Raw genomic sequence first — 57,671 nt, 5'->3', positions numbered from 1 at the left:
CAAGCCGCCTACCGTCTCCCCGAATGCCAGGTCGGAAGAACGGACGAGCGTCTGTAACCGAGAGCGATCACGGCTGAGTTCTGGAGGACGAGTTCCAGGATTTCTATCCCGTCCAGACTCCAGCCGTGCCTGCTTGCCACGGATGAGTTTGCCTTCGGACAGCGGCGCTTAGCCTGCCGTTAAGGAACAACAACGCCCAAGCCGAGTTTGGTGGTCCAGGAGGTAACGACAATGCGCATACTGAGAACCTTCTTTGAATACTTGTGGCGCTCGAACAGCAAGTTGCCAGCAGCCCTTGCGCCGCCCGTCGACGCGATCGTTCGGCTGCTGAAAGAAAAGCAAAAACTCGCTACAAAGAAAGGACTTGGTCGACCAGAATAGACTGCTCGCGGCTGACCGTAACGCAGGATGTGGCAGCATCACGCGTCACCTTGCCTATCTGCAGCTTTAGCCGGAACTTGCCATCGGGAACGGTGCGCCCGCGGCAGGCTCGGGCATGCGGCAATGCCTTGGTCACCTGGAGCAGCGCCAATCGGCGCCGTGTGTATCGGCGGCAATCACGAGAGAAGGAGGATCAGGTTCGCTCAATTCTGGCTGGCAGGTGACGACATGTCTTTTCGTGCAAGGCCCCGCACAGCTTCAAGACCCCGTGGGAAGCCGCTGCGGTTACTAAAATCCTGCGGTTGCCGGCGGCCTCGAGCGTGCCGGGCGCTTACCTTTTGCGCCGTCAATAAATCGATGAGTGTCACACCGGCAACGAGCACCAATGCAAGTCCGACGTTGTCACGTTTTGGATTGTCATGCCGGAACGCCCATAGGAGTGTTCCGATGTCGAGCCCATCACCGGCCACACGGCTCCAAAGCCCGAACTGTCTGTCTGCCGACAAGGACAGAAGGCCGCTGCTGAGTTCACGCGCTCCATAGGCGCGGATCACGCCTTCCTTACCAGGTATGCCGAGTGCGCGGGCGATGCGCTCGGAGGCTATGAGTTCGACCATGCCCAGCGCAATGCTAAACCATCCGAGTTTGCGCGCTACCATATCGGAGGGCGCGAGCGCCTTCGGGCCAGATTTTACGACCTTTGGGTCGCTTGGCCGTCTGCTGAGATTGCCGAATTTGCTAAGCATGTTCATGACACTGATCCTATGGCTTCAGTACGACTTTGACGCAACTGTCCTGCTTGTCGCGAAAGATCTTGTACATCTCGGGTCCTTGTTCGAGCCCGGCAGTGTGGGTGATGACAAACGACGGGTCGATCTGACCTTCTTCGATGCGGCGCAGTAGGTCGTCGGTCCAGCGGTTCACATGGGTCTGGCCCATCCTGAAGGTCAGGCCTTTGTTCATGGCTTGGCCCATCGGGATCTTGTCGACGAACCCACTGTACACGCCCGCGATTGAGATGACGCCGGCTGGCCTGCAGACATAGATCATTTCACGCAGCACGTGGGGCCGATCGCTCTCCATCAGCATCATCTGCTTCGCGCGGTCATAAACGGTGTCTGGTTGACGAAAAGACACGTGACTTTCCATCCCGATGGCGTCGATGCATTTATCTGGCCCCTTGCCGCCTGTAAGCTCGTTCAGCCTTTCAACAACGCTCTCCTCCAGGAAGTTGATGGTGATCGCGCCGCCCGCTCCGGCCATGGAAAGGCGTTCGGGCAGGCAATCTATGCCCACGACCTGCTTGGCACCGAGAAGAATGGCGCTGCGGATTGCCATCTGCCCCACCGGGCCACAGCCCCAGATCGCGACGGTATCGGAGGGCTCGATTTCGCACTGGACAGCAGCCTGCCAGCCAGTTGGCAATATGTCGCCAAGGAAGAGGACCTGCTCATCGGAGAGCCCGACCGGTACCTTGATGTGCGTTGCATCGGCAAATGGTACGCGAACATACTCGGCTTGTCCGCCCGGGTAACCGCCGGTCAGATGGGTATACCCAAACAGCCCAGCCGTCGTGTGACCGAACGCCTTGTCGGCGATGTTCTTGTTGCGGTTGGTTCGTTCGCAGACCGAAAAGTTCCGGCGCTTGCACTGGTCACATTCCCCGCAAATGATGGTGAAGGGAACGACGATGCGGTCTCCCTTCCTAAGCGCGCCGTTTACCCCGGATCCAACTTCCACCACCTCACCCATCATTTCGTGGCCCATAATGTCGCCTGGCAGAATTGCCGGAATGAGGTTGTGATAGAGATGCAGGTCCGAGCCGCAGATCGCGCAGCTCGTCACCTTGACGATGACGTCGCGCGGGTCCTCGATCTCGGGATCGGTAACCTCATCGCAACGTATGTCTTCTTTTCCATGCCAAACCAGCGCTCGCATGCTTAATCTCCCGTAGGCCCGGTTCGCGGCGTCGTGAGAGCGAGCTTGGCCGCTTTCCTTCAGGCTGCGAATTAGCTTTCCGAGGTCCAACCGCGAGGCAGCATCCATGTTCCCCGCCTCCGTTAAAAAACTTAGGCCGGCTTTTGAAGGTGGGGCTGACGGCCTTGTCGGAGCGTCGAGAAGGCGGTGGCCGCCCTGCCGGACATCGTTAAGAAGGTCAAGGAAGATTCCCGGCTTCGCCGTGGGCGTGGTGCATGGCGGCAACGTGAAGGGGCCGGTTGCGAGTCGGGGTGGAGAAGGTTGGATTTCAGGTGCTCTCCCTCTATCACCTTCAAAATTGCCCAAACAATTCTCCGGCCCCTTCATGGCTTCCCGGAAGCCCAGCGTTTGCGGGATGTGCGGCCGAAAGCTGGGGAGAGCGGAAACAACTTTCCCTTCAATCTGCTCTCCGAATGTCCATCATTCTCCGAAGCTGGGGAACCTTTTGGATCTTCGGTCCGGCCCATCCGCGGGCACAAACTTTGCGTTTCCGCCAATGGTTCGGCCAATGGCGTCTCTATGACTTGCCCGCAAGCACCGCCGCAACCTATAGGTTTGCAACTAGCCTTATGGTTTGCTAGCTTCACCGTAGGGATGAGGAGATGCGGATTTTGTACCGCCTTTGGAAGTGGCTCTTACGTCCGAAAGCGCTGGGTGCCGGAGCGAACAGGGAGGAGCTATCACCGAGTCATCCGTCCTCCATCAGCGAAGCACGTCTCCTGGACTTTTTGGCGAACACGACTGATGGTGTGTCGTTCTATGATCAGGACTTCCGCCTGACGCACTACGCAACCAACCTCAAAAGCATCCATAGCCGCCCGCTAGTTGCGGGCGACGCTCTGTGGGAGATTTATCCGAACGTCGACACTGAGCTCATCGAAAAATTTGTTCGCGTGCTGCGCGGCGGCACTCCAATAAAGGTCAACCTCCCGGGTGCGGGGGGGGTGGCGCCCGGTTCGGGGGGCGTTTTGGGGGCTGCTATTTTATTTGGAATCATTTAATCCATCGAACGGGCGGGGGGCGGGGGGGGCTCACCGGAAGAGCAAGAGCGTATGATGCTCCTTCATCAGGCGACGCACGACGCATTAACCGGATTGCAGAACCGGCGGGGGTTCAGCGAAAACCTGCAACAAGCTCTGTCGGTGGTCGATGAGCCAAATGCCACTGCCCTGCTGCAAATCGACCTTGACGGTTTCAAAGCGGTCAATGACACACTCGGCCATGGCACGGGCGATACGTTGCTTCAACTGGCAGCAGGCCGGATCCGGGACACGCTTCAGGACGGCGAACTCGCATACCGGTTAGCTGGAGACGAGTTCGCCGTCATTCAATCGCGTACGGGACAGCCCGCCGAAGCGGAACGCCTCGCGGGGGCGTTAATTGAAGCATTCAAGGCGCCGTTCATGATCAACGACATCCCCGTCTTCGTCGGCGCGAGCATCGGAATTGCATTCGGACCGGGACACGCGACCGAGGGCGAGCAGTTGATGAAGGCCGCGGATATCGCCCTTTATGCCGCCAAAAGAGACGGACGCGGCTGTGCGCGAATTTTCAATCGCTCGATGCAGCTCCTGCTCGAACAGCGTGAAAACCTGAGGCGCAGTCTTCGAATGGCGCTGGACCGGAACGAGCTTTATCTTGAATATCAACCGCTCATTCGGGCTCCCGCGTCGGTCGTGGGCTTCGAAGCGCTGCTGCGATGGCGGCATCCCGAAGTCGGGACCATTCCTCCGAGCGTGTTCATACCGATCGCCGAAGCCGACGGTCTCATGGACGAGATTGGACGATGGGTGATCGAAGAAGCCTGCCGCCAAGCAACGAGATGGCCGTCTTCACTGACGGTCGCCGTGAACCTGTCGCCGGCGCAGTTCCTGAGCGGTTCGCTCACGGACACGGTTGCTCAGATCGTCGACGCAGTCGGAATCCGCGCCGACCGGCTTGAGCTCGAGATTACCGAAACCGTTCTTCTCGAGCAAACCGTCGACAACATTGACACACTGAATACCCTGAATGTCCTCGGGATAAGGATCGCGCTAGACGATTTCGGCACCTACTACTCCTCGTTGAGTTACCTTAAGAACTTCCCGTTCGACACATTGAAGATAGACCGATACTTCATAAAAGACTTAGAAACCGATCGAAAAAGTCAGACGATCGTGCGATCGATCATAGGCATGGCGCACGGCTTGGGGATAAGCGTCACCGCGGAGGGAGTTGAAACGCCGGGACAAGCACAGTGGCTGATCAGGGAAGACTGTGATTACCTCCAGGGCGATTTCCTTGGACGGCCACTCGGAGCCGAGGCGACGCGCGATTTCATCAGGCGATCTCCCAAGGAACTAATACGCGAAAGTGGGGACGAAATCTGGCGATCCAGCGTCCGGCCCCATGCATAGCGGCGTGGACGAAACTGAGGGGTCGCATCGCTTGACTAAAATGCAGCCAGAAACGAGTGAGGAACGCCAATGAATATTGCTTCTCATGCCGAAGATGGCGAAGCAGTCTTTGAGACAATGATCCAGATCGATTTGGACGTCAAAACTTTTATGTCTGATTGGATACTCTGCGATCAACTCTCGACCTACTCGGCGCGGATGATCAGCCATAACAGAACTGACTCCGTACGGCATTCAAACCTCTTTTCCTCTGCGTTGAACGAATTATTGGAGGTCGCCTTTCGTACGCGGCATTACGGCGGTGAAATAGCCTGTAGAGTGTCCCGCCGGGGCGAGACGGACAGGATCGAACTGACATTCCCTTGCATGCCCGAAGAACGACAATTCTTTGAAGAAGCGGTGTTTCAAATTACGGGATCCGAGGCAATGGAGCGCTATCTCAACTCAGTGTCCGGAGACCTCGCGCCCAGTCGTGAAGTCGTTCTCCTGGAACTCGCCATCGACTACAACGCGACCCTTCGAGTCGAGCAAGTCGGCGCTGAAATCATCACTCTTGTCGTCGATCTTCCGCTTGAGGGCATGCCAAGTTGAGCGCGTACAACCTTTTCCCGCGTTTCAGAGCGCAATACGATGCAAACGATCAGGAGTTCTCGATATCGGGAATACTGCGGCCCCAATCGATCGATGAGCTTGCGCCCAGCATTGCCCTGTTGAAGGAATCAATCGCTCGTGTACGCGGCACTCTGTACGTAAACGTCAAACGATTGACGCAAATGAACAACACCGCATTTCATGCTTTCTCGCGGGTCATTATTGACGCCTGTCGCGTTCGACCAGATCTCAGGTTCGTACTCGTAACGTCAAGCGTTGTCGGGTGGACGACCAGAAAATTCGGGCGCCTGAACGGAATCGAAGCGAACATCACTGTTCAAGAGTATGACAGTGATTTCTATCCGGGGCAGAGCTTCCTCGAAGAAGGCGGGTTCATTCCGATCCTCCGCACACAGACGAAGATGACTTGGCGCCACGAGCGCACAATCTTGCCGCGACACGGCATGCAACCCGGTATCATCATGGCCGACATCTGTTGCGGAATTGGTGATTTCGCCGTACTCGTGCAGAAAGAATTTCAGCCAGCACGGATTGTCGCTCTCGACCATTCCAGATCAAGCCTTGCTTATGCGCGAAGCGTGGCTGCGGCGTTCGATATCGGAGGAATTGAATACACCTATGGCGACGCGTCAGAAATGCTGCTCGACCAAGATCAGTTTGACTTGGTCACATGCCGACACTCCCTGCAGGTGTTCAACAAGCCCGAACTGATTCTCAAGGAACTCTTTCGCATCTGCAAGCCGGGCGGACGCGTCTACATCACGAATGAAAAGAACTCGCACTGTCTGGGCGAACCGCGCGCCGATAGCATCCAGTGGACCTATAATGAAGTCGCCAAGCTTTGGGCGCACTTCCAGATGGATATCGAGCTTGGCCCCAAAAGCCGTCGATACCTGGTCGAAGCGGGGTTCGAAGACATTCGAGTCGAGTCTTTCGTGGTCACCAACCACGACGGCGATCCGCAGGACTTCGCAGATGTCGTCGCGGCATGGGAGAACGTCTATGCAGGCGAGATGGCGACAAAGCGAGGTGACCCGCCGGCGTTCATCAGACGGTTCCGACAGGGTTTCCAGGATCACATTTTCGCTGCGCTCCACCCCAAGGGATATGCCGGCTGGCCAATCTGGGTTGCATCGGGACGTAAGCCACTGTGAGCGAGTCGCATGCCATTTCCCCCAAACCCTGGTCCGTTTTCCGGCCTAACAGCTTCCGCGCGAAATTCATAATCGTTGTAGGCGGGGCGGTGCTGTTCGACCTCCTGGTCGGTGGGAGCGTCGCCCTGTGGAACGTCAACCGGCTTTCCCGCGACGCGACGTACCAGATCGAGAGCGGCCTCACCAAGGCGAGCCAGGAATACCTCCAGAATTATATCGAGACGACTGCTCTGCGCGCCGATCTCCTGTTCGACCAAATGCACTCCGAGGTTACCGCACTTGCAGGCTCCATGCAGAGACTGATCGATCATCCAGAGGCGAAGGAGGCAATCGGCAACGCGCTGGCGACGGACTCCTATTTCAATGCGCCGCTTATACATGACCCCAAGGGAAACTGGATGCAGAGCCCACAAGGGTCGCCTTCGGTCTTGAGTATTTGGGGATATCTTCTCTCCCCCGATGGCCGACCGAAGCCCGAAATTCTCCACAAAATTCAGGAGAGTGCGGCGTTCGACATTTTTGGCCCAAGCCAAATGGCAACAGGCGCCAGGAAGTTGCAGGTCTATTACGTTGGACCGAAGGCAGCACCTATCATGCGCACGACTCCTTACTCCGATCAGGCGCAAACCTTCGACAAGCTCTATCCGGGCCACAACAACGCAAATTTCTGGGATTTCTTCTTTCCTGGCGTCTATGAGCGCTGGCAGGGGTGGATCAGGGACCCGAATTCGCGCCCCGTAACAGGCGATGACATCACGGCGACTGCCCCATATATCGATGCGATTACCGGCAAGCTCATAGTGAGTTTTTTCCATCCGCTCTGGACGAAGGACCGCAAGGATGTCGCCGGCATGGTCGCTTCCGACGTGACGCTCGATCAACTCGCTGAAATCGTCGAAAGCGTGAAGGTCGCTGAGACGGGCTTCGGTTTTCTCACCATGTCGAATGGCAATGTGCTCGCGATCAAGCCCGAAGGCGAGAAAACGCTCGGGCTCAAGATTGCAAGCGGTGCGGCGGGTCAAGGCGTTACCGGACTCGATCGCTCGCTCAAAAAGAGTACGCATTCGGCCGTTGCGGCGCTCGAACTTCCTGCCGACGACAAGACGGTCATCAAGCATATTTCGATTTGGGAGGAGGATGGCGAAGCCGAACCTCACATCGTCGCGCTTCGCCGACTGGAGGCAGTCAATCTCTGGAACAGCACGGGGTCCATCACAGCCGAAAACCAGATGCTCGGCTTCGTCGTCCCGGAGCGGGAAATCTATGCTTCCCTGCTTGCAGCGCAACAGAGCATTTCCAGCGCGACCAACCGGATCCTGGTCTCCCAGATCATCGCAATTATCATTTCGCTCCTGATTGTCTTTGCGGCTGTCTTCGGAATCTCAAAGCGGATCACCGCAGGCCTCAGCGCGCTTGCAGCAGCCGCAAAGCGGCTCCAGGCACAAGACTATTCAGTTCGAGTAAGCATTCCGACGCATGACGAAGTGGGAGAGGTGGGGGTCGCGTTCAACCGGATGGCGGAGGAGATCAGCTTCCATACGGAAAATCTCGAGCAAATCGTCGATGAAAGAACGAAGGAGCTTGAAGACGCAAATCAGGAGATTTCCGCCCTCAACAGCAAATTGCGAGATGAGAACCTCCGCCTTGGTGCAGAGCTTGCAGTTGCCAAACATATCCAGATGATGGTTCTGCCGAGAGCCAGCGAACTCGAAGCCATCCACGGGGTCGAAATCGCAGCTTATATGCGGCCGGCCGACGAGGTCGGCGGCGACTACTACGACGTCTTGCAAGAGGGATCGCGGGTCAAAATCGGGATCGGCGATGTGACAGGCCACGGGCTCGAAAGCGGTGTGCTGATGCTGATGGTTCAATCCGTTGCACGCGCGCTGCAGGAGACTGGCGAGGACAATCCACGTCAGTTTCTCGATCGACTGAACAGAGCCATCTATAAAAATATCGAACGGACCAACACCGACAAGCATCTCTCGCTGGCCTTTCTTGACTTTGAGAATGGGAGGGTGACCCTGTCAGGGCAGCATGAGGAGGTTCTCGTCGTTCGTGCAAATGGAGAGATCGAGCGTATCGATACCGCCAATCTTGGTCTGCCGATCGGCCTCGAACGCAACATCTTGCCGTTTATCGCAACGCGCGACATTCCGTTCAACAGCGGCGATGTGATCGTGCTCCACACGGATGGTGTGACCGAGGCGGAAGATCAGGAGGGAAAATTGTTCGGTTTGATACGCCTCTCTAACAGTGCGCGCCACTATCATCGCAGGAGCGCCGAGGAGATCAAAACTGGAATTATTGAGGACCTGATGGCGCATATCGGAACACAGAAAATCCACGACGACATCACGCTCGTGATCATGAGGCACAAGTAGGAATGACAACACTGTTCGGAACAGCCGACTTTGCAATTGGAATGAGAGAGAGCGTCAGCCGCGTGCGATTGTTCGATGGACCTCTCGATCTGAGTTGGCATCATTGCGCTACTACTTCGGACTTCATCGCGGACGTTTTTGCCCTGCGCTTCCAGTCTTCTCGCAACGACTACAGGGAAGTGCGACACAGCATTGGCTATCTAGTCAACGAACTGATTGAAAATGCGGTCAAGTTTCGTGCGCCAGGCGAGATCACCATCGAGGCGGCCATAGAATCGGAAAGTTTTAAAATCAAGGTTTCGAATGTTGTTGACGTCGAAACGACCGCTAAATTTCAAAATCTTCTGTCGGAGATCACAGCCGGCGATCCGGGTGAGCTCCTGATCCAGCGAATCGAAGAGAATGCCGCGGACCCTCAGACAACAAATTCCGGTCTTGGATTGCTGACGTTGATGAGCGACTATGGCGCGAGCCTGGCTTGGGTCTTCAGCCCCGCCGACGAAAGGGACCAGGTTCGCCTGGAAACATATGCTTCAATTGTGGTATCATCAGAAACTTATAACTAAAACGAAATGAAGACAAAATCGTGGACATAACAACGACAAATTATCGCGTGTGGAACGAAGGAAGCGATGTTTATTTTGACGGCGTAATGAGGTTGTCCAGTTCTGAGGCCTATGCGCCCATTTTGCAGCTAATGATGAATGTCCTTACCTCCAATCCTACTACTATAACGATACATGTATCAGACTTGGAGTTCCTTAACTCGTCGGGCATTAATTTATTGGCCAAATTTACCATAGAGGTCAGAAAACATCCAGAGATCCAACTCATTGTCCGGGGAAGCTCGGAAATACCTTGGCAGTCGAAATCGCTGCCAAATCTCAAAAAACTACATCCTGCGATGGTACTCTTCGTTGGCTGACAGGCGGGTTTATCCAGGCGTCAAAGACCATTCGGCTACACTTTCCGGACGTCTGCCTTTTGAGATGCGAATCGAAAAGGACGGGAGCGGGCTCATACGCTCTGGCATCCGGCTGAATGCCGCTTCCGAGGCGGCGGCCGAAAGGCCGGTCAGGGTCATGACTTCCGGTACGGCTGAACGTCGGCGTTGGAGACGCCATATCGCGGCTCCAAACCAGGACCGTTCCGTCCTTACGCTGCCTGCACGTTTTTCGAGATCCGCGCCCACTCCGGAATCCAGTCGCGGTGCGCGGCGAGCAGGTCGTCGACCAGCGACCAGATCTGGTCGAGATCAAGCTCGGCGGCGGTATGCGGATCCATCATCGCCGCGTGATAAAGATGCTCGCGGTTTTCCGTCATCAAGGCCGCGACAGTCAGTTCCTGCACATTGACATTGGTGCGGATGAGCGCCGTCAGTTGCGGCGGCAAGGTGCCGATGAAGGTCGGCTGGATGCCGGACGCATCGACCAGGCACGGTACTTCGGCCGCGCAATTTTCCGGCAGCGAGGTGATGCAGCCATTGTTGCGGACATTGCCGTAAATAACCGAGGGCTCGCCGGTCCAGACCGAGTTCATGATCGAGGAAGCATATTCATGGCTCTCCTCGATCTCGATGTTCTCGGCGCTCCGGTAGGCAGCCGCCTGCCCTTTCCACCGCTCGATCTGCTCGATGCAGCGCTTGGGATATTCATCGAGCGGAATGCCGAATTTCTCGATCAGATCGGGCCTGCCGTCCTTGATGAAATAGGGCGTGTATTCGGCGAAATGCTCCGAGCTTTCGGTGACGAAATAGCCGAGGCGGGTCAGCACCTCGTAACGCACCTTGTTCGGGCAGCGCGGATTCCAGTGGCTGGGTTTCGGAAATCGCCCGTCGCGGTAGCCGCGCACGAGATCCGGATAAAGGTCGCGGTAGCTGCCATCAGCCTGCCGATGCTCGAATTTCAGGTAGAAGGCCATGTGGTTGATGCCGGCGGCACGGTAACGGATTTCCTCGAGCGGGATTTCGAGATCTCGGGCGAGCTCGAAAGCGGTTCCCTGCACCGAATGGCAGAGACCGACCTGCTTGATGAGCGGATACTTTTCCGCAATCGCCCAGGTGTTGATCGCCATCGGGTTGACGTATTGCAGGAGGATGGCGTCGGGGCAGATTGCCATCATGTCTTCGCAGATTTTCCAGAGGTGCGGAACGGTGCGCAAACCCCGCATGATGCCGCCAACGCCGAGCGTATCGGCGATCGTCTGGCGCAGGCCGTATTTCTTCGGCACCTCGAAATCAGTGACCGTGCAGGGCTCGTAGCCGCCGATCTGGAAGGCAACGACGACGAAGTCCGCGCCTTCCAGGGCCTTGCGCTGGCTGGAATGCGTCTCGATCGTCGCCGCAGAGCCAAGCGTCTTGACCAGCTTTCCGGCGACGATCTCGCTTTCTTCCAGGCGCTGCGGATTGACGTCCATCAGCGCGATGGTAGCGCCCGAAAGAGACGGCCGCTGCAGCACATCGCCGATGACATTCTTCATGAAGACGGTGGAACCGGCCCCGATGAACGTGATTTTGGGTTGTCTCGTCATGAATTGCGCCTCTTGTCTGCGATTTACGCGGCTACCTCGAACGCGGCCCTGACGAGCCGTTCAGTGTAGGCGGTCCTCGGATGGGAAAGAACCTCGTCGACGGGTCCCTCCTCGACGATTTTACCGTGCTGCATCACCACGACCCGATGACAGAGCGCGCGTACGACCTTGAGATCGTGGGAAATGAAGAGATAGCTCAGTCCGCGCTCGTCCTGCAGCTTGCGCAGGAGGTCGATGATCTGGGCTTGAACGGAGAGATCGAGCGCCGATGTCGGCTCGTCGAGCAGGATGAATTCCGGCTCGAGTGCGATTGCCCGTGCAATAGCGATGCGCTGGCGCTGTCCACCGGAAAACTCGTGCGGAAAGCGCGACAGGATGTTGTGCGGAAGCCCGGCGCTGACAAGCGCCTGCTCCACGCGCTGCAACCGATCACTTTTGTCGTCGCCGAGCCGATTGACGATCAGCCCCTCCTCGATGATCTGGCCGACCGACATGCGCGGATTGAGCGAGGAGAACGGATCCTGAAAGACGACCTGCATGCGCGATCTGAGCGGCCGCATCTGGTCACGTGTCCTTGCGTGGATCGGTTCGCCGTCGAAGAAGATTTCGCCGCCGTCGGCCGTCAGAAGCTTCACCAGCGCCTGCCCGAACGTCGTCTTGCCGGACCCGGATTCGCCGACCAGCCCCAGCGTTTCGTACCGGTGAAGCTTTAGGCTGAGGCTGTCGACGGCGACGAGTTCCTTGAGCCGCGGCTTGAAGAACCCACCATGCTTCAGCATGAACGACACCCGCACATTGCTGCCCTCGAGAATGACGGCTGAGTCCACCGGCGTCGGATTGGCCATGCCCTTTGGTTCGGACGCCAGAAGATGGCGCGTATAGGGATGCTGCGGGTTCTTGAAGAGCGCTTCAGTGGTGTTGTGCTCCTTCACCTCGCCCTGGCTCATGACATAGACGTAGTCGGAAAACTGGCGAACGACCGTCAGATCGTGAGTGATCAGGATTACTGCCATACCGAGCTTCTGCTGCAGATCACGGATGAGGTTGAGTATCTGCGCCTGCACGGTGACGTCGAGTGCCGTCGTGGGTTCATCGGCGATGAGTACGTCCGGATTATTGGCGAGCGCCATGGCGATCATGACGCGCTGGCGCTGACCGCCTGAAAGCTGGTGCGGATATTGGTTGAAGCGGCTTTCCGGGTCCGGAATCTGCACCTGCCGCAACAGCTCCAGCGTACGCTCCGCTGCTTGCCTGCGGCTCATCTTCTGATGAACGCGGATCGCCTCGATGATCTGCGCGCCGACCGTGTAGACCGGATTGAGCGAACTCATCGGCTCCTGGAATATCATCGAAATGCGGTCGCCGCGCAGCGCCCGGCGCTGCCGGTCGGAGAATTTCAGCACATTTTTCCCATCATATTCGATCCGCGAGTGCACGGCCACGGCGGCGCGCTTGGTGAGCAAGCCCATGACCGTGCGCGCCGTCACCGACTTGCCGGAGCCGGATTCTCCCACCACAGCGATGGTCTCGCCGCGATAGAGCTGAAACGAGACATCCTTGACCGCGTCGACCGTTCCGCCTTCTACCTTGAAGGTCACCGCGACATTGCGGGCGTCGATGATCGGACTGCCGGTCCTCACCGCATGATCGTGACGTTCGTCCGGCGCCCTCGAGGTCTTTTCCGTCAGAGCCATGGTGCCGGCCTTCTCAATAGGGATCGACGGCGTCGCGAAGACCATCGCCCAGCGCATTGAACGCAAAGACGGTGACCAGCACGAAACCCACGGGGGCAAGGATCCAGGGATAGGACCCAATGACGGAGTATGTCGCGGTATCCTGCAGCATCAGCCCCCAGGAGATCAGCGGCGGCTTCACCGCGAAACCGAGGAAGCCGAGGAAGGATTCAAGCAGCACGACATTGGGGATCGCCAGCGTGACGGCGACGATGACGTGGCTCATGACGTTGGGGAAAATATGCTGAAAGATGATCCGGCGGTCGGTTGCGCCGATCGCCATCGCCGCCCGCACATAGTCGATCCGCGCCAGCGCCAGCGTCTTGCCTCGAACTTCGCGCGACAGCTGTGCCCAGCCGAGCGCCGACATCACGAAGATGACGAACGCGAGGAAGACATTGGTCGGCGCCGTCACCGGAATCAGCGAGGTGAGCGCGAGATAGAGCGGCAGTTGCGGAAAGGCGAGCACCAGTTCGACGAAGCGCTGCACCCATGCGTCGAACCTTCCGCCGAAATATCCGGACACCATGCCGACCGTCGTGCCGACTACCGTGATGATGAACACCACGGTCAGGGCGATCATCAGCGAAATGCGCGAGCCGTAGATGATGCGCGACAGCACATCGCGGCCGAACTTGTCGGTGCCGAGGAAATTGACCGGGCTTCCGTCGGTGGCGCCGAAGAAATGCCGCTGCGCCGGGATCAGTCCGAATAGCCTGTAGCCGAACCCCTTGACAAAAAAGCCGAGCGTCTGCGGGTTATCGTAGTCGGGGCCGACGATCGGCTGGAACGTGACGGGGTCGAATTCATCTGTTTCACGAATCGGATAGCTGCGCGGCGGAAAGACGAAGTTCCCCTCCCGATCCGTCATGCTGATTGTCTGCGGCGGCGCGAAACCGACGCCGGTCAGCTTCGGATCGACGGGTGCGAAGAACTCCGCGAAAATCGTCATGATCATCAGGAGGCAGACAAGGATCAGCCCTATCATGCCGGTCCAGGATCGCTTCAGACGGCGCCAGACAAGCGCGGTATAGGTTTCATTGCCGTTGCCTTTGGCCGGCGGCACGGAGGCGCAGACTACGGATTGGACGTCGGCTTTCATGCGTCGGCCCCTCCCCCAAGACGAACGCGCGGGTCAAGTGCCGCGAGCAGCATGTCGGCGATGATGTTGCCGACGATCAGGGTCACCGACAGAACCAGCATGAAGGTCGCCGTGACATAGACGTCGCCGATCCACATCGAGCCGACGATGGCCGGGCCGACCGTCGGCAGGGCGAAGATGATCGCGGTTTCGATCTCGCCGGTCAGCATGTAGGGCAGCACGACGCCCTGATACATGACGAGCGGATGCAGCGCGTTCGGCACAGCGTGGCGCATGACCACCGTGCGCTCGCTCAAGCCCTTGGCCCGAGCCGTTTCGACATATTGGGCGTTCAGCGTATCGAGAAGATTGCCCCGCATGACGCGCATGTTGTAGGCGAGCCCGCCCAATGTGGCGATCGCGATGACCGGCCAGACATGCTTGACCAGATCGACGAACTTGCCCCACGACCAGGGCGCCCCGCCGTAGCGGGCGGAATGGAAACTGTTGATCTCAGTGACATTGAAGTGGAACACCAGGATATAGACGATGATCAGCGCCATCAGGAATCGCGGTACCGTCATGCCGAGAAACGAGAACCCCGACAGCACGCTGTCCAGCCAGGAATATTGCCGGGTTGCCGCCAAAACGCCGAAGGTGATGCCGATCACCGATGCCAGGATATGGCAGACGAGCGCCAGCGCCAGCGTACGGGGCAAACGTTCGCCGACCACATCGGCGACAGGCTTGTTGTAGAAGAGACTGTGGCCGAAATCGCCGCGGGTGACGATGCCGGTGATCCAGTTGACGTACTGGACGGGCAAGGGCTTATCGAGGCCATGCGCGATCTTGTAGGCCTGCGCCTGGGCGTCGGCCTTTTCGAAAGATGCGCCACCCTGGTTGATCAGTTGCGAGCGCACATAGTCGCTGTAGTCGCCCGGCGGGGCCTGGATGATCGCGAACGTCACGACGCTCAGGACGAAGAGGACAGGAATCGCCGAGGCGATACGCACAAGCAGAAATCTGAACATGATCGTGTTTGCTTCTCTTGTGGCTCGTGGCGATCTGCTCCTTCACGAGGCGCGGTATCTCCACGGTTCAATTCGCAACCTCCCCTCCGGCGGATGCTCGCCGGAGGGGAAATCGACTGCGGTCAGTTGATCGGACCGCCTTCACCGGGCTTGTCCGGAAGCTGCTCGGGGAACAGCTCGTAGTCGCCCTGCTTGTCGGCAGCGACGAAGACCCGTTCACGGATGATCGTGTCCTCCGCCCAATTGAACATGAAGATCGGCACGCCTTCCGGAATGTTGGAGAAGCGCTTGTTGATGATGAGCGCACCCGGATATTCTGTCAGGCCGATCGTATCGAGATTCGTCGTCGAGACCTTCTGGAACTGCTTCATCAGATCAGCCCGCTCGTCATTGTCGTTGCTGGAGATGAACTTGTTGACGACGTCCACGAGTTCCTGTTCGAACGGCATCAGATCGACCGTGCCGTCCGTTCCTGCCCTGTGATGCCAACTCGTGCGCGGACCGGTCGGGGCAAGCTGGGTCGTGTTCTGCACAACTGAGGTCTGTTCCTGCTCGTTGCGGCGAACAAGCCAGTCGAAGCGCCCGGCATACTGGGTTGCGTCGCGCTTCGCGCCATCGATTGTGTTCAGCACGACCTTGAGGCCAAGCTGTTCCATCTGGCCGACCAGACCTTCCGCGAGATTGCGATCGGTGCTGTAGTCGGAATTCACCAGAAGCACGATCTGTACGTCCGAGCCGCCAGCTGTACCGGCCGGGAAGTTGACGGCGCCGTTGCCGTCCGTGTCCTTCAACCCGACCTTCTCCAGCAGCGCCTTGGCGCCTTCCAGATCGAACGGGTAGTACACCGTCGAGGCGCGGTCGTAAAAGCTCGTGCCAGAGGAAATGCCGCCGGGATAGATCGCGGTGAAGGGTCCTTTGACGAGGGATTCGCCGAGTTTCTTGCGATCGATGGCCATGGTCACGGCCTTACGGAAATCGACGTTGCGGTTGAGCTCGCGTACGGCCTGCGCCCGCTCGTCCGGCTCGCCCCAGCCATTGGCTGAAAAGTTCATGCGCAGATTGTAGCCGATCAGCCGGGCGCCAAAGGCCAACCGCGCGGGAGCCGTTTCCTGTGCGGCGCGCTTCAGCGATTCCACGAAATTTTCAGGTTGCTCCAGGTTCGAGATATCGCCGGACCCGGCGATCGCCTGCACGTCGCGATCGGCCCAGGTCGAAAGCTTGTAGTGCAGTTCGTTGAGATAGGGCAGCTGATTTCCCTCTTCGTCCACCTTCCAATAGTAAGGATTGCGGCGAAGCACGATGACGTCGTCCGAACGGTATTCGATAGGCACCCAGGCGCCCATGACGGGCATATTCAAGTATTCCGGCGGAAAGCCGTTCTTGTACTCGTCGTAGGTGGTGCCCGCATATTTCGGATGCTTGGTCTTCAAAATGTGCGAGGGGCCAGGGCAGAAGGTTCCATAGGCCATCGCATAGAGATGCTGGCGCGGGAACGCGTCCTTAAAAGTCCATTCGATCGTATATTTGTCTACCGCCTTCAGGGTGGTGCCTTCTCCGAACGTTTCCGGTGTTGCACCGTTCAGCGGCGAGACGTTCGGATCGACGACATTGTCGTCCCAATAGAACATCACGTCATCGGCGTCGAAGGGATCTCCGTCGGACCACTTTGCGCCTTCGATCAACTTCATCGTCAGTGTGTGGCCGTCTTCCGACCACTCCCAGCTCCGGGCAAGATTGGGCAGCGGCTCGACGTCTTTGGCATCGACCTGGAAGAGCGGCGCGGTGCGCGTCAGGCATTCGAACATCGCAATGTCAATGCCGCCCCAGCCTTGCGTCTGCCCGGCACTGTAGTTCCAGCCTTCCGGCCGGCCGCCGATGACGTGGCGCATCGTGTCGCCATAGACGCCTATCCCGTCGGGCATGTTGCCTGTCTTGAAGACCATCGGCTCCTTCGGCAGCCGCTCGGCCAACGGAGGCAGTTTCCCGGTCTTGACGAATTTTTCGGTGACCCACTCCGGCTCGCGATATTCGGATAGCGCCTTGAATTCCAGAATTGAATCGCGCGGCACGTAATTGATCTTGCCTTGCGCCGGAAACGGCGGCTGTTCCGGCACGATCGTCGGCTCGGAGGCCACGGCCTGGATCGCGAACGCCGATACACCAAACAGGAGCGCGGCGGCGGTTTTCATGCGGCCAAAAATGTTCATTGTCCTGATCTCTCCCTTATGCTTCGGGCCTGCCGCGATGGCATGGCTCTCCTCCTACAAGCATTCGATCGAAGCGGTATTCCGCTTTCTCAGAAGCGGTATTCCGCTTTCTCGGATGACAGTGCCGTGCTGCCCGAGCGCATTCGCCGAGGCACGATCCTGGCCGCCCGGTTTTCCGGAACATTGGCTTATCGCAACCAATGTCTCAGCCGGCCGCGCGCAATGCGTCCTTTTCGGCCCTGATCTCTTCGATCGAGCGAACCTCGCGGCGGGCAACGCCCTTCCATTCCCGCGTTTTTACCGTCGCGCGGCTCAGCCGCTCCTTGGCGCTGTCGATCGCATGGGCGAATTGCGGCAGCCATTGCGCTTGCGCCACAACCATCTCGTCGACCATCTGCCAGACCTCTTCCGGCGTGCAGATGGCGCCAACCAGCGGATCGTGCAGCACGGCCAGTTTCAGGAGGTCGATGTCGCCGGAGATTGCCGCGTGGACGGACATGCGCTGGACATTAATCGACGAAATGCAGGTCGCGGCGCAGGCTTCCGGAAGCGTGATGCCGGCCACCATGTTGATGCCGAAGCGATCGACGAAACCAGGCGATTCGATGATTGCATCGGACGGAAGATTGGTGATGACGCCTTCGTTCTTGACGTTGAAGTGACCGCGATAGACCCGACCGGTCTCGAGCGCCTCCAGTATGTGGCTGGCGTGCTCGTTCGAGCGGCGCCCGGGATCGAAGGGCTTTCCCGCATCTTCGAGGAATTGCGGGAACTCGGTTTCGAACCAGTTCCGGGTTTCGGTCGAATAGCGCAGATAACCGCCGGTTTCGCCGTGGATCCAGTCCGACATATCGATCCACTTGGCAGTCTCCTCAGGCCGTTTGCGATACCAGGGTAGATATTCCGACAGGTGGCCGTTACTTTCGGTCGAATAGACGCCGAAGCGCTTCAACACGTCGATCCTGAGTTTCTCCTGCCGCGAGAAGACCGGATGCGCCTCGAAGGCGGCGACGAGCTCATCCCTGCCGATCTTGCGGCCCTTGACGCGAACGTCGACGAACCAGGTCTGGTGGTTGATGCCGGAGCAGACATAGTCGAGCTCGCCTTCCCCGGCGCCGAGGATCTCGGCAATCTGCTCGGCCCCATGCTGGACCCCATGGCAGAGACCGACCGTATCGACCTTGCCGAATTCGATCGCCGCCCAGGTGTTCATCGCCATCGGGTTGGCATAGTTCAGGAATTTGGCGCCTGGCTCGGCCAATTCCCGAATGTCCTTGCAGAAATCCAAAATGACCGGGATGTTGCGCTGGCCGTAGAGAATGCCACCGGCGCAGATCGTATCGCCGACGCACTGGTCGACGCCGTATTTCAAGGGGATGCGGATATCGTCGGCATAGGCGGCGAGACCTCCGACGCGCACACAGCTAATGATGTAGCGCGCGCCCTCGATCGCCTTGCGGCGGTCCGTCGTCGCGGTCACCCGTGCAGGAAGCTGACTCGACTTGACGATCCGCAGGAGAATTGACTCGATCATCTTGAGATTGTGCTCGCTGATGTCGGTCAGTGCGAACTCGATGTCGCGCAGCTCCGGGACACACAAAATGTCCGTGAACAGCTTCTTGGTGAAACCGACGCTGCCCGCGCCAATGATTGCGATCTTAAATCTGCTCATTCGAACCTTCTCCGCAAGCGGATTGGACCGATAGGTAAAAGCGGTTCGTAGAAATCCAGTCCAGGCGTGTTATTCGGAAGACACGCAACCAAGCGGCGTGCAACCGGGGTTTCATCCTCATCTCTTTTGTTTTTTGGTCAATATGCGTAAGATCACGCCCCTCCGGTAGGGCGTAGATGCGCTTTGTAGGGTAATTTTGTGCTGCAAAAACTCGTCGACCTTGGACCGGTGATGAAAATGATTTCCCTGCCGCGCGCTCGGCAGCGATTGCACACCATGCCGACGAGCACCGGCTACGACGTGAGAACGGATGCCGGCTACAGCTGGGATGGCCGCAGGCGCGGGCAGACGCCGTTCACAGTGATACAGCACACCATCAGCGGCACCGGAAACCTGCGTTACGGAACCAGGTCCTACCGCATCGCTCCGGGCGAGACGATGCTGTTGGTTGTTCCGCATTCGCACCGCTACTGGGTCGAAAAGGGCGGGCGCTGGGAGTTTTTCTGGATATCGATGCATGGGGCGGAAGCGTTGCGCATCCATAGAGAGGTCCTGGCAACGAAAGGACCGGTGTTCAGCCTGCGGGCAGCGACCGTCGATAATCTGGCCGACTGCGCCTACCGGCTGGTCAAAGGCGACGGCTCAACGCCGGCACGCGCCTCGGCAATTTCCTATGAGGCGGCCATGGCACTCTATGACGACGTGTTCGAACTGCACGGAAATGATGTGGCGGAGAATTCGGTAGTGCGTCAGGTGACTGACTATATCGGTGCGCATCTGCATCTGCCGTTGCCGGTCGATGAGCTGGCGCGGCTTTCCGGTCTCAGTCGCGCGCATTTCTCGCGTGTGTTCGCGGCGCATGAAGGTATTCCTCCGGCTGAGTTCGTCCTCAACAGACGCCTCGACCGCGCCGCAAAGCTACTGACCATGTCCGCCGACCTTCCGGTGAAGGATATTTCCGGCATGTGCGGCTTCGAAGATCCCAACTACTTCGCCAAGGTATTCCGACGTGGCTTCGGCGTCAGTCCGACAGAATTCAGAACCACTGGCATGTATGCAAGCGCCGGTTATCAGCAGGGGCAGATTTTGGACAGATGACAAATAGCGCTGACCTGTCATCCTTTGATTGCTGCTTTTAGCGCGAGAGAGACCGTCAACCTGGTCACTCGGACATCGGCTTTCAGGAGGCGGCAAAGCTGGCCTTGTAAGAAAAAAGCGTCCCGAAAGACGCCTCTCAATAGCTTGATTCCCTTGAGAGAACTTGGAGCGGATGAAGCGATTCGAACGCTCGACCCCAACCTTGGAAACGTCTATTTCCGCCAACGCCGCCTTATCCGAATCGTCGCTGCCAATCCGAGATGATCAAGGCTAGAAAATGATGCAGGTTCTCTGGACCAGCGTGGCAGCTGAGCAGACGCAGCTTCCTGGCTTCTGCATATGGACCCTCTTGGGTAATTGATAATTGCGCCGTCATGTTCCAAAACAGGTCGGCAGACCCGCGAGGATGGTTTCGTGCGGGGTCGTCCACGGTCCTCAGGCGAGAATTCCAAAAGACGTTCAACAATGACCCAGCACGTACAAAATGCTCGAATTCTCATGTACAGCCACGACACGTTCGGGCTCGGCCACTTGCAGCGCTGCCGGACGATCGCGCATTCGCTGGTCGAGGATTTCCGCGGACTTCAGGTGCTTATCATTTCGGGTGCGACTATCGCTGGCGCCTTCGACTACCGCGCCCGTGTCGACTTCGTGAAGATCCCCAGCGTCATCAAGTTGCGCAACGGCGAATACACCTCGCTGGAAAAGGATATCGATCTGCATGAGACGCTAAGGATGCGCCAGTCGATCATCCGCCACACAGCCGAGACCTTCCGGCCGGATATCTTCATCGTCGACAAGGAACCGCTTGGCCTGCGCGGTGAGATCGAGGACACGCTGTCCTACCTCAAGACGCGGGGCACCACGCTCGTGCTCGGCCTGCGCGAGGTGATGGACGCGCCGCATCTGCTCGAAGCAGAGTGGGCACACAGGGATGTGATGCGCAAGATAGGCCTGTTCTACGACAAGGTCTGGGTCTATGGTCCGCCGGATTTCTACGATCCGCTGATCGGTTTGGACGTGCCGCCGGCTGTCAGGGCAAAGATGAAGTTCGTCGGTTTCCTGCAACGGAGCCTGCAGAAGAACGAGTTGCCCGGCCACCGGCCCGACGGCGATTATATCCTCGTTACCACCGGTGGCGGCGGTGACGGCGGCGACCTGATCCACAGTGTCATCGATGCCTATCAGCAGGATCCGCAATTGCAGCATAGGGCGCTGATCGTGCTTGGGCCTTACATGCCGGCGCGCAAGCGCAACAAGCTGCTCAAGAAGGGGGCCAAGATCCCCTATATCAAGATCATCGAGTTCGACAACCGCATGGAAGATCTCATTGCCGGCGCCAAGGCGGTCGTGGCGATGGGCGGTTACAACACCTATTGCGAGATACTGTCTTTCGACAAGCCGGCGCTGATCGTGCCGCGCGTCAAGCCCCGCGAGGAACAACTGATTCGAGCACGGCGCGCAGCCGAACTCGGCCTCATTGAGATGCTTTTGCCGGAAGAAGCCGAGGATTCCCAGCGGTTTGCCAATGCGCTGGAGGTGCTGCCGGCCCGGCCCGGCCCATCGCAGAGCCATCCGCATCTGACGCTGGAGGGGCTGCCTCACATTTCTGAAATCGTCTCGGAACTGCTCGACCGGCGGGGCGGCCATCACCTTTCGGTCATTGAAGGCATGATCTGAGTTGCAACATCGCAAGATCGTCGTGGTTCTGAAGGGCTATCCGCGGCTGTCGGAAACCTTCATCGCGCAGGAACTGCTCGGACTGGAGCGTGCGGGGTTCGACCTGATACTCTTCGCGCTCAGGCGGCCGACCGACGCAAAACGCCACCCCGTGCATGACGAGATCAAAGCGCCCGTCCATTATCTGCCGGAATATCTGCATGAAGAGCCGCTGCGCGTGGTTCGCTCCCTGTTTGCTTATCTGCTTCGGCCGGGCTTCTGGCGCGCGCTCGGATCGCTGGCTATCGACCTCGGCCGCGACTTTACGCGCAATCGCGCGCGCCGCTTCGGGCAAGCGCTCGTGCTGGCGGCCGAATGGCCGGAAGACGCGGGCTGGCTGCACGCACATTTCGCGCATACACCGGCATCGGTGACGCGCTATGCCAGCCAGCTTCGTGGCCTGCCCTGGAGTTGCTCGGCCCATGCCAAGGACATCTGGACTTCGGCGGACTGGGATCTGGCTGGCAAGCTTTCCTCGGCCCGCTGGACGGTAACTTGCACGAAAACCGGCTTCGACCGTCTGAAAAAACTCGCTAACGGCAACGCGTCTGTGCATCTGAGCTATCATGGGCTCGACCTTGATCGCTTCGGCAGTTTCGGCGAGGCGCGAAAACAGCATGACGGCTCGGCGCCGGACCAACCGGTTATCATTCTGAGTGTGGGGCGCGCCGTTGAAAAGAAAGGTTACGATACGTTGCTGGAGGCCCTTGCCCTCTTGCCTAGTGATTTGGCGTGGCGTTTCGAGCATGTCGGCGGCGGCGAGGAACTGGAACGGTTCAAGGCGCTGGCGCAAAAGCTCGGCCTGGATGGCCGCGTCTTTTGGAAAGGCGCGCTTGCGCAGGAGGAGGTGCTTGATCACTACCGCTGCGCCGACATCTTCGCCCTGGCCTGCAGGATCACCGCAAATGGCGACCGGGACGGTCTGCCGAATGTTCTGGTGGAGGCGGCTAGCCAGCGGCTTGCCTGCGTGTCGACCGATATTTCCGGCGTGCCGGAGCTTCTATCGCCGGATGAAACCGGGCTGCTGGTTCCGACGGAAAACCCAATTGCCCTGGCGCAGGCGCTGGAGCGCCTGATCCGGGATCCCGTGCTGCGCGCCCGCCTCGGCGACGCCGCAGAGCGGCGCGTGCGCGGTAATTTCGATCATTTGGCAAGCATTGGACAGCTCAAGGAACTGTTCGAGCGGGAGTGGCGGGCCGCCGAATGAAGCGGCTGCGCGCTTTCTTCTATGTCCAGCACCTGCTCGGTATCGGCCATCTCGCGCGCGCCAGCCGCATTGCGGCGGCTCTGGTCGATGACGGGTTTGACGTAACGGTCGTGACCGGCGGAGCGCCGATCGCGGGGTTTCCGGGAGTGGGTGTGAAATCTGTAGCCCTGCCACCTGTCACCTCCGGTGATGAAGGATTTTCCGGACTTGTCGACCTGCAGGGCAAACCCATCGACGATGATTTCAAGAGATGGCGTTCAGAGATGCTGCTGCAGGCCTTCCGGGATTGCAGGCCTGATATCGTCATTGTCGAGGCGTTTCCATTTGGACGCCGGCAGATGCGTTTCGAACTCCTGCCGCTGATCGAGGCGATCGACGCGACGTCGCCCAGACCGCTGCTGGCGACGTCCGTCCGTGATATCCTTCAGGAGCGCGTCAAGCCGGGCCGAAACGAGGAAACGGTCGATCTGGTCAACAGGCATTTCGACCTTGTCATGGTCCATGGCGATCCGGCTTTCGCAACCATCGACAAGACATTTCCACTGGCTGGGGCGATCAAGGCCGAGGTCACCTACACAGGGCTCGTTGCCGCGCCGCCATCGCCCGCGGCCCCCGAGCGCTTCGACGTTCTGGTGTCGGTTGGCGGCGGGGCTGCCGGAAAGAGCCTTGTCAGCTCCACCATCGCAGCGGCGCGGAATGCCAACAACGCTTGGAAATGGTGTTTGATCACCGGCCCCAACCTGCCGAAAGACGAGTTTGACGCGATCGCACGCGATGCCTCGCCGGTCCTGTCCATATTCCGGTTCCGCGAGGATTTCGCCAGCCTGCTGACCGGCGCCCGCCTGTCGGTCTCGCAGGCGGGTTACAACACGGTCTGCGATGTCCTGCGCGCGGGTTGTCGCTCACTGCTCGTTCCATTTGCAGCCGGCGGGGAAACCGAACAGACGGTTCGCACCCTGATGCTCGAAGAACTCGGCCTTGCAACGGTGCTGATGGAGATGGACCTAACGCCTGAAGGTTTGGCGCAAGCGATCGAACAGGCGCTTGCGGGACCGACGCCAGCCGCGCATCGTCTCGATCTGGAAGGCGCGCGTCGCTCGGCGCAAATTCTGCGCCATCGGTATCGAACATGGTCCCTAAAAATGGGGTCCGGTTTCGGAGAAGTTCATGATCAAAACAGAGGATAGATGCTAACGCGCGTCGCGTCTGGCGAGGTTCGTGCGACGCGCTTCAACTCCTCGTTTATGCATGTCGTTGTCCCAAACCGGGCGAAATGCGTCAAACAGTTCCAATCAGCATAAAGCGCGTATAATTTTTTGTCGGCAGTTCGCCGGAGAACCGCATCTCCCGTAACGCCGCCATTGCTTCGAAGGCTGCAAGCGAAGCCACGCAGTTGATGTGCGTCGGCTCGCTGAAATAATCGTTCGATTGCAGCAGTACAGTCGTGCCCCGCGGAAGCAGAGCAAGCCAGGCGCGCAGATCGGCTATGTGTTCGCAGCTCGTATTGACGATCAGGTCGGGCCGCCCGGCCGCATAGTCGAGTGCGTACATATCTGCCGTCAGCGCCCGGAAACGGTCGCCGGCTTCCCGGTTGAGGGTCCGGGCGACCGGCGCGACTTCGGGATCGATGTCGATGCTATCGACCGCCGCGATGTCGAAGCGAGCGTCGTTAAAAAGCATAGCCGGCAATACGCCGTACCATCCACCCAGAACCCATATGCGCCCGAACCGGCCGCCGCAGCTTTCGAACAGCCTGTCGAGCGCCCACATCTTGCAGGCGACCTGCTTGTGGTTGAAGGCGTTGGCGATATCGGCGTTCGGATGCCTGGTGATGACGCGCGCCAGCCCTGCCACCAGGGGGCACTTGACATAGGCAGCAATTCCCCGCGTCAGGTCAAAGGCTTGCTCGTGCCAGTCCATGCCGGCATTGCGTGGTTGCGTGACATCCATCATATTCGTCTTGTAGGTTGGGATTTCGGGCGACACAACGCAATCTTGCCTCCCGGAAGGCTGTTGATTCGCGGACGTGATTATGCTGCAAGCCGCTTCGCCATTGCCCGGTGCCGGAGAGAGCCTGTTGCATCTGTCCGGACCATCGGCGTCCATTCGCCAGCACCAGCCGCTCAGCTGCGGCTTCGTGCTGCTCGGCTATTCGCCGAAACCCTACCGAAGCCGCGAACCGTTTGGCCAGCCGCCTTCTTCGATGATCAGCAATGCCCATGTCGTTGTCATCGACCATGCGCCGGAACTGGATCGCGCCGCGTCGCAGGTTCCTTCCATCGTTGAGCGCAGGACAATTTCCGTGCGCTGCAGCTTCGAGCTTGTCCTTGGTGACGAAGAAATTGCCGACACGCCATTCGCCGGCAGGTGCTTTTACATCCTGCATCGTTCCAACTGAAGGGTCCACAGCCGCATATGGAACCCAGCCTAGCCCGCTATATCTGGACGCACACCAAGAAGCAGCAGCTCTGGATATTGATGATCGTCGTGCTTTCGATGATCCCGTATTTCATGTCCTTCGACCTGCCGAAGCTGATCATCAACGGCCCGATCCAAGGTAGCGGGTTCGAGCAACCGGGCGCGACCCAGCCATTCATGAGGCTGCACTATAACCTGCCGTTCATCGGAGAGGTCCAGTTCTTCTCCGGTTTTCAGCTCGACCGCGTGGCGACGCTGTTTGCGCTGAGCCTTGTGTTCCTCTTGCTGGTCGTCATCAACGGCCTGTTCAAATTCTATATCAACACCTACAAGGGCCGCCTCGGCGAACGCATGCTGCGGCGTATCCGCTTCGATCTGGTCGATCGTGTGCTGCGGTTTCCGCCGTTTTACTTCAAGCGGGTGAAATCCGCCGAAGTGGCGACCATGGTGAAGGACGAGGTGGAGCCGCTGGGCGGCTTCATCGGCGATGCCTTCGTGCAGCCGGTGCTGCTCGGCGGCCAGGCGCTGACGGCCATGCTGTTCATCGTGGTCCAGAATTTCTGGCTCGGAATGATCGCGGCCGGGATCGTGGCGGTCCAGATCGTGCTCATCCCGCGAATGCGGCGGCGGCTGATCGTGCTCGGGCGCGAACGGCAGTTGACGGCGCGCGCGCTTTCGGGCCGGGTTGGCGAAATCGTCGACGGCATCGGCGCGGTACACGTCCACGACACATCAAACTACGAGCGCGCCGACATAGCTGCCCGGCTCGGGCTCATCTTCAAGATCCGCTTCGATCTTTACCAATGGAAATTCATGGTGAAGTTTCTGAACAATTTTCTCGCGCAGCTCACGCCCTTTCTGTTTTACATGATCGGCGGATATCTGGTCATCCAGGGGCGGCTGGACGTCGGTCAGCTCGTGGCCGTGATCGGCGCCTACAAGGACCTGCCCGGACCGATGAAGGAACTGATCGACTGGGATCAGGCGCGGCAGGATGTCCAGGTCAAATATCAGCAGGTCGTTGAACAATTCACCGTCGATCGGCTCATTGCGCCGAGGATCGGGGCATTGACGATCGACGATCCCGATCCGATGACCAAGCCCCTGTCGGCGATCGGTCTGTCGATAGCAGATGATGGCGGTGCAATGCTCCTCGACCGTGTCTCCCTCAAGATCAAGCCGGGTGAGACGGTGGCGCTGCTCAGTACCGCAACAGGTGGAGCCGAGGCGCTTGCAGAAGCCTTCGCAAGGCTGAACTGGCCGGACAGCGGAAGGGTCGCTTCGGGCGCCGACGACTTGCTTGAACTCCCCGAAGCAGTGACCGGCCGGCGCATGTCCTATGCCTCGTCGGATGTTTTCCTGTTCCAGGCAAGCCTACGCGATAACCTGCTCTACGGGCTGAAGCATGCGCCGCTGACATCGGTGCCTTATGACGATGCTGCGGCAGACCAGCACCGCTGGAACATGCATGAGGCGCGCCTGTCGGGCAATCCGGATCTTGATATCCACAGCGACTGGATCAACTATGTTTCCGCCGGCGCTACCGGCCCGCACGACCTCTTTGAAGCCGTGCGCCGGGTACTCGACGCGGTTGTTCTATCGCGCGATATCCTGGATCTTGGCTTGCGCTCTTCAGCCGATCTCACGCGTCACAGCGAGCTTGCCCGGCGGATCGTCGAACTGCGTGCGGCGCTGCGAGCCCGGCTGGAACACGAAGGGCTGAGCGGACTGGTGGTTCCTTTCGAACCGGGCGCCTACAACAAGGAAGCAACGATCGGCCAAAACCTGCTCTTCGGCGCTGCCGCCGGCCCCGAACTGGCCGACAGGGCTCTGGCGGCCAATCCCTATTTTGCTTCTGTTCTGAGGCAAGCCGGCCTCGACCGCACGCTCTACGAAATGGGCATGGAGATCGCCGAACAGGCGATCGAGCTGTTTGCCGACCTGCCGCCCGATCACCCGTTCTTCCAGCAACTTGCCTTCATGAGCGCCGAGGAGATACCCACCTACGAAACCTTGCTGCAACGGCTCAAGAACCGTCCCCACGAGGCGGTTTCGGAGAGCGACCGCGCCATGATCGTCACCTTGAGCTTTGCCTATATCGAGCCCCGGCACCGCTTCGGCCTGCTGAGCGACGAACTGATGAGCAAGATCGTCGCTGCACGCAACCTGTTCTATGAAAACCTGCCGCCCGAGCTGCAGAATGCCATCGAACGGTATGATCCCGCCAAATACATTGCCGCGGCCACCGTCATGGATAATGTCCTGTTCGGGCGTGTGGGCAACAACCATCCCGACGCGCCGGATCGCATACGCTCCATCGTCTATGACATTCTTGACGAACTTGGGCTTTATGCCGAACTTCTGGATGTCGGCCTGGACTTCAACGTCGGCTCCAGCGGCAGGCGGCTGACCAGCGGGCAGCGACAGAAACTCGATGTTGCCCGGGCCCTGCTCAAGCGTCCTGATTTTCTCATTCTCAACCGGCCGCTGTCGGCGCTCGACCAGCGCATGCAGGACAAGGTGCTGCGGAACGTGCTCGAGGAAGCCAGGCGCGACGGCCATTCGCCGGCAATTGTGTGGGTCGTGACGAATCCGGCGATGGCGATAATGTTCGATCGCGTTATCGTCTTCGATTCGGGTAAATTGGTGGAAGACGGAACACCCGAGACACTTTTGGCAGGGAACGGTACATTCAAGGGACTGTTGTCATAGAGCAGCGGACATTCAGATGCGATCATTCTGCCGGTGGGAATTTACTGCAAGGTCAAGGGATTCGACGACGGGCGCAGCGAGGCCACATCCCGCCGAAACCCGAAGGGTTTGCCGCAGATTCATCCGGCTCTTCGAGTTTCCGGTTGGCGGACGCCATTGCCAGGTGGCATCGCCCGATCGCACGACATCGGGCTCGCCACCTTTCGCGCGGTTCGTCTCGCCATCCCGGAAACAGAATTCATTCCATCTGGGCGTCCATTGCTCTAGTCTGGCAAACGCGAATTTTGGGAAGGTTTGCGACAATGCTGCTCAAGGATGAAGTTGCAATGCTGCAACGCGTTCCCTTGTTCTCTGCCATCGACCCGACAAAGCTCAAGCTGCTTGCGTTCACATCCGATCGTGTGAGCTACAGCGCCGGCCAGATCCTTTTCCGGCAGGGCGACGAGGGAGACGCCGCCTATGTCATCCTTTCAGGCAGGGCGGATATTCTGGTCGATTCCGACAGCGGACCGATAAAAGTTGCCGAACTGGAGCCAAATTCGATTGTTGGCGAGATCGCCATATTGTGCAACAGCTCTCGCACCGCCACCGTCAGAGCGGCAAGTCCGCTGGAAGTCTTGAGGATCCGCAAGGATCATTTCCTGAGGCTTATGAGGGAGTTCCCGGAAATGACCATCGAGATATTGCGGGTTCTTGCCGATCGCCTAAGCCATACGACCGCGGATCTGATCGACGCACGAAGCACCAAATAACGGATGACGTGCGCTCGATCCTCGCCGTCGCGATGGCACTGGCCTCTTGCTGAGAAGGTTACCCCGGAGAAAACCTGTCTCGCCTAGCAGCAGTTGTTTGGCTACGATGGGCGACGGGGACTGGGAAGGGGTAGCATGGACTACGAAGTTTTCCTGGTCAGGTTTTGGGGCGTGCGCGGCAGCACTCCGGTATCAGGGCCAGAATTCTCTCGCTATGGCGGCAACACGAGCTGCATTGAGATGCGATGCGGCAAGCATACGCTTCTATTCGACGCGGGCTCTGGCCTACGGCCTGCCGGCGCCGCACTTCGGGCGTCAGGCGTGACCGATTTCGACCTGTTTTTCACCCATTGCCATTACGATCACATCATCGGGCTGCCGTTTTTTGCGCCGATCTATGACCGGAGCGTCAAGCTTACGCTTTGGTCCGGGCATCTTGCAGGACGCATGACGACCCGGCAGATGGTCGATGAGTTCATGCGGCCGCCGTGGTTTCCGGTGAAACTGGAGATCTGCAAGGCAAGCCTCGACTGCCGCGATTTCGTATCCGGAGACGTGCTTCGCCCGCGCGAAGGGGTGGTGGTCCGAACCGGCAGTCTTATCCATCCGGGCGGCTGCATAGGCTACCGGGTCGAATGGGGCGGCCGGGTCGTGGCGGTGATCACAGACACTGAGCACGAGCCGGACAAACTCGATCAGGCGGTGCTCGCCCTGATCGAAGATGCCGACCTCGTCATTTACGATTGCACCTACACCGACCAGGAAATGAAACGCCGCCGCGGTAACGGGCATTCGACGTGGCAACAGGGCGTCAAGCTCTGTGAGGCGGCCGGTGCGCGGCGGCTTGCGCTGTTTCACCACGATCCGACACGCACCGACGAGCAACTGGACGAGATCGAGCAACTGGCTAAAGACAGGTTTGCCGGCGCTTTTGCCGCTCGGGATGGCCAGACGCTCCAATTTCCGGGCTCGTTGCACAAAAAGCGCTGAGCTATTTTCCTCTACTGGCGCTGCGCCCGATCAATGTCCCGATCGGAAGCCATGCGCACGCTTCAGTCTGTGCGGTGACTGTGAACAGCCGTTCGAGGAACAGCCAGGCCGATTCATCATGTACGAGATGGTGGGTGAGCAGGCCGACCGGTTCGCCGCCGCCGAGTGCACGCTGCAATTGCGCGATGATAGCCTGAACCAATAGGCCATGATCTCGGCAGCCGCGCGTGCCATGCCAATCCATGATGTCGACATTGCTGTTGATGACCGCCAGTGGAGCCGGCTTCGGCGGCCCATAGACCGACAATGCCGCAAATCCTATCGATCCAAGGTTGGGTACCAAGCCGGCGTCGATCCTGTTCCAGGGTGGCACCAGCATCGGAACGGCACGTGAGCCGTGCAGGCCGGTTATATGCGACAGCCCGCGAGCCAGATCATCGAGCACCGCCTCGCGTGGCCGATGCGCGCCGAGCTCCTGCTTTTTCTGGTTCTCGGGCGCATGATTTCGGTGCGCCCAGCCATGGATCGCGACCGCGGCATGCGGCGCCTCGTCAAGCCGGACGACAAGCTTCTCATCAGTCAGGGCCGGAATGACGGCCAGAGTGACCGGAACTGCGAATTCACCGGTGAGGTCGAGCAGCCGATCAAGCGCAGGCGTCGGATCCACGGCGTCATCGTCGCGGAGCCAGAACTCTGCCTTACGGTCCGCCCGTTGCCGGCACGCCAGTTCTTCCACCAAGGGCTGCCAGATCCGATCGGATGTCATGAAACCGGGATCTTCGCAAGAAGTTCGGCCAGACGCCCCGCTGCAACACCGAGGGAGCGTTCTTCGAGGATGAAACGTCTGGCTTCCGCGGCCATGATGGTTCTTTCGTCGTTACGGGTGAGAAGCCTTTCAATGGCAGAAGCGAACGCCGCCACATCGCCCGGCGGGGTGAGAAACCCGGTCTGGCCATCCCGCACGACCTCCGGCACGCCGGCGATGTCCTGAGCCACCACCGGAAGGCCGGCGGCCTGTGCTTCAAGATAGGCAACGCCATAGGCCTCGCCGTAACCCGGCCAGACGTAAATTCCCCCACTGTAGAGGACATCCGGCACGGCGGCCGGCTCAATCGCGCCAAGCCATACGATACGGTCGGCGGGCAAGCCGGCGAATTGCGCTTTGACCTCGTCACGGGCAGGCCCATCCCCGACGACGGACATGGTCCAGGGCAGGTGGCCGATCGGACCGAGCGCCTGCGCCAGCATGCGATAGCTTTCGACTTTGTCGCCCGGGCGCATCATGGCGACGGTAACGAGGCGCGTCGGACAACCCCGTGCCGGCATTTCCCAGAAGGCCGATGTGTCGATGAAGGGCGAAAGCAGACCGAGAGCGGCGTCGGGAATCGCATCAGCCAGTCCCTGACGATCCCTTTGCGTGAAGCAGATGTTCAGCGCTGCCTGTTCGACGGCTCGCGCCACCAACGCCTGCGTGTCGGCCCACAAACCGGCGTTGCGCCGCCTTGAATAGGAGGCTTCCGCTGTCACACAGGGGATAGCAAAGGCCGACGCCAGTTCGGGTCCGATCAGGTCGGGCGCCTTGTAATAGGGATGATAGCAGAACCAGAGATCGGGCTTGCCGTCACGATCCCAAAGCTTTGTCAGCCGCGCGGCTTCCTCTCGGGCTTCGATCTTGAGCGCATCGAAACTTTTCGGAACCGGTTCGCGTAGATAGAAGCGCAATTCGGATGCCAGTTCGACGCTATGCCCTGCATGCTCCAGCGCCTTGACCAGCGTCCGTGCCATCTGGCGGTCGCCGGAGGCAACGGGATGATTGGGCGACTTCAGCGGCGCGTAGAAGGCAATTCGCATCGTCGGACCCTATCATCGGAAAGCCTGCGCAAGTCAATTTCGAAGCATGATCGACTCACTTTCAAGCAGTGGAATGTGGTATCTGATGCTCATGGAAACAGCTGCAGCGTCCGATCCGTTTGTCGCTTCTTTGCCGGTCTTCGCAAGGTTCGAAAGCGTTGCCGATATCGATAACTATCGGCCTCTCCCGGATGGCTGGGCGCTGGCCACCGCCGACATCGTCGGCTCGACCAAGGCGATCGACGCTGGGCGCTATAAAACCGTCAATATGGCCGGCGCCAGCGTTATCTCGGCGCTGCTCAATGCGCTGGGTCGGCGAGATCTTCCCTTTGTCTTCGGCGGCGACGGCGCGCTCGTGGCGTTTCCCGGCTCGGCACTGGAGATCACCCGCAACGCGCTGGCCGCTGTCCAGAGATGGGTGGCGGACGAACTGGACCTGACCTTGCGTGCCGCAATCGTGCCGATAGAGGATATAAGAGCGCAAGGCCTCGACGTTCGCGTGGCGAGGTTCCGGGCCTCCGAAGCGGTCTTCTATGCCATGTTTGCGGGCGGTGGCGGCAGTTGGGCGGAAGCCGAGATGAAAGCGGGGCGCTACCGCATCGGTCCTGCGCCAGCCGGCACACGGCCGGATCTTACCGGCCTCTCCTGCCGCTGGAACCCGATCGACGCCCGGCACGGCGAAATCGTCTCGATCATAGCCATCCCGAGGCCGTCGCGCGACTTGCGCGGTTTTCAGTCTTTGGCTTCCGACATCATCGCCCTTGCCGGGGGGCAGGAACGCGATGGCCACCCGTTGCCGGTGAACGGTCCGGCCTACAGTTTTTCGCCCGCCGGCCTCGATATCGAGGCGCGGGCCATGGCGCCGGCAGGATGGCGGTGGCTGTCCAAGCTGTGGATATTGTTCCAGCTGACGCTTACGGCTGTCACCGATAGATATGGCTGGACGATCGGCAGCTTCGATCCGAAGATCTACAAACGCGACGTGGCCAGCAATTCGGATTTCCGGAAGTTCGACGACGGCTTGAAGATGACTATCGACGTTGACGCGGACGTGTTGCAACGGATCGAGAACCGGCTGAAACAGGCGGAAGAGGCGGGCATCTGCAACTATGGCCTGCACCGCCAGAAATCGGCCTTGATGACATGCCTCGTCGCCTCGCCGCTGCAGCGCGATCACGTTCATTTCATCGATGGCGCCGCCGGCGGCTATGCGATGGCCGCCGCAAGCCTGAAGGCGAAGGTGCCGGTCTGACGGCAGCTTGCGGAAATCGATTTTCCGCAATATGCCTCGGGTTCTTGGGCAACCAGGTGAGCCTCGCCATGGGCACGGACGGCCTGTCCGAATTGACGGAAAGCAGATTTTTGGACGCCTCACGATCGACATATGACCGTCTTCTGAACCTGATTTCGACGCGCACCGCGCAAGTCGGCGTGATTGGGCTGGGCTATGTCGGGTTGCCGCTGGCAGTTGCGATCGCACGCGCCGGCTTCCCGGTTTCCGGCTTCGACATCGAAGCCCAGAAGGTCGAGAGCCTGAACAACGGCCAATCCTACATTGAGGCGGTGTCGTCGACAGCCCTTGCCGGCCAGGTGGCGAGCGGACGGTTCCGCGGCACTGCGGATTTTGCCGAACTGGCCGTCTGCGATGTCATCATCATCTGCGTTCCGACACCGCTGACGAAAAACCGTGAGCCGGACCTCTCCTTTGTCAGGAACACGGCAGGCACCGTGGCGAAGCATTTGCGTCTCGGCCAGCTGATCGTGCTGGAATCGACCACCTATCCCGGCACCACCGACGACGTGATCAAGCCGATACTGGAAGAAACCGGCTTGCAGTCGAAGATAGACTTCTTCCTCGGTTTCTCGCCCGAACGCGAGGATCCCGGCAACCGCAGCTTTGAAGTCGCGACGATCCCCAAGGTCGTGGCAGGCGACGGCATTGAAGCGGCGATACTCGTGCAGGCTTTCTACCAGGGCGTGGTCAAGACCGTCGTTCCGGTTTCCACCACGGCGACCGCCGAGGCGGTCAAGCTGACGGAAAACATCTTCCGCTCGGTCAACATAGCCCTGGTCAACGAGTTGAAGGTCGTGCTCGGTGCGATGGGCATCGACATCTGGGAGGTGATCGAGGCGGCAAAGAGCAAGCCCTTCGGCTACATGCCTTTTTATCCTGGCCCCGGACTCGGCGGGCACTGCGTTCCGATCGATCCCTTCTACCTGACGTGGAAGGCGCGCGAATACGAAATGCCGACCCGCTTCATCGAGCTGGCGGCAGAGATCAACACGGCCATGCCGCGTCATGTGGTCGATGAACTGGCGAAGGCGCTGGACCGGCGCTGCGGCAAGGCGCTCAGCCGCTCGCGCATTCTCATCATCGGGCTCGCCTACAAGAAGAATGTGCCCGACATCCGCGAGAGCCCCTCATTGCGGCTCATTGAACTCATCGAGGAATGGGGCGGCAAGGCGGAATTTCACGATCCGCATGTTACCGAGATCCCGACCACACGGGAGCATATGACGATCAAGGGGCGGCGCTCGGTCGAATTGACCGAGGCGGCATTGAAGGATTTCGATGCTGTCGTCATTGCAACCGACCACGACGCGATTGACTATCAGGCGATCGCTGATCACGCTCTTCTGATCGTCGACACACGCAATGTTTTTGGCCGCCTCGGGCTAGCCCGAGAGACGGTGGTGAAGGCCTGACGGCGTCTGGGCTGGCGAGTTTTTTGCCTGATGTCAGGATCGTGATTGAACTCCTCCGGCAGCCTCGCCACATAATGCCCCTTCGCCGGCTTTTGCCCCAAGCCGGCTTCATTGACTTCGGGGGTCTTGTCTCTGGGGTCGTTAGCGGAGCGTGTTATGGCGGATCAATGGAGAATGGCTCGTCTTCGACGGGTCTCAAGATAGCATGAGCACAGCGCAAGCAGAAATTTCCACCATTCTCATGGACAAGGTTGCCGATTGGCTGACCCAATCGGCGCTGGCGGGCGACGCCTTGGAAACATTGGTAAAGGGCTTTTGTGAACGGCTGGCTGCTGCCGGCCTGCCGCTGAAGCGGGTGCATTTGAGCTTTTCGATGCTTCATCCGCTTTATGACGCGCTTGGCTTCACCTGGCTTCGCGGCCAAGGCATGGAAGTGGAAGGCTTCCGCAAAGAGGACGGCGTTCATTCTGACAGATTCCTGACCAGCCCATACTACCATCTGCTCAGCAACAAGCTCGACCATCTGCGGCGCCGGCTCGACCCGTCGATGCCGTCGGAATTTCCTGTTTTCGATGATCTCCGGCTTATGGGCGTGACCGATTACATGGCTTTCGTCCATCCCTTCAACGGCAATACCAGTCAGGGCATGATGGGATCCTGGTCCACCGACAGCGCTGCAGGCTTCAGCGACAACATGATTTCAGCGCTGCTGCGCATCCAGAACCATCTCGCTATCGCAACGAAGATGGCGGTGCTCACCAAGCTGGCCGACAACATGATGACCACTTATCTCGGCGGCGACGCCGGCAGGCGCGTGCTGGACGGCCAGATCAAGCGCGGCGAGGGCGACACAATCCGGGCCGCACTGGTCATGGCCGATATGCGCGGGTCGACAAGGCTTGCCGAAACTTCCGGCCGCGAAATTTACATCGATACGCTGAACCAGTTTTTCGATGCCATTGCTGCACCTTTCAATCGCAGAGGCGGGCAGATCATGAGTTTCCTGGGGGATGGCTTCATTGCCGTCTACCCTTGCGAAAGGCACCGCTCGCAGTCCGAGATCGCCTGCCAGGCTGCTCTTGCGGCAGCGCACAAGGCCACGGCGCGCATGATGGAGCTCAATCTGCGCAGAAAGGAGCAGGGATTGGGGGACATAAAATTTGGCATTGGCCTGCATGTCGGCAATGTGATGTTCGGCAATGTCGGGCTTACCGACCGGCTAACATTCTCTGTCTTCGGCTCGGCTGTAAACGAGGTCCAGCGCCTCCAGACCCTGACCAAGAAATATCCCCACAGCGTTCTCGCCAGCAAAGACTTCGCCGGCTATTGCGGCGCCAACAGCTGGCTGACGCTCGGCAACGAGGAACTGGCGGGCATCAAGCAGAAGCTGACGGTGCTTTCACCCGATCTGTCGGGTGCTCTCGCACTCGATGAGGACGGTGCGCTGGAGCCGATTCACGACCGAATATCCGACGCCGAGCAGGTCATGCTGCTTCATCGCGATGCCGCGCGGCTGTCGGCGGCCGACCCGAGGAAGCTCCAGTAACCGCCACGATCTGATCCGAACGCCTTTCGGATGCAGTCCGGTCGCCGGTTCCGCCAGGGAACTGGCGACCGATTTCGAATCCAAGTTGCTCTGCGCTGCCAATGCGTTAGTCTCGCTTTCTGGGCCCGCCGCCCGGCGGGCTGCCAGAGTGGGGCTGGTGTGAGAATGAATTCGGGTGTTGATCTGCTGCGGATCGAGGATGTTGGCATCTCTTTTGCCATTATCGGCGGACCGTTGCATGCCGTCAGACGTGCAAATCTTCGCGTCTTGCCCGGCAAGGTCACTGCGCTTGTGGGCGAGTCCGGTTCCGGAAAATCGGTTCTCAGCCAGGCAGTGATGGGCATTTTGCCGAACACAGCCCATGTTCGCGGCCGTATCCTGTTTTCCGATCCTGAAAAGCCCGGCACGACGCAGGATATCCTGCAGATGCCGCGTGACGGACCCGAAATCCGGGCGTTGAGAGGCAGCCGCATCGGCAAGATCTTTCAGGAGCCGATGACATCACTGTCGCCGCTGCACACGGTCGGCAATCAGGTCAGCGAATCCCTGCAGATTCATACGCCCATGGCGCGGGCGGAGCGCAAGGCGCGTGCCGAGGAAATGCTCGACCTTGTCGGCTTTCCCAACCCCAAGCGCGCCTATGATATGTATCCGTTTGAACTTTCGGGAGGATTGCGTCAACGCGCCATGATCGCCATGGCGCTTATCTGCCGGCCCGCCCTGTTGATCGCCGACGAGCCGACAACGGCGTTGGACGTCACCATCCAGGCGCAAATCCTGCAATTGCTGCGCGGGCTTCAGGCCAAGCTGAACATGGCGATGCTGCTGATCACGCACGACCTTGGCGTGGTCGCCAATGTCGCCGACGAGGTGGTGGTCATGTACCATGGCGAAATCATGGAAGCGGGACCTGTCGAGGCGATATTCCGCCGGCCAGGCCACCCTTACCTGAAGGGCCTGATGGCAGCCGTTCCGCATTTCGACCTGAAGCCTGGCGAAAGGCTAAAGGCGCTCCGCGAGGTGCCGGTGAATGTCGGGAACCTGCTCGGCAAGCAGACGGCGCCGGCATCGAAGGGGCCGGACGACATCCTGCTGTCGGTCAGGGATCTGACAAAGACCTTCACCATCCGCAAGTCCGGATGGTTCGGCGGAGATCATCAAACCTCTGTTCGCGCCGTCGACGGCGTGAGCTTCGATATCAGGCGGGGTGAGTGTCTGGGTCTTGTCGGCGAAAGCGGCTCCGGCAAAACCACCGTCAGCAAGATCCTCATGCGGGCTGTCACACCAAGCGGCGGCTCTGTGATCTTCAACGGCAGCGATGGTCCGATCGACGTCCTGGAAGCCGAGGGAGACGCCCTGCGCATGCTGCGCGCGAAAATCCAGATGGTCTTCCAGGACCCGGTTTCGTCGCTTTCACCTCGCATGACGGTGGAGAACATCTTGAGCGAGCCGCTGGAAATCCATCAACGTGGCAATGCCGCGTCCCGACTCGTCACGGTCAAGAGCCTGATGCAGGCAATCGGGCTCGATCCGCGCTTCATAAAGCGTTATCCGCACAGTTTCTCTGGCGGGCAGCGTCAGCGTATCGGCATCGCGCGCGCGTTGGCGCTGGGGCCTGAACTCCTGATCTGCGACGAGCCGGTTTCGGCACTCGATGTCTCCGTCCAGGCGCAGATCCTGAACCTTCTGAAGGACCTGCAGAAGGAACTGGGCCTGACCTACCTGTTCATATCCCACAACCTGGCGGTGGTGGACTACATGGCAGACCGCATCGCGGTGATGTGCGGCGGCCGTATCGTCGAGCTCGCGCCGCGCGAAATTCTGCTTAGGAAACCGGTCCACCCCTACACGCGCTCACTGGTCGCCGCAGTACCTTTCCCCGATCTCGACAGGCCGATGGACTTCAAAACGCTGAAGCTCGACGGCGCTTCCGACACCAGCGCATGGGGACCGCAATTCCGCGACGAGAGCGACAAGGATATGCTGTCGCCGCTCGACCTTGGCGGCGGCCACCTCGTGCTGGCCCGGCGTACGGCCGATGTCAGCGAGTTACGCCATTGATCAGCCGGCGCACCGTCCTTGGACTTATGGCTTCGGCATTTCTGCCGGGCACGTCGCGCGCCGGCGATCTGGAGCCGGAATTTCTTCAGCCGCAGCTGAAGGCCAAGGCGCTGCCGGCACTCGCCGAACGCTTGCCCAAGAGCCCGCGCGCGTTGAACCTCGCCGCGATGGGCCGGCAGCCCGGCCAGTATGGCGGCACGCTGCGCACGATCATCGGCAGCCAGAAAGATATCCGGATGATGACGATCTACGGGTATGCTCGCCTGGTCGGCTATGACGAAAAGCTCAACTTGCAAGCCGACATTCTCGAAAGTTTCGACGTAGCGGATGATCGCGTCTTCACATTCAAGATTCGGGAAGGCCATAAATGGTCTGACGGTAGCCTGCTGACGCCGGAGGATTTTCGCTATTGCTGGGAAGATGTCTGGCTGAACGATGAGCTTTCGCAAGGCGGGCTTGCCCCCGCCCTGCTGGCGAACGCCAAGCCGCCACGCTTCGAGATCGTCGATCCGTCGACGGTCCGCTATAGTTGGGATGCGCCCAATCCCGACTTCCTGCCCAAGCTTGCTGCTGCTTCGCCGCTATCGCTGGTTCTGCCGGCCACCTATCTCAAGCAGTTCCACAAGAAATATCAGGATCCATTTCGGCTCGCCGGCCTGATGAAGGAGAACCGGGCCAAGAAATGGACGCTCCTGCATATCCGCATGTCGCGGCAGTATCGCCCGGAGAACCCGGAACTGCCGACGCTCGATCCATGGCGGAACCGGACCAAGCCCCCGGCCGAGCAATTCGTCTTCGAGCGCAACCCGTTCTTTCATCGAATCGACGAGAATGGCCGGCAAATGCCCTATGTTGACCGGATTGTCATGAATGTCAGCTCGCCGGCGATCATTTCCGCCAAGACCGGTGCGGGCGAGAGCGACCTGCAAAGCATGGGAATTGACTTCACCGACTACTCCTTCCTGAAGGATGCGGAGAAGCGCTACCCGGTGAAGATGCATCTCTGGAAACGCACACAGGGTTCGCGGCTGGCGCTGCTGCCCAATCTGAATTGTGCCGACCAGGTGTGGCGTGGCCTTCTTCGTGACGTTCGCGTGCGCCGCGCCCTTTCGCTCGCTGTGGATAGGCGCGAGATCAATTTGGCCGTGTTCTACGGACTGGGGCAGGAAAGTGCCGATACGGTCCTGCCGGAGAGCCCGCTCTACCGGCCGGAATTCGCGAAAGCCTGGGTCGCCCATGATCCCGACCAGGCCAATGCCCTGCTCGACGAGGCCGGGCTTCAGACGCGTGACGATGACGGCCTGCGGATACTTCCCGACGGACGCCCAGCGCAGATCATAGTGGAGACGGCCGGCGAAAGCACGCTGGAAACCGACGCGCTCGAACTCATCACCGATCACTGGCGCAAGATCGGGATCGCCCTGTTCATCCGGACTTCGCAGCGCGATATCTTCCGCAGCCGCGCGCTTGGCGGCCAGATCATGATGTCGATGTGGTCGGGCATCGACAATGGCGTGCCGACCGCCGACATGAACCCGTACCAGTTGGCCCCAACTATGGACGACCAGCTGCAATGGCCGCTCTGGGGTGCTCACCACTTGTCTCATGGCAAGGTCGGTGAGGCGCCCGATCTTCCGCCTGTGGTCGAGCTGATGTCTTTGCTCAAGCGCTGGAAGGCATCGACCGAAGCCACGGAGCGTGCCGAAATCTGGAATTCAATGCTGTCGATCTACACCGATCAGGTGTTTTCGATCGGCACCGTGAACGGAACGCATCAGCCGGTTCTGGTGTCCTCGCGGCTGCGCAATCTGCCTGACAAGGCGCTCTACGGCTACGACCCGACCGCCTATTTCGGTGTCTACATGCCGGATACATTCTGGCTTGGAGAGTCCTGAGCGTGCTTCGATATTTTGTCTGGCGCATTGCCGTGATGGTTCCAACGCTGCTGGTCATATCGGCACTGGTGTTCACGATCATCGAACTTCCACCCGGCGACTATTTCGACAGCTATGTTGCCGAGCTTCGGGCTCAGGGCGAAGCGGTGGATTCCGATCGCATCGAGATGATGCGCAAGGACTATGGTTTCGACCAGCCACCGGTCATTCGCTACTTCTACTGGGTCGGCGGGATGTTGCGCGGCGATTTTGGCTATTCCTTCGAATATGAGCTGCCGGTCCGCGACGTCGTCGGGGACCGAATGTGGCTGACGGTGCTGGTTTCCTTCGTCACGATCATCTTCACCTGGCTCATCGCCTTTCCGATCGGCATGTACTCCGCCACGCATCAATACAGCTGGGGCGACTACGGCCTGACTCTCTTCGGCCTTCTCGGCCTTGCCATTCCGAACTTCATGCTGGCGCTGATCCTGATGTATTTCGCCAACATCTGGTTCGGCACATCCATCGGCCATCTCATGGACCAGCAATATCTCGGCGAGCCGATGAGCTGGGCCAAGGCGAAGTCGATCCTCGCCCATCTCTGGATTCCGGTCTTGATCATCGGCACCGGGGGCACGGCAAGCATGATCCGGCGGCTGCGCGCCAATCTTCTCGACGAGCTACACAAGCAATATGTCGTGACCGCGCGCGCCAAGGGACTTCATCCGTTCAAGGCGCTGGTCAAATATCCGCTGCGCATGGCGCTCAATTTCTTCATTTCCGATATCGGCTCTATCCTGCCGGCCATCATCTCCGGCGCCGAAATCACGGCGATCGTGCTGTCTTTGGAAACGACCGGGCCGATGCTGATCAAGGCGCTGCAAAGCCAGGACATGTACCTGGCAGGGTCGTTCCTCATGTTCCTCGCCTTCCTGACGGTCATCGGTGTCCTGATTTCCGACCTGGCGCTGGCGCTGCTTGATCCAAGAATTCGTTTGCAGGGCGGTAGCACCAAATGAGCACGCATTCGCCGCTGCCCGCTCCGGGTGCTCCGCTGCAACACTACGTTTCCACCGCGCCCTTTGACCTGGAGTCGGTCGAGGCGATGACGCCGGAGCAGTCGAAGGTCTTTCAGGCGTCGCAGTTGCGGCTGATGTGGTGGAAATTCCGGGAGCACCGGCTTGCCGTTATTTCAGGCATATTCCTGGCAGCGCTTTATTTCGGAATACTGATCTGCGAGTTCCTGGCCCCCTACAATCTGCACACGCGCAACATGGACTACATCTATTCGCCGCCGCAGCGGGTGCACCTGTTCCACAACGGCCAGTTCGTCGGGCCGTTCGTTTATGGCCGCCAGATGACGCTGGATATGGACACGCTCAAGCGGAACTACATCGAGAATCAAGATGATGTTCAGCGGATCCGTTTCTTCTGCAAGGGCGATAGTTATCGGTTCTGGGGCCTGATCGAAGGTGACAGGCATTTTGTCTGCCCTGCCGAAAACGGCCAGCTCTTTCTGGCCGGCACTGACAGGCTGGGGCGCGACGTGCTCTCGCGCATCATCTATGGCGCACGCATTTCACTGACAATCGGCCTCGTCGGCATCAGTTTCAGCTTCCTGCTCGGCATCGTCATCGGCGGACTGGCCGGCTATCACGGCGGTATATTCGACCTGATCGTTCAACGGATAATCGAAGTTCTGCAGTCAATCCCCAGCATTCCGCTATGGCTGGCTCTGGCGGCGATCATGCCGATAACCTGGAGTCCGATCCTGATCTATTTCGGCATCACCGTCATCCTCGGGCTACTCGACTGGACCGGATTGGCGCGGGCCGTGCGTTCGAAGCTTCTAGCGTTGCGCGAGGAGGATTACGTTCTGGCTGCGCAATTGATGGGCGCCAGAAGCAGCCGCATCATCGGGCGGCATCTCATTCCCGGCTTCATGTCGCATCTGATCGCGACGGCGACGATCTCCATACCCGGCATGATCCTGGGCGAGACGGCGCTGAGCTTCCTCGGGCTCGGCCTGAGGGCGCCGATAACCAGCTGGGGCATCCTGCTCACGGAGGCGCGCAGCGTCAGCGTCATCGCGTTCTATCCATGGCTGCTTTTGCCGATGCTCCCCGTCATTCTCGTCATCCTGGCGTTCAACTTCCTCGGCGACGGCCTGCGGGACGCCGCAGATCCCTACAAGTGAGATCGCTATTCCGCCGCGCGCCGGGCCACCCGCTCCACCCGGTATGATCCTGTCGCAGCCTGTTCGGTTATTGCAGGGTTCATCGTTCGCCTCTATACGTGCCGGGACGCGATCGGCGGTTAACATGTCGCCCTCGGGTTTCACCCGTGAACCGCTCTGGTCGCGGGCATTGCTGATCTCTTGAGCTGGTTTCAGGACACACACGCATATGACTCGCCTTGAGAATTTCATCAGCAGGATGACCGCACAGCGCGACATTCTCGATCAGGTTTGCCCCGAGGTGGCGAAGATGGAAGGGCCGGTGCTCGAACTCGGCCTCGGCAACGGCCGTACGTACCACCATCTGCGCGAGCGCCTGCCCGGACGCCGGATCGTGGTGTTCGACCGTGAACTTAGCGCACACGCCAGCTCAATTCCCGACGCTGAAGACTTCGTGCTCGGCGAAATACGCGAGACGGCGAAGAGGTTCATTGGCATCGACGCGGCTCTCGTTCATGCTGACATCGGCACCGGCTATGACGATCGCGACGCAGTGACCTCTACCTGGCTTCCCGATCTGATCGCGCGCCTGCTTCGCGTCGGCGGCTTCGCGGTCAGCGGCACGCCCCTCGAGCACCCGCTGTTGCAACGCCTCCAGCCGCCGCCTTCGGTGCCCGCCGATCGTTATTTTGTCTGCAGGCGCGTGTGAGGGGCCGAGACGACCCAAACATTTGGCGGCCAAATCTTCGGGGCCAAATCTTCAGGGGATCATATATACTGCTATCTCCCGCTCGATGCCGCGCAGCGAGACCTCGTGGGGCACGGGCGTCAGCGCGTTCCTGTGCAACAGATCGGCGGTGAGATTGTCGTCGACCACGGCACGAGTGGCGAAGATCGCCTGTGCGTTGGCAAGGTTCTGGACCCGCGAAGCAATGTTGACCGTCTGGCCGAAATAGTCCTGTCGCTCGTTCATGGACACGGCGATGCACGGGCCGGCATGGACTCCGATCTTGAGCAGCAGATCCTCGCGCCCGCTCTTGTCGTTGAGCTCACGCATGGCATCGCGCATCCTGAGGGCCGCAGCAATCGCACGATCAGGCGTCGCGAAGGTCGCCATCACCGCATCACCGATCGTCTTGACCACCGCGCCTGCCTCCGCCGCAACGATCTCGTGCAGAACCTGGAAATGCACGCGCACGAGATCGAAGGCCGAAAGATCGCCCACCCGCTCGTAAAGCTCGGTCGATCCGCGCAGGTCGGTGAACAGGAAGGTCAGGCTGGTGATTTTCAGGCGCTGGTCGATGTCGAGCGTATCCGTGCGATAGAGATCGCGGAACGTCTGGTTGGTGAGCAGGCGCTTGGCGGTCAGGAAGGGCCGGCGTTTACCCAGGAGACCATGCAATTCCTGGCCGGCGATGAAGACCGTCGGCAGCACGCGTGTGTCGGTCCTGTTCTCCAGCGAAATGCGCAACGGGCCGGGTTGCATCTCCAGCGTCTGGTTCTGGACATGGTCGCGGTCGAAGACCAAAGAGAGGCTTCGGCGCTCTTTTGTTGGTTCGCCCTTCACGTCGATGAACTGTGCTGAATGGGTGACCGGCTCGAAGACGATGACGAATTCAGACGGAAGCTGTATGGGCAGAACCGCCTTTTCGCCGGGGGCAAGCTCGATATCCTCCAGCGAGAACGCTTCGATCTTTTTCGCGAAATCCTCTTCCGGCAGATCGACGCCGGACGCCCAGTAGATCTGGCGGTAATATTCCAGCAAGGGCAGTTCGTGTGGATTGTGGGCGGCAATCCTGCGCACGCGGGGACTGACGGTGAATGTCACCTCGACCATCTCGTCGAGGGTCGGCGAATAGCCCTCGGAGCACAGCGCGCAGGTGTATTCGTCCTTCTGCAGGGTTTTCAGCGTGGCGTTTGTGTCGAGCACGCCGCCACAGCCGGGGCATAGAACATTCCAGGAAATGTCGAAGATGCCTACCCGTGCCGCATGGAGAAAGGCGCTTATGGCGCGTTCCTCGTCGAGGCCATGCTTGCTGGCGAAGGCTGGCGCATTGATGCGGCAAAGTTCGCGGTCCTTGCCCTCCGCGATGGTTCGCTTGATCGCGTCGATTGCCTGCGGATCGACACCGGTCGATTGCCGCAGAAGCGAGAACAGATCCTGAGCTTCGTTCATCGTGCAGGCTCCGGAAAATGCGCCATCGAGGCGTGTTGACCGGACCGGTCTTTGGTCCGAGCGCTCCATCTTACTTCGAAACGCATCGTACGGCCATTCGAATGGATAGGCCTGGTGACAGTTCAATTTCCATTCGGCGGATTTTCACTGGCCGCAAGCGGCACTAGGATGGCGGGGCATTCATCTTTGGGGTCTTCTCCCATGCCGACATCCAACAACCCGCCATTTCCTGCGGCCCTGCGCCTTTTCTCCGTGGTGGTCATCATCGTCCTGATCGTCGGCGCCGGCCTGTTTTTCGCGCCTGTGCTGGTCAAGCCGCGCTGGCCTTGGGCCGTCACGCCATTCAATGCCCGCTTCCTCGGCGGCTTCTACACCGCCGAAATGGTCGTGATGGCGGCGCTGCTGGTCTGGAATCGCTGGTCACCCGGCCGGCTCGTGCTCGTCATGGCCTTCATCTTCACCGCCATCGTGTCGGTGGCTTCGTTCATCAATCTCGGCTATTTCAACTTCGAGCGCAAAGCGCCCTGGCTCTGGTTTTTGGTCTATCTCGCTTCGGTCGCGGTATCCGGGCTGTTCCTGTGGCGGGCCAGGGCCCGTCCTTCTGCAAAAGCCGTGACCTTAACCCCCGTATGGCGCGGCTACATGCCGGTGGAATCGGCGATCCTTGGGCTCTATGGCGTCGGCCTGTTGCTGTTTCCCCTGACATTCGGCAGCATCTGGCCATGGCCGATCGATGCCTTCCACGCTCAGGTCTACAGCGCCATCTTCCTGGCCGGTGCGGGGGGTATATATCTCGTCTGGAGAAGCGCGCCGCGCGAGGAACTGCTGGTGCTCGGCCTGGCGCAGTTTCTGGTTGGCCTGCTTGCCATCCTTGGCCTCGTCATCACCGACGCTGCGGTGCACCGGGTCGACTGGACGGCGACCGGGACATTGTGCTGGCTCGGCCTTTTCGGCTGGATCGGCATCAGCGGCGTCTTCAAACTCTACGCCGCCTCCCGGTATTTTAGCTCGCAACCGGCATCATAGGTTGCAGAGACGGCTGGATTTTCAGGTGACGTCCGGTGCATCGTGGCGGGCCGATTGCCTTCGCCGGGAAGCCATGACCAGCACGACCTCGCCATCCCCAAAGAAAATCCAGCCGCAGCTCCGGTCCGTCCGGCTAAGCGATGCGGAGGCGCTTTGCGCTATCTTCAACATGCCGGGCTTCCGCTGGGGCACGCTCAGGATGCCCTTCGAGATGGTGGAGCAGGTGGAGCGGCGCATCGCCAAGTCCGGCCAGGAAACCACCTGGATCGTTGCCGAGTTGGACGGCAAGGTCGTCGGCCATGGCAGCCTGGTCGTGCAGGGTTCGCCGCGCCGTTCGCATATCGGCGAGATCAATATCGGGCTTGACGATGCCTTTGTCGGCAAGGGTATCGGCTCTGCCATACTTGGCGCGCTGCTTGACGTGGCCGACAACTGGCGCGCCCTGAAGCGGGTCGAATTGACCGTCTATGCCGACAACGAACCGGCCATCCGTCTCTACACAAGACACGGCTTCAAGGTCGAAGGCCGACATGTGAAGGCCGGTTTTACCGACGGCCAGTACCATGACCTCCTGAGCATGGCCCGGCTGCGGTTCTGAGATCCGCTATTTGGCCTGTCAATTTCGTCTCACACCATTTTGATCAGAGTTGACAGTCCATGTGTGGGCCGGTCGCATCCAGCAAGTCTGGTCTCCCTTGGCGTTTGCCCGGCAAGCGGCTAGACGGGACCAATGACCGCCGTCTTTGACCCATCCCCTACGCCTCCGGCGGAAATTCTGGCAGTGCTGTCGCTGCTCTGCCCGGAAGTCGTGCGCGACATCGAGCAGAACTGGAATGCACCGGTTTCCGACTACGCCCGCCATCTGTGGCGGCCGGTGGCAAGGCCTGCATCGGGCCCGGCGATCGCTGCCCGCTCGATCCTGCGCGAAGTCCTGCATCAGCGCCTTGGTGTGATCATGCAGCCCGAAGAGATCGGCAAGGTCCTCGACGAGTTCGAGTCCAGACCGGTGATTCAGACCGGCCTGCACTGCCTGCTTCTGATGGACCGGATCACCTTCGATGCCCTCCTGCTTGCCTGGCTCGGCGCGGTCGAAAACGGGCTGTCGGCCTTCTTCAGCTTCATGGGAACGACGATGACCATGGAGACAATTGGCCGGGAGGGGCCGGGATGGCTCGATGTCGGTGACGACAAGGTCAACCTGTTTGGCATGGGGCGCCACAAACTGTGCCGCAAAAGCGCCTGCGTGGCCGGTCCCGTCACCCTCAACAAGCGCGCGCTCGAAGCGGTGGGCGACGAAACGGATGCCAGCCGCTGGCTGGGCACACTGCTTGCCAGCCAGGACGAGGTGTTTGGAACCGCCGCCGATGCGCTGACAGCCCTCAACGAGGATCTGGTCGCCGATTGGGATCGTTCCGGCATGGCCCAGCCGGTTTTCATCGATGATCGGCTCGCCGCGGCTGCCATGGCGCGGCATCTGGAAAATGACGGCAGCCTTGTTTCCAGGCTGCTCCTTGAGCCCGCAAGGCGCCAGCGTCTCGAACGTGCCTTGCAAGCAGCCGCTTCGAGCCCATTTGGCAGGTTCCTGCCCAATGCCACGGCCTATTTCTGGGGTATCCGCGAGGAGCGCGTGCGCAAGCTCGTCCTCGAGAACGGGCACCTGATCGAGCCTGGCAGGCCGCATGGTCTTTCCATCCCGTTCGAGCGGCCGCATCTCAGGCAGGCGCTGCTGGACGGCGTGCTGCTGCCGAACTTGTTCCTGATGTTCCTCGTCCTGGCCATATTGCCGCGCGTGCGGGTTGTGGGCGGCCTGAGACAGATTGGTTATGTAGCGCTTTTCCACTCGATCCTGCTGGCTGCGCTAGATGAAAACGCGCCGGAAGAGCGCGATCTGGCTGCGGAGCTGCAGGTTCGGGAAAATGCCTGGGGCATGCGGGTCATCGACGAAAAGATCTCGGTCCGCGAGCAGCTTGCCGGTCTGCCGGAAGGGGCGCTCTTCCCGGACCTGCTCCGGCAATACCGTTTGCGGACGTTTGCCGAGGCGACCGACGACCTGAAGCTGGTTCGCGAAAACGCCCGATGGCGCAAGATCGGCCAGGCAGAGATCAAGGTGAACTGAGCCTACTTCAGGTTGATTTTCTGGTGCGCAACCGCAAGCGACGGCGATCTATCGGTGAGCCTCTGGCGTCTGATCCGGCCGCTTCCTTGACGCTGATGCATTTCGGGATTTCGACGACGGTTTCCGCCTCGATCGGCAGCGCTATGCCACCGGACCCACACGGATCGCTCGATGCCCATTTGCGCTGCCGCTTGCTGGTCGACGGCTATCGGTTCATTCTTGTGAACCTTGGCCGTGAAGTGCGTAGCGAGAGCACGCCGTCACGGCCCCTAGTGAGGTCTTGTTCGATGGACTGCTCGGGCTGCGGTTTCGAGGTTGAGGGCGGTTACGCTTTCTGTCCGAGGTGTGGCAGGCGCCAGCCCGTGCCATGCGCCAGTTGCGGCTACCGCTGCGCACCTGATTTCGAGTTCTGTCCGAAATGTGGGGCAAGCGTCGGGGCGCCCGCAAAAGCCGTCGAACGGCCTGCTCCGACGCCAAGCCGGACCATTGTGCAGCCTTCTCGAACTCCGTCGCTGCTTCCGAACATCGAAAGCGAAGATGGGCTGTATCCCGTCTCTGACGCCGATCGCCGGACGGTAACGGTCCTGTTCGCCGACCTTTGCGGCTTCACGACACTCAGCGAGCAGCTCGACCCCGAGGTCATGCAAGCGCTGCAGAACGAACTGTTCAAGGAATTGACGGCGGCCGTGCGAAACTTTGGTGGTTTCGTCGACAAATTCATCGGCGATGCACTGCTCGCTTTGTTCGGTGCGCCAGTCGCGCATGAGGACGATCCGGAACGTGCGCTTCGCGCCGCTCTCGACATGATCGCCCGGACGGCGCGGCTCGGCGAAAGCACCCGCCACTCCGGCCCGCCTCTGTCACTCCATATCGGCATAAACACTGGTCCGGTCGTCACTGGCGGATTTGGCGTCGGCACGGCCAAATCCTATTCGGTGACCGGCGACACAGTGAATACGGCGCAACGCCTGCAATCGCTGGCCGCACCGGGTGAGGTGCTGGTAGGCGAGCTCACTCACAGGCTGACCCGGCATGCCTTCTCTTACGAGTCGCTGGGTGATGTCGTGCTTCGCGGCAAGGCTGGCAGTGTGCTCGTCCATCGGCTGGATGCACCGCTTGCGGCGCCGCGTGCAGCACGTGGGCTCGAGGTGCTCGGCCTCAGTGCGCCGATGATAGGTCGTGGTGCCGAGCTCAATAGAATGCTGGCCAGCCTTGACCAGGCGTGCGGCGGCTCGGCCCAACTTGTCCGCCTCGTCGGAGAAGCCGGTATCGGGAAATCGCGGCTGGTGAAGGAGTTCGTCGCCCGCGTCGGCGACGAGGATCGTTTTCGCAACGTCGCCGTGCGGCTGGCCACGTGCTCACCGCTGGGCGAACAATCATTTGGCGCCTTGGGCGCAGTGGTGCGCAGCGCTGCCGGGATGATGCAGAACGACAATGGGGACGAAATGCGGGGGAAGCTCGCAGGCTTGCTTGCGAATCTCGGCCTGGAGGGCGAGGAGGCGAAGCGGCTGATGCCTTTGCTCTACCATGTGCTCGGCCTTGGCGACCCCGATGCCACCTTGCAGCATGTCGAGCCCGAGCAGCTGCGGCGGCAAATTCTCTACGCAGTCCGCACAATCATCGAACGGCGGCTTGCGTTGTCGCCGCTGTTGATTGTCGTCGAAGACCTGCACTGGGCCGACGCCGTGTCGCTCGAGGCACTACGTTTCGTGATGGACAGGTTGGAACGGACGCGCTTGATGTTGCTGGTCACGCATCGTCCGGCGCCGGACAACGACCAGCTCGGCTCAAGCCGGGTCAGTCACACAGCGCTCCGGCTTTCGCCGCTCAACAATGATGAAGGTCGCAGCCTGCTGGCGGCGCTTTTCGGCGAAAGCTGGGTAAACTCCGCAGGAGGGCTTCTCGACCAGATCCTCGAGCGCGCGGGTGGCAACCCCCTCTTTGTAGAGGAGATCGTCCGCGGCCTTATCGATCGCGGCGTACTGATGCGCGAGGGCCAGCGATGGCGGACTGCGGCAGGCGAAGTCGCAACCGGCATTCCCGCCACTATCCAGGCGATGTTGCTTGCTCGCGTCGACCGGCTGCCCCAAGAGGTGCGCCGGTTGGCCCAGGAAGCCGCGGTCATCGGCCCGCGCTTCGATGCCACAGTTCTGAAAGCCGTGACGTCCGACCCCGGCCGGCTGGAAGCCGGCTGCGAACTGCTTTGCGATGCGGAAATCATCGAGGAAATTGCCGGATCAGGCTCGGTCTCGTCGCAAAGCTACCGCTTTACGCAAACATTGCTGCAGGATGTGATCTACCAGAACATGCTCCTGCAACGCCGGACCGACATCCACGGGCGGGTCGGTGCTGCCTTGGAGCAATTGTGCGGCGACAAGCCGGAACGGCTCGAGGATTTGACCGTGCTCGGTCATCATTTCGCACAGAGCGCCGAGCGGGAGAGAGGCGCGCATTACCTGCAGGCGGCGGGCGATCGCGCTCGCATGATATACGCCAACGACGACGCACTTCGTTTCTACGAGCGAGCACTGACTGCGTTGAGCGCGATCGGGCAAACACCGCTCAAACTAGAAATTGCAGAGCGCATTGCCGATTTGAGCGGCCCGATGGGCCGCCGCGAGATCGCGCACCGCCACTACGAAACGGTGTTGCAGGCATACCGCGAGTCAGCCAATCGTGTCGCGTCGGCGCGCGTTTTGCGAAAGATGGGTCGGCTGCTCTGGGACGTCGGCAAGCGGGACAAAGCAGAATCCCGCTATGCTGAAGCGGCAGCGCTCCTCGATGGAGCGGATGCCCCGATCGAGCAGGCGCATCTCTGGCAAGAACGTGGCCGACAGGCGTTCCGTAGCGGAGATCACGCTCTCGCGGCAAAATGGGCAGACGCGGCGCTGGATTGCGTACGCTCTCTGACGACGGAGCATGTCTCCGAGGTAGGGTGTGATGCCACCCTTGTGACCGCCGAGGCACTTAATACCAAGGCTGTCGCGCTGGCTCGCCTTGGGCGAAACCGTGAAGCCGTGCGTCAGGTTGAGCGTAGCATTGAATTGGCCGAAGCCGCCGGTCTGCTGGGCGCGGCCTGCCGCGGCTACACCAATCTGGGCGTGCTTTACACGACCATCGATCCGGCACAGGCGATGGAGGTCTGTCGGCGCGGTCTTGAAGTGGCGCGCCATATTGGTGATTTGGGTTTCCAGGCGCGCCTCCTCGCCAATCTGGCGGTCGCTTGTTGTACTTTCACGGATCGCTGTCCAACGGAAGGCGTGCCTGCTGCCGAGAAGGCCATCGAGATCGACCGGGCGCTCGACCAGCGCGAGCACCTGCCGGTGCCGTTGATCGTGCTTGGGCAGATCCACCAGTGCAACGGCCATCCGGAACTAGCGGTTGGCTTGTTCCACGAAGCACTGGACGTAGCCCGCGAAACGGGCGAACCCCAACTGCTGTTTCCGTGCTATGATGGTCTCGCAACGCTCAATCTCGACCTCGACAATCTGGCCGAGGCCGAACGCTACTTTTCCCTGGCGCAGGGTATATGCGCCCAGCACGGGCTCGACCCGGAAGCGCTTGTGGTGCTGCCTTTTCTCGATTAACCGGGGTCGGAGGTTGGAAATGTCCGCGCGTAGCGACTTGGTACCGCTTCAACCGGGCGACCGTGCGCCGAACGTGGTACTCGACGCCATTACCCAGGAAGGCAAGATCGCGCTTGACGACTTTCGCGGACAAAAGCCGGTGCTGGTCGGCCTGTTTCGAGGTCTGCATTGTGCGTTTTGCCGGCGCCATATCGCCGCCCAGGCGCGGCTTGATCCGGAGCTGCGCGAAAAGGGCGTGGAGAGCCTGACGGTGGTCAACACGCCGATCGAACGGGCGCGTCTCTATTTCCGCTACCACCCGATGCCGAATCTGCTTGCGGCCTCCGACCCTGAACGCGCATCACATCGTGCTTTTGGACTGCCCAATCTCGAATTCACCGAAAACGAGACGAACTGGCCGTACACGGTCTCGATGGCAGCGGCAAAGGATATGCGGGTCGACATACCAGGCGAGTTGCCTGGTCCTATGGATCCTATTGCGGCCAGCGAACTCCTCAACAAGAGGGACCATTACGAACTGACCGAAGCCGACGAGCAGATGATCGCAACCGGACACGGACAACTGGTCGGTCAGTTCCTGCTGGACCGGCAGGGGATTGTCCGCTGGAGCTTCACCGAGATTCCAGAGGGTGGGCGATACATGTTTGGGGCGCCAAACCCGCAGGAGCTGATGTCAGCCGTTTCCCAAGTCGCCCAATAGACTAGCGAACGAGGTAAACGGGCGGGACACTGACAAGTTCACCGCTCTTCGAGCACCGCCTCGACCCTGGCAACAAAGTCATCGAGTGAGCGATCCCCGCGAATTTCGATGCGCGGAAGGTCGATGGGATCGCAATCGAGGTCCGCCGGCCCGTGTCTGCCGCCGAAGCCGATCCGATAGCCGCACTCCTTGGCCAGCCGGCCAAGCCGTCGGTCGGTGACAGAGAAGGGTGCCGCGAACGCCGTGGTTGGCCGACCGGTCCACCGTTCGATGAACATGCGAGAGCGCAGGAGCTCGGCGGCCAAGTCAGAACTCGACAGACCATCGATCGCGCGATGCGTCGCCAGATGGCTTCCGAAGAACGCACCTTCGGCGGCGAGACGTCGCACCGTGCCGGCGTCCATAAGCGGCGTCGGCGGGCCGCTGTCGGCGTCCCACAGTGCACTTTCCCCCACCAGGTCCGTCACCAGGAACACTTCCGCGGTCAGGTCGTTGGCCCGCAAGATCGGCCAGGCATGGTCGGCAAAGTTCTGGAAGCCGTCGTCGAAGGTGATGAGCACTGGGCGGCCGGCGACAGGTTGACGGTTGGCGATGAACCGTTCCAGCTGCTCGGACATGATGGCGTGAAAGCCATTGGCGCGCAGCCATGCCATCTGGCCATGGAATGCGGCGGGCGCGAGCCGAAAACGGGCGAGCGCGGCCGGACCTTCGTCGGCGACGCTGTGATACATGAGGACAGGGATACGCTGCCGCCGCTCGCTACGCGCAACGTCGCGGCGCAGGGCCCGCGCCCCGCCCCAGACGATATTTCGCGCGACCCCGATTTCGAGGCGCGCGCGGATTGGCGCATGATCAATCATCGGTTCCGTCGCCGCCTCGTCCGGTGACTGGCGGCGGAAGCGGTCTACGCGATAGAGCTCGGTCTGGATCGATTGATCGAGGACGAGACCTTCGGTCCGTGCCAGCGTCTCTGAGATCGCTTGTGCACCGAATGTGTTCCAGTCGAAGCCGGTCCTTTCAACATTGTCACGTAAGACGAATGCGTGTGCGTTGATGAAACTGCCGCCAGGCGCCAATGCCTCAACGATTTTTTTGGCGAAGCGCCGCAGCTCGGCGAGATCATCCAGATAGTAGAGCACTTCCGAACAGACGATCAGGTCCATCTCACCAGGCAGCGTGTCCGCGCAAAAGTCCAATATGCCGAACTCGACATTCGGCTGATCGCTGCATCGCGCGCGCGCTCGCCCGATAGCTACGGCGGAGATGTCGGTTGCGGTCAAATGGCTCACTCGCGGCGCCAGCTGCCGCGTGAAGTGCCCCTCCGCGGAGGCCAGCTCAAGCGCTCGTCCGATCGGGCCGGCAGGCAGAATTTCGAGCTGCCGCTCATATTTTTCCTGCTCATAGGACGAACCGTAGTTCCAAGGATCCTCGGTCGCGAAATAGCCATTCCAGAACGACGTGCGATCCATGTCGTGCCTGGGCCGTGCGCGGCGCGGCGCCGCAGGAGGCGCCGCAGCTTCGGCGCTCGACCGAACCAGCCTCCGCGCTTCCGCGGCCAACCGCGCGAGTTTGCCAAAGTGGCTGTCCGGATCGGGTCCGCGTTCAGCTGTGGCTGACAATGCCTCGGCTGCGAGCGTGTTTGACGTGTCGGCGCCGGCGGCCTGTTGCGGTACAGGTGATCGTCTCGCAAACCTTGCCGCACTGTCTACAAGCCGCTCAGCGGCCACGACATTCTGGATCAATTCAATCCAATGGCGCCTTGTCACTTTCCCGAGTACGCCGAACTGCACGACAGCCTCGATCTGGCTATCCATCATCAGATAGGCATAAATTTGATCGATTCCTTCCGGAACTTCGATCGAGGTCGGATTTCGAATATCGACGCGAATTCCAAGCGTCCGCGCCAGCCGGCGCGGCGCGGCAAGATCGTCGAAGTCGAGAAGCATTTCCTCAAGGTGATACTGGACGCGGCGACCCGCGACGGGATCGTCCCAGACCTTGCCGAGTTCGGTGATCAACTCGGTGAGGGAGCCGCCGAACCTGTCCCATCTGGCAGCCAATTGCGCTGGCACCGATAGGCTTCCTACCATAAGGCCATCGAAGGCCACCTTGGCGATCTCACGCGCCCACTTACGTCCTGCCGGGAGCGCGCGCAGGGTCTGCGGGCTGATCGAGCGGCGGCCGCTGCCGCAATCCGACGCGGCGTTCCACAACGCGAACCACGCGAGTGCTTCGGAAGCGGTGCGGCCGTTCGTTTCGATCGCACCATTGGCGTGAGCCGATGCTGGCTTTTTGACCCTGGCATCAGGAGAAAAGCCGCGGGCGATCACGATTTCCGCATCGGCCAGCATCTGTGTCGAATTGCGGGTGAGCGAGTTGGGACTGGTCCGATAGAAAGCGAGCGGTTCGTCGACCATCACCCAACGTTTGCCTAGACGTGCCAGGCGCTGCCACAGATCCCAGTCCTCGCAGGTGCGCAACGAAACATCGAAGCCGCCCAACTCGACAATTGTCTTCCGGTCGACGAGCAGCGCGTGAGTGCGGATGGGGCAACGGCGCGCGAATGTTTCGAAGGGCTGGATCGCAACCTCCGTCGGGATGCTCGACGGGGTGAGTTCGCCATCGGGCATCACGCGCCGGGAACCGCAATAGGCGGTGACCACATCGGGCGCGGCTTCAAGTGCGGCCAGCATTTTCGCAAGGAAGCCGGCGTCCACCCAATCGTCCGCATCCAGGAACATGAGCCAGCGTCCGCGCGCTGTCGAAATCCCGCTATTGCGCGCGCCAGCGGTGCTATACGCAGAAGCGCTCAACGTCCGAAACCGGGCATCGTGCTCCACATAGCCGGCGATGATCGCGGCGGTAGCGTCCGTGGAGACGTCGTCGACGACGATCGCCTCCCAATCCACTATTTCCTGATCGACAAGGCAATCGAGTGCGCGCGGCAGCGTTACCTCCGCGTTGTGCGCAGGAACCACGATTGAAACCAAGGGATTATGCGCCACGCCGTCTTACCCGCGCCTGGTTCGAAGGTAGAACAAGAGTCTCGAAACATAGCCGGCGATTTCCTGCCAAAGGAAACGGTCCTCAGCGACACTGCGTCCAAACAGTCTCCTGCGAACGCTTCCGAGCCGCCGCGACGCCGCCATTTGGCTGCAGAGCGAGCTTGCTCCTGTCGTGCTACCGATGTTGGAAGCCGGGCGCAGCATTCGCATCCGTGCCGCCGAGCTTGGGCGCCAGCTGTCGCAGAGGGACGTCAAGGCCAAGCATGCCGCATACTCATGTCGTCGATCCCCGGAGTCGGCGCCATGACCACGAGCTGCGGTCCCTGGCATCGTGCGATAGCTATGGCAACCTGACGTCTTTTGCAATCGGGACGCAATAGATGCAAGCCCACTGAAGCGTTGGTGTGAATGACTGCAGTGATTGGGACTATTGCTCCCCTCCTATCGACCGAAACGCCTCGATTCCGAGGTGCATTCTCGAACAGCCATTCTCCGTGCGAAACAAGACCTTCCTTCTACCGTTGGGCCCGCATCGGAAGCTGATCGTCGCAGTATACAGCCGGGTGCGAGACAGTATGTGCACCGCCAGACCCGCTATTTTAGATACTTCTAATGAATATGCGCTACTTAATTGAGTTCCCAGTAGCTATAGATTGACATTGTATTACTCATTTCTATAGTAGATTGCGTCAAATGGTCGATTAGATTAGCCGGTTATGCCTGCTATCACGAAGAGATGTGCGAGCGACGTAACTCGGAACCCGTTCATTTGCCGCTAGTCAAGAGATGTAAAAGGGACCCACGAATTGGCTTAAGGCAAGAAGATTCCGGCTTGCGAGTCGGCTATTTTGCTGACATGTTTGGGCGTTTTTGAGTTTTGCACTGTGGCAGGTGTTCAAATGAAGGGGCATAAGGATGGCTAAGGAATCTTCGAGTACCGCTTCAGCAAGTAAAGCGGACGAAAATCTGATAGGTAATGCAGATGGAAACGGGCTGGCCTTCATGGGGGTCCAGGCCCGCGAGGCCGGCGTCTCCGGCGACGCTGTAGGTGTCGACAAGATACGTGATCTGCTGTTCGGCAACCAGATGCAGGACTACGACCGCCGTTTTTCCAAGCTTGAAGAACGGTTCTTGCAGCGCTTCAAGGATGTCGAATCCGAGGCCAAGCGCAATCTTGAAATGTACGAGTCGAATGCAAAGAAGCAGGTCGAATCGCTCGCGGCGCAATTGCGGAACGAAAAAGATGCACGAGCCGAGGCCGACAAGGAGATTGACCGGAATCTTCGCGAGCAAAATCAGGCGCTTGAAAAGCAGGTGCGCGCGTTGTCGGATCAATTGAGCGAGCTTGAGCGCGAAGTCGCGGACCGGATAAATCGAAGCGATCAATTGCTGCGTGAGGAAATCAAGCAAAAGAATGAAAGCATTCAGATGCTGATTGAGAAAATGTTTTCCGATCTCAGCAACGTCAAGACCGACCGAAATCTTTTGGCCGGCCTGTTTGTCGAGGTTGCAAAATGTCTAAATCAGGATCCCGTCGGCAGCAAGCACAACTCGGAACGCAACTGGAAAGTGAGTTGATCGGAACTTGACGTCGACCGTCGACCCAATCAGCCTTCCTCAAAGAGCAGCTTCGAACGATCCAGAGATTGATCGCGAGGCTCTGGCTAATCTTTTGGTCGAAATTGCCCGGAACGTCGATCCGGACTATCGTGCGCGTCTCTACGGAGTTCCAACCGCCGATCCTCGCATGGAAACGCTGCGCCAGTTGCTGGTCGGCCGCGAAATTTCGGAGCTTTCACGAGTTGCGCACCTGCTCGACGAACCTGAGCAGCTTGCGTCTGCAGTGGGGGGTGTTCTCCCCAGTGCAGCCGCACGTGCGCCTCATGTGCAACTCGGCGAGGCCCTTGCGCCAGCTGTCGAGAGGGCCGTGCAACGGTCCATCCAGAAGAGCCCGCGTACGCTTACGGATATATTATACCCGGTGTTTCTGCCGGCAATTCGCAAGTCGATCGGGGAAAAGATCGATCAGACCTTTCAGTCGCTGAATGAAACTTTAAGACATATATTTACCTGGCATGGTCTCAAGTGGAGATTTGAAGCTTGGAGAACGGGTGCAAGCTTCTCAGAAGTTGTTCTTAAGCATTCTCTTGTCTATCGCGTAGAGCATGTCTTTCTCATCAACCGCAATTCCGGTATTTTGATAGCGCATGTAACTGCCGATAATGCAACAAGCGAAGATCCTCAACTCATTTCTTCGATGCTTAGTGCTATCCAAGATTTTGTGAAAGACTCATTTAACGAGAAAGAACAGAGCGGCCTGGACACTATCCGTTTCGGGGAGCTTCGTCTTTGGTCGGAAGTTGGACCGTTTGCGACCTTGGTCGCGGTGATCCGGGGAAATCCGCCAGAGGAATTACATGAAATCGTTCGCGATGTGTTGTTTCGCATCCATGATGAATACTCACAGGCTTTAGAGCAGTTTGACGGCGACAGTTCGCAGTTGGCCGGCATAGAGACGCAGTTGCGGACCTGCGTTGAACTGAAGCAGGAGGACTCAAACCAGGGATTTCCGTGGCTGGTGGTGGCTGCAGTCCTGCTGGTTTTGATTCCGGCAGGCGGTTGGTTCTTTCTTTCCTGGCAATCCGGGCAACGCTGGCAGGCCTATGTGTCGCGGCTGAGTGCCCAGCCGGGCATCATCGTTGCCGAACAAAAGATGCGCGATGGCCAATTCTATATTGCCGGCCTGAGAGACCCGCTTGCCGCCGACCCGCAGGCTTTGCTGTCCGGAATG

41 protein-coding genes and 3 pseudogenes (1 of these 44 running past the window's edge) are annotated in these 57,671 nt (G+C 59.8%); 30 read left to right on the top strand and 14 right to left on the bottom strand.

All coding sequences use genetic code 11. The features are described 5' to 3' along the window. Positions 1–143 (bottom strand): annotated as a pseudogene (locus AC0L3D_RS22090) (ATPase domain-containing protein) (its annotated part extends 15 nt beyond the left edge of the window); the annotation flags it as partial. A gap of 88 nt (positions 144–231) precedes the next feature. On the opposite strand from AC0L3D_RS22090, the gene AC0L3D_RS22085 reads away from it, so the two are divergent. Continuing rightward, positions 232–381 (top strand): hypothetical protein, encoded by a 150-nt coding sequence (locus AC0L3D_RS22085; RefSeq protein WP_473531629.1) that lies wholly within the window; start codon positions 232–234, stop codon positions 379–381. 203 nt (positions 382–584) lie between these two features. Here AC0L3D_RS22085 and AC0L3D_RS22080 read toward each other — a convergent pair whose 3' ends face one another. Continuing rightward, on the bottom strand, positions 585–1,133 hold the full coding sequence (locus AC0L3D_RS22080; protein WP_473645791.1) for a hypothetical protein: 549 nt from the start codon (positions 1,131–1,133) through the stop codon (positions 585–587). A 10-nt stretch (positions 1,134–1,143) separates the two neighbouring features. After that, entirely contained in the window at positions 1,144–2,319 is a 1,176-nt protein-coding gene (locus AC0L3D_RS22075; RefSeq protein ID WP_287173313.1) for a zinc-dependent alcohol dehydrogenase, read from the bottom strand. A gap of 767 nt (positions 2,320–3,086) precedes the next feature. Here AC0L3D_RS22075 and AC0L3D_RS22070 point away from each other — a divergent pair. From AC0L3D_RS22070 to AC0L3D_RS22045, 6 genes and pseudogenes are all read left to right on the top strand, one after another. Further along, positions 3,087–4,754: pseudogene (locus AC0L3D_RS22070) on the top strand (putative bifunctional diguanylate cyclase/phosphodiesterase). 69 nt (positions 4,755–4,823) lie between these two features. Further along, entirely contained in the window at positions 4,824–5,345 is a 522-nt protein-coding gene (locus AC0L3D_RS22065; protein WP_287240397.1) for a ubiquinone biosynthesis methyltransferase UbiE, read from the top strand. Further along, positions 5,342–6,520, top strand: a complete 1,179-nt coding sequence (locus tag AC0L3D_RS22060) for a methyltransferase domain-containing protein (protein WP_473645789.1) — start codon at positions 5,342–5,344, stop codon at positions 6,518–6,520. The genes AC0L3D_RS22065 and AC0L3D_RS22060 overlap by 4 nt, the downstream gene beginning before the upstream one ends. 14 nt (positions 6,521–6,534) lie before the next feature. Continuing rightward, a complete protein-coding gene (locus AC0L3D_RS22055) occupies positions 6,535–8,904 on the top strand; it encodes a SpoIIE family protein phosphatase (protein WP_473645799.1) in 2,370 nt (789 codons plus the stop codon). 2 nt (positions 8,905–8,906) lie between these two features. Continuing rightward, positions 8,907–9,470 (top strand): slr1658 superfamily regulator, encoded by a 564-nt coding sequence (locus AC0L3D_RS22050; RefSeq protein WP_023797947.1) that lies wholly within the window; start codon positions 8,907–8,909, stop codon positions 9,468–9,470. Positions 9,471–9,490: 20 nt separating this feature from the next. Then, positions 9,491–9,829, top strand: coding sequence for a slr1659 superfamily regulator (locus AC0L3D_RS22045; protein WP_023797948.1), 339 nt, complete (start codon positions 9,491–9,493; stop codon positions 9,827–9,829). A 230-nt stretch (positions 9,830–10,059) separates the two neighbouring features. Here the strand turns inward: AC0L3D_RS22045 and melA (AC0L3D_RS22040) are convergent, their stop codons facing one another. The 6 genes from melA (AC0L3D_RS22040) to melA (AC0L3D_RS22015) form a co-directional block, all read right to left on the bottom strand. Further along, positions 10,060–11,433 (bottom strand): alpha-glucosidase/alpha-galactosidase, encoded by a 1,374-nt coding sequence (melA, locus tag AC0L3D_RS22040; RefSeq protein ID WP_287259345.1) that lies wholly within the window; start codon positions 11,431–11,433, stop codon positions 10,060–10,062. A 23-nt stretch (positions 11,434–11,456) separates the two neighbouring features. Next, positions 11,457–13,127 carry an ABC transporter ATP-binding protein gene (locus AC0L3D_RS22035; protein WP_473645787.1) on the bottom strand — a complete coding sequence of 557 codons (1,671 nt, stop codon included), beginning with the start codon at positions 13,125–13,127 and terminating at the stop codon, positions 11,457–11,459. Positions 13,128–13,140: 13 nt separating this feature from the next. Beyond that, entirely contained in the window at positions 13,141–14,268 is a 1,128-nt protein-coding gene (locus AC0L3D_RS22030) for an ABC transporter permease (protein WP_128173700.1), read from the bottom strand. Continuing rightward, the gene (locus AC0L3D_RS22025; protein ID WP_473645785.1) at positions 14,265–15,278 is read right to left on the bottom strand and encodes an ABC transporter permease; all 1,014 of its coding nucleotides are present in this window, start codon (positions 15,276–15,278) and stop codon (positions 14,265–14,267) included. Before AC0L3D_RS22025 ends, AC0L3D_RS22030 begins: the two co-directional genes overlap by 4 nt. A gap of 122 nt (positions 15,279–15,400) precedes the next feature. Beyond that, positions 15,401–17,485, bottom strand: a complete 2,085-nt coding sequence (locus AC0L3D_RS22020) for an ABC transporter substrate-binding protein (RefSeq protein ID WP_473645783.1) — start codon at positions 17,483–17,485, stop codon at positions 15,401–15,403. Between the two features lie 205 nt (positions 17,486–17,690). Next, positions 17,691–19,157: an alpha-glucosidase/alpha-galactosidase gene (melA, locus tag AC0L3D_RS22015; RefSeq protein WP_128173703.1), complete on the bottom strand. Its 1,467-nt coding sequence runs from the start codon at positions 19,155–19,157 to the stop codon at positions 17,691–17,693. Between the two features lie 231 nt (positions 19,158–19,388). Between melA (AC0L3D_RS22015) and AC0L3D_RS22010 the strand changes: the two genes are divergently transcribed. From AC0L3D_RS22010 to AC0L3D_RS21995, 4 genes are all read left to right on the top strand, one after another. Then, positions 19,389–20,255: an AraC family transcriptional regulator gene (locus AC0L3D_RS22010; protein WP_051407739.1), complete on the top strand. Its 867-nt coding sequence runs from the start codon at positions 19,389–19,391 to the stop codon at positions 20,253–20,255. A gap of 465 nt (positions 20,256–20,720) precedes the next feature. Beyond that, on the top strand, positions 20,721–21,935 hold the full coding sequence (locus tag AC0L3D_RS22005) for a glycosyltransferase family protein (RefSeq protein ID WP_023797956.1): 1,215 nt from the start codon (positions 20,721–20,723) through the stop codon (positions 21,933–21,935). A 1-nt stretch (position 21,936) separates the two neighbouring features. Beyond that, positions 21,937–23,181 carry a glycosyltransferase gene (locus AC0L3D_RS22000; protein WP_473627566.1) on the top strand — a complete coding sequence of 415 codons (1,245 nt, stop codon included), beginning with the start codon at positions 21,937–21,939 and terminating at the stop codon, positions 23,179–23,181. Further along, positions 23,178–24,368: a glycosyltransferase family protein gene (locus tag AC0L3D_RS21995; protein ID WP_473627564.1), complete on the top strand. Its 1,191-nt coding sequence runs from the start codon at positions 23,178–23,180 to the stop codon at positions 24,366–24,368. Before AC0L3D_RS22000 ends, AC0L3D_RS21995 begins: the two co-directional genes overlap by 4 nt. Positions 24,369–24,459: 91 nt before the next feature. On the opposite strand, the gene AC0L3D_RS21990 is transcribed toward AC0L3D_RS21995, so the two are convergent. Beyond that, the gene (locus AC0L3D_RS21990; RefSeq protein ID WP_473645798.1) at positions 24,460–25,134 is read right to left on the bottom strand and encodes a methyltransferase domain-containing protein; all 675 of its coding nucleotides are present in this window, start codon (positions 25,132–25,134) and stop codon (positions 24,460–24,462) included. A 79-nt stretch (positions 25,135–25,213) separates the two neighbouring features. On the opposite strand from AC0L3D_RS21990, the gene AC0L3D_RS21985 reads away from it, so the two are divergent. From AC0L3D_RS21985 to AC0L3D_RS21970, 4 genes are all read left to right on the top strand, one after another. After that, a complete protein-coding gene (locus AC0L3D_RS21985) occupies positions 25,214–25,579 on the top strand; it encodes a hypothetical protein (protein ID WP_287227698.1) in 366 nt (121 codons plus the stop codon). A gap of 17 nt (positions 25,580–25,596) precedes the next feature. Then, positions 25,597–28,311: an ABC transporter transmembrane domain-containing protein gene (locus AC0L3D_RS21980; protein ID WP_287064591.1), complete on the top strand. Its 2,715-nt coding sequence runs from the start codon at positions 25,597–25,599 to the stop codon at positions 28,309–28,311. Between the two features lie 302 nt (positions 28,312–28,613). Further along, the gene (locus AC0L3D_RS21975; protein ID WP_091594718.1) at positions 28,614–29,063 is read left to right on the top strand and encodes a cyclic nucleotide-binding domain-containing protein; all 450 of its coding nucleotides are present in this window, start codon (positions 28,614–28,616) and stop codon (positions 29,061–29,063) included. A gap of 135 nt (positions 29,064–29,198) precedes the next feature. After that, positions 29,199–30,053 carry an MBL fold metallo-hydrolase gene (locus AC0L3D_RS21970; protein ID WP_287064592.1) on the top strand — a complete coding sequence of 285 codons (855 nt, stop codon included), beginning with the start codon at positions 29,199–29,201 and terminating at the stop codon, positions 30,051–30,053. 1 nt (position 30,054) lies between these two features. Here AC0L3D_RS21970 and AC0L3D_RS21965 read toward each other — a convergent pair whose 3' ends face one another. Then, a complete protein-coding gene (locus AC0L3D_RS21965) occupies positions 30,055–30,819 on the bottom strand; it encodes a polysaccharide deacetylase family protein (RefSeq protein WP_128173707.1) in 765 nt (254 codons plus the stop codon). Continuing rightward, positions 30,816–31,904, bottom strand: coding sequence for a glycosyltransferase family 4 protein (locus AC0L3D_RS21960; protein ID WP_128173708.1), 1,089 nt, complete (start codon positions 31,902–31,904; stop codon positions 30,816–30,818). Before AC0L3D_RS21960 ends, AC0L3D_RS21965 begins: the two co-directional genes overlap by 4 nt. Before the next feature lie 73 nt (positions 31,905–31,977). On the opposite strand from AC0L3D_RS21960, the gene AC0L3D_RS21955 reads away from it, so the two are divergent. From AC0L3D_RS21955 to AC0L3D_RS21920, 8 genes are all read left to right on the top strand, one after another. Continuing rightward, a complete protein-coding gene (locus tag AC0L3D_RS21955) occupies positions 31,978–33,156 on the top strand; it encodes a DUF3095 domain-containing protein (RefSeq protein WP_473627583.1) in 1,179 nt (392 codons plus the stop codon). Positions 33,157–33,266: 110 nt separating this feature from the next. Then, positions 33,267–34,610, top strand: coding sequence for a nucleotide sugar dehydrogenase (locus AC0L3D_RS21950; protein ID WP_353829482.1), 1,344 nt, complete (start codon positions 33,267–33,269; stop codon positions 34,608–34,610). A gap of 205 nt (positions 34,611–34,815) precedes the next feature. Then, positions 34,816–36,156, top strand: a complete 1,341-nt coding sequence (locus AC0L3D_RS21945; protein ID WP_128168942.1) for an adenylate/guanylate cyclase domain-containing protein — start codon at positions 34,816–34,818, stop codon at positions 36,154–36,156. A 165-nt stretch (positions 36,157–36,321) separates the two neighbouring features. After that, complete coding sequence (locus AC0L3D_RS21940) at positions 36,322–38,217, top strand: ABC transporter ATP-binding protein (protein ID WP_473627560.1); 1,896 nt, start codon at positions 36,322–36,324, stop codon at positions 38,215–38,217. Next, entirely contained in the window at positions 38,214–40,112 is a 1,899-nt protein-coding gene (locus AC0L3D_RS21935) for an ABC transporter substrate-binding protein (RefSeq protein ID WP_473645781.1), read from the top strand. The genes AC0L3D_RS21940 and AC0L3D_RS21935 overlap by 4 nt, the downstream gene beginning before the upstream one ends. 2 nt (positions 40,113–40,114) lie before the next feature. Next, positions 40,115–41,113 carry an ABC transporter permease gene (locus AC0L3D_RS21930; RefSeq protein WP_023797971.1) on the top strand — a complete coding sequence of 333 codons (999 nt, stop codon included), beginning with the start codon at positions 40,115–40,117 and terminating at the stop codon, positions 41,111–41,113. After that, a complete protein-coding gene (locus AC0L3D_RS21925) occupies positions 41,110–42,291 on the top strand; it encodes an ABC transporter permease (protein WP_091594734.1) in 1,182 nt (393 codons plus the stop codon). Before AC0L3D_RS21930 ends, AC0L3D_RS21925 begins: the two co-directional genes overlap by 4 nt. A 208-nt stretch (positions 42,292–42,499) precedes the next feature. Beyond that, positions 42,500–42,979 (top strand): class I SAM-dependent methyltransferase, encoded by a 480-nt coding sequence (locus tag AC0L3D_RS21920; protein ID WP_128173712.1) that lies wholly within the window; start codon positions 42,500–42,502, stop codon positions 42,977–42,979. A gap of 51 nt (positions 42,980–43,030) precedes the next feature. Here the strand turns inward: AC0L3D_RS21920 and AC0L3D_RS21915 are convergent, their stop codons facing one another. Beyond that, positions 43,031–44,446: a DUF5939 domain-containing protein gene (locus AC0L3D_RS21915; protein WP_473627558.1), complete on the bottom strand. Its 1,416-nt coding sequence runs from the start codon at positions 44,444–44,446 to the stop codon at positions 43,031–43,033. Between the two features lie 201 nt (positions 44,447–44,647). On the opposite strand from AC0L3D_RS21915, the gene AC0L3D_RS21910 reads away from it, so the two are divergent. The 5 genes from AC0L3D_RS21910 to AC0L3D_RS21890 all read left to right on the top strand — a co-directional run bounded on the left by AC0L3D_RS21910 (position 44,648) and on the right by AC0L3D_RS21890 (position 51,875). Then, positions 44,648–45,472, top strand: coding sequence for a hypothetical protein (locus AC0L3D_RS21910; protein WP_473627556.1), 825 nt, complete (start codon positions 44,648–44,650; stop codon positions 45,470–45,472). 73 nt (positions 45,473–45,545) lie between these two features. After that, the gene (locus AC0L3D_RS21905; protein WP_027154823.1) at positions 45,546–46,070 is read left to right on the top strand and encodes a GNAT family N-acetyltransferase; all 525 of its coding nucleotides are present in this window, start codon (positions 45,546–45,548) and stop codon (positions 46,068–46,070) included. 132 nt (positions 46,071–46,202) lie between these two features. Next, positions 46,203–47,588, top strand: a complete 1,386-nt coding sequence (locus AC0L3D_RS21900; protein WP_473627554.1) for a hypothetical protein — start codon at positions 46,203–46,205, stop codon at positions 47,586–47,588. Between the two features lie 287 nt (positions 47,589–47,875). Further along, positions 47,876–51,175, top strand: a complete 3,300-nt coding sequence (locus AC0L3D_RS21895; protein WP_473645795.1) for an ATP-binding protein — start codon at positions 47,876–47,878, stop codon at positions 51,173–51,175. A gap of 19 nt (positions 51,176–51,194) precedes the next feature. Beyond that, positions 51,195–51,875 carry a peroxiredoxin-like family protein gene (locus AC0L3D_RS21890; protein WP_473627552.1) on the top strand — a complete coding sequence of 227 codons (681 nt, stop codon included), beginning with the start codon at positions 51,195–51,197 and terminating at the stop codon, positions 51,873–51,875. 38 nt (positions 51,876–51,913) lie between these two features. On the opposite strand, the gene AC0L3D_RS21885 is transcribed toward AC0L3D_RS21890, so the two are convergent. Beyond that, positions 51,914–54,880, bottom strand: coding sequence for a trifunctional glycosyltransferase/class I SAM-dependent methyltransferase/polysaccharide deacetylase (locus AC0L3D_RS21885; RefSeq protein ID WP_473645779.1), 2,967 nt, complete (start codon positions 54,878–54,880; stop codon positions 51,914–51,916). Between the two features lie 915 nt (positions 54,881–55,795). Between AC0L3D_RS21885 and AC0L3D_RS21880 the strand changes: the two genes are divergently transcribed. Together AC0L3D_RS21880 and AC0L3D_RS21875 are read left to right on the top strand one after the other, a co-directional pair. After that, entirely contained in the window at positions 55,796–56,458 is a 663-nt protein-coding gene (locus AC0L3D_RS21880) for a hypothetical protein (RefSeq protein WP_473491005.1), read from the top strand. A 7-nt stretch (positions 56,459–56,465) separates the two neighbouring features. Then, positions 56,466–57,671: pseudogene (locus AC0L3D_RS21875) on the top strand (OmpA family protein); the annotation flags it as partial.

The organism is Mesorhizobium sp. WSM4837 (assembly GCF_055811435.1).
Note: the sequence above shows the minus strand (reverse complement) of the source record. Positions and strands in the feature narration are given on the sequence as shown.

Coding starts and splice junctions, on each gene's coding strand:
- AC0L3D_RS22085 (WP_473531629.1), top strand. CDS start 232: ATGCGCATACTGAGAACCTTCTTTGAATACTTGTGGCGCTCGAACAGC.
- AC0L3D_RS22080 (WP_473645791.1), bottom strand. CDS start 1,133: ATGAACATGCTTAGCAAATTCGGCAATCTCAGCAGACGGCCAAGCGAC.
- AC0L3D_RS22075 (WP_287173313.1), bottom strand. CDS start 2,319: ATGCGAGCGCTGGTTTGGCATGGAAAAGAAGACATACGTTGCGATGAG.
- AC0L3D_RS22065 (WP_287240397.1), top strand. CDS start 4,824: ATGAATATTGCTTCTCATGCCGAAGATGGCGAAGCAGTCTTTGAGACA.
- AC0L3D_RS22050 (WP_023797947.1), top strand. CDS start 8,907: ATGACAACACTGTTCGGAACAGCCGACTTTGCAATTGGAATGAGAGAG.
- melA (WP_287259345.1), bottom strand. CDS start 11,433: ATGACGAGACAACCCAAAATCACGTTCATCGGGGCCGGTTCCACCGTC.
- AC0L3D_RS22035 (WP_473645787.1), bottom strand. CDS start 13,127: ATGGCTCTGACGGAAAAGACCTCGAGGGCGCCGGACGAACGTCACGAT.
- AC0L3D_RS22030 (WP_128173700.1), bottom strand. CDS start 14,268: ATGAAAGCCGACGTCCAATCCGTAGTCTGCGCCTCCGTGCCGCCGGCC.
- AC0L3D_RS22025 (WP_473645785.1), bottom strand. CDS start 15,278: ATGTTCAGATTTCTGCTTGTGCGTATCGCCTCGGCGATTCCTGTCCTC.
- AC0L3D_RS22020 (WP_473645783.1), bottom strand. CDS start 17,485: ATGAACATTTTTGGCCGCATGAAAACCGCCGCCGCGCTCCTGTTTGGT.
- melA (WP_128173703.1), bottom strand. CDS start 19,157: ATGAGCAGATTTAAGATCGCAATCATTGGCGCGGGCAGCGTCGGTTTC.
- AC0L3D_RS22010 (WP_051407739.1), top strand. CDS start 19,389: ATGAAAATGATTTCCCTGCCGCGCGCTCGGCAGCGATTGCACACCATG.
- AC0L3D_RS22005 (WP_023797956.1), top strand. CDS start 20,721: ATGACCCAGCACGTACAAAATGCTCGAATTCTCATGTACAGCCACGAC.
- AC0L3D_RS21995 (WP_473627564.1), top strand. CDS start 23,178: ATGAAGCGGCTGCGCGCTTTCTTCTATGTCCAGCACCTGCTCGGTATC.
- AC0L3D_RS21990 (WP_473645798.1), bottom strand. CDS start 25,134: ATGATGGATGTCACGCAACCACGCAATGCCGGCATGGACTGGCACGAG.
- AC0L3D_RS21985 (WP_287227698.1), top strand. CDS start 25,214: ATGCTGCAAGCCGCTTCGCCATTGCCCGGTGCCGGAGAGAGCCTGTTG.
- AC0L3D_RS21980 (WP_287064591.1), top strand. CDS start 25,597: ATGGAACCCAGCCTAGCCCGCTATATCTGGACGCACACCAAGAAGCAG.
- AC0L3D_RS21975 (WP_091594718.1), top strand. CDS start 28,614: ATGCTGCTCAAGGATGAAGTTGCAATGCTGCAACGCGTTCCCTTGTTC.
- AC0L3D_RS21970 (WP_287064592.1), top strand. CDS start 29,199: ATGGACTACGAAGTTTTCCTGGTCAGGTTTTGGGGCGTGCGCGGCAGC.
- AC0L3D_RS21965 (WP_128173707.1), bottom strand. CDS start 30,819: ATGACATCCGATCGGATCTGGCAGCCCTTGGTGGAAGAACTGGCGTGC.
- AC0L3D_RS21960 (WP_128173708.1), bottom strand. CDS start 31,904: ATGCGAATTGCCTTCTACGCGCCGCTGAAGTCGCCCAATCATCCCGTT.
- AC0L3D_RS21955 (WP_473627583.1), top strand. CDS start 31,978: ATGTGGTATCTGATGCTCATGGAAACAGCTGCAGCGTCCGATCCGTTT.
- AC0L3D_RS21945 (WP_128168942.1), top strand. CDS start 34,816: ATGAGCACAGCGCAAGCAGAAATTTCCACCATTCTCATGGACAAGGTT.
- AC0L3D_RS21940 (WP_473627560.1), top strand. CDS start 36,322: ATGAATTCGGGTGTTGATCTGCTGCGGATCGAGGATGTTGGCATCTCT.
- AC0L3D_RS21925 (WP_091594734.1), top strand. CDS start 41,110: ATGAGCACGCATTCGCCGCTGCCCGCTCCGGGTGCTCCGCTGCAACAC.
- AC0L3D_RS21920 (WP_128173712.1), top strand. CDS start 42,500: ATGACTCGCCTTGAGAATTTCATCAGCAGGATGACCGCACAGCGCGAC.
- AC0L3D_RS21915 (WP_473627558.1), bottom strand. CDS start 44,446: ATGAACGAAGCTCAGGATCTGTTCTCGCTTCTGCGGCAATCGACCGGT.
- AC0L3D_RS21910 (WP_473627556.1), top strand. CDS start 44,648: ATGCCGACATCCAACAACCCGCCATTTCCTGCGGCCCTGCGCCTTTTC.
- AC0L3D_RS21905 (WP_027154823.1), top strand. CDS start 45,546: ATGACCAGCACGACCTCGCCATCCCCAAAGAAAATCCAGCCGCAGCTC.
- AC0L3D_RS21900 (WP_473627554.1), top strand. CDS start 46,203: ATGACCGCCGTCTTTGACCCATCCCCTACGCCTCCGGCGGAAATTCTG.
- AC0L3D_RS21895 (WP_473645795.1), top strand. CDS start 47,876: ATGGACTGCTCGGGCTGCGGTTTCGAGGTTGAGGGCGGTTACGCTTTC.
- AC0L3D_RS21890 (WP_473627552.1), top strand. CDS start 51,195: ATGTCCGCGCGTAGCGACTTGGTACCGCTTCAACCGGGCGACCGTGCG.
- AC0L3D_RS21880 (WP_473491005.1), top strand. CDS start 55,796: ATGGCTAAGGAATCTTCGAGTACCGCTTCAGCAAGTAAAGCGGACGAA.